The 56,012-nt window shown below is 71.6% G+C and carries 54 protein-coding genes, 5 tRNA genes and 2 pseudogenes (2 of these 61 running past the window's edge); 19 read left to right on the top strand and 42 right to left on the bottom strand.

The features are described 5' to 3' along the window. From rnc to AB0F11_RS00985, 8 genes are all read right to left on the bottom strand, one after another. Positions 1-279: the beginning of a ribonuclease III gene (gene rnc / locus AB0F11_RS01020; protein WP_362166751.1), read on the bottom strand. It extends 552 nt beyond the left edge of the window; 279 of the gene's 831 nt are visible here — the first part of the coding sequence; its start codon is at positions 277-279; the stop codon falls past the left edge of the window. 19 nt (positions 280-298) lie between these two features. Then, positions 299-472, bottom strand: a complete 174-nt coding sequence (rpmF, locus tag AB0F11_RS01015) for a 50S ribosomal protein L32 (RefSeq protein WP_026165248.1) — start codon at positions 470-472, stop codon at positions 299-301. 2 nt (positions 473-474) lie between these two features. Beyond that, a complete protein-coding gene (locus AB0F11_RS01010; protein WP_362166749.1) occupies positions 475-1,143 on the bottom strand; it encodes a DUF177 domain-containing protein in 669 nt (222 codons plus the stop codon). Between the two features lie 111 nt (positions 1,144-1,254). Continuing rightward, the gene (locus AB0F11_RS01005) at positions 1,255-2,316 is read right to left on the bottom strand and encodes an ATP synthase F0 subunit B (protein ID WP_362166747.1); all 1,062 of its coding nucleotides are present in this window, start codon (positions 2,314-2,316) and stop codon (positions 1,255-1,257) included. Between the two features lie 104 nt (positions 2,317-2,420). Further along, positions 2,421-2,900, bottom strand: coding sequence for a pantetheine-phosphate adenylyltransferase (gene coaD, locus AB0F11_RS01000; protein WP_362166807.1), 480 nt, complete (start codon positions 2,898-2,900; stop codon positions 2,421-2,423). A 29-nt stretch (positions 2,901-2,929) separates the two neighbouring features. After that, the gene (gene rsmD / locus AB0F11_RS00995; RefSeq protein ID WP_362166745.1) at positions 2,930-3,505 is read right to left on the bottom strand and encodes a 16S rRNA (guanine(966)-N(2))-methyltransferase RsmD; all 576 of its coding nucleotides are present in this window, start codon (positions 3,503-3,505) and stop codon (positions 2,930-2,932) included. A 187-nt stretch (positions 3,506-3,692) separates the two neighbouring features. Then, on the bottom strand, positions 3,693-5,903 hold the full coding sequence (gene recG, locus AB0F11_RS00990; protein WP_362166743.1) for an ATP-dependent DNA helicase RecG: 2,211 nt from the start codon (positions 5,901-5,903) through the stop codon (positions 3,693-3,695). Between the two features lie 16 nt (positions 5,904-5,919). Then, positions 5,920-7,551, bottom strand: a complete 1,632-nt coding sequence (locus AB0F11_RS00985) for a DAK2 domain-containing protein (RefSeq protein ID WP_362166741.1) — start codon at positions 7,549-7,551, stop codon at positions 5,920-5,922. A 241-nt stretch (positions 7,552-7,792) separates the two neighbouring features. On the opposite strand from AB0F11_RS00985, the gene rpmB reads away from it, so the two are divergent. Then, positions 7,793-7,978: a 50S ribosomal protein L28 gene (gene rpmB / locus AB0F11_RS00980; protein ID WP_064070327.1), complete on the top strand. Its 186-nt coding sequence runs from the start codon at positions 7,793-7,795 to the stop codon at positions 7,976-7,978. Positions 7,979-8,166: 188 nt separating this feature from the next. On the opposite strand, the gene thiD is transcribed toward rpmB, so the two are convergent. Together thiD and AB0F11_RS00970 are read right to left on the bottom strand one after the other, a co-directional pair. Then, on the bottom strand, positions 8,167-8,970 hold the full coding sequence (gene thiD, locus AB0F11_RS00975) for a bifunctional hydroxymethylpyrimidine kinase/phosphomethylpyrimidine kinase (RefSeq protein WP_362166738.1): 804 nt from the start codon (positions 8,968-8,970) through the stop codon (positions 8,167-8,169). Further along, on the bottom strand, positions 8,967-9,950 hold the full coding sequence (locus AB0F11_RS00970; RefSeq protein WP_362166736.1) for a thiamine-phosphate kinase: 984 nt from the start codon (positions 9,948-9,950) through the stop codon (positions 8,967-8,969). Before AB0F11_RS00970 ends, thiD begins: the two co-directional genes overlap by 4 nt. 245 nt (positions 9,951-10,195) lie before the next feature. Between AB0F11_RS00970 and AB0F11_RS00965 the strand changes: the two genes are divergently transcribed. Both AB0F11_RS00965 and AB0F11_RS00960 read left to right on the top strand, forming a co-directional pair. After that, on the top strand, positions 10,196-10,429 hold the full coding sequence (locus tag AB0F11_RS00965; protein ID WP_030162831.1) for an Lrp/AsnC ligand binding domain-containing protein: 234 nt from the start codon (positions 10,196-10,198) through the stop codon (positions 10,427-10,429). Between the two features lie 23 nt (positions 10,430-10,452). Further along, complete coding sequence (locus tag AB0F11_RS00960; RefSeq protein ID WP_362166734.1) at positions 10,453-10,947, top strand: DUF3515 domain-containing protein; 495 nt, start codon at positions 10,453-10,455, stop codon at positions 10,945-10,947. A 90-nt stretch (positions 10,948-11,037) separates the two neighbouring features. Here AB0F11_RS00960 and AB0F11_RS00955 read toward each other — a convergent pair whose 3' ends face one another. Genes AB0F11_RS00955 through AB0F11_RS00945 form a run of 3 tightly spaced genes read right to left on the bottom strand, consistent with a single transcriptional unit; the run spans position 11,038 to position 13,994 of the window. Beyond that, a complete protein-coding gene (locus AB0F11_RS00955; protein ID WP_362166732.1) occupies positions 11,038-12,195 on the bottom strand; it encodes a D-alanine--D-alanine ligase family protein in 1,158 nt (385 codons plus the stop codon). 39 nt (positions 12,196-12,234) lie between these two features. Then, entirely contained in the window at positions 12,235-13,245 is a 1,011-nt protein-coding gene (locus AB0F11_RS00950; protein ID WP_362166730.1) for an NAD(P)H-dependent glycerol-3-phosphate dehydrogenase, read from the bottom strand. Further along, the gene (locus tag AB0F11_RS00945) at positions 13,242-13,994 is read right to left on the bottom strand and encodes a lysophospholipid acyltransferase family protein (RefSeq protein ID WP_362166728.1); all 753 of its coding nucleotides are present in this window, start codon (positions 13,992-13,994) and stop codon (positions 13,242-13,244) included. The genes AB0F11_RS00950 and AB0F11_RS00945 overlap by 4 nt, the downstream gene beginning before the upstream one ends. 218 nt (positions 13,995-14,212) lie before the next feature. Between AB0F11_RS00945 and cofC the strand changes: the two are divergent. Then, a pseudogene (gene cofC / locus AB0F11_RS00940) lies at positions 14,213-14,866 on the top strand (2-phospho-L-lactate guanylyltransferase); the annotation flags it as partial. A 297-nt stretch (positions 14,867-15,163) separates the two neighbouring features. Here the strand turns inward: cofC and AB0F11_RS00935 are convergent. The 4 genes from AB0F11_RS00935 to leuC all read right to left on the bottom strand — a co-directional run bounded on the left by AB0F11_RS00935 (position 15,164) and on the right by leuC (position 18,393). Beyond that, on the bottom strand, positions 15,164-15,853 hold the full coding sequence (locus AB0F11_RS00935) for an HU family DNA-binding protein (RefSeq protein ID WP_362166725.1): 690 nt from the start codon (positions 15,851-15,853) through the stop codon (positions 15,164-15,166). Positions 15,854-15,997: 144 nt separating this feature from the next. After that, complete coding sequence (locus AB0F11_RS00930; protein WP_362166723.1) at positions 15,998-16,225, bottom strand: hypothetical protein; 228 nt, start codon at positions 16,223-16,225, stop codon at positions 15,998-16,000. A gap of 137 nt (positions 16,226-16,362) precedes the next feature. Continuing rightward, positions 16,363-16,956 (bottom strand): 3-isopropylmalate dehydratase small subunit, encoded by a 594-nt coding sequence (leuD, locus tag AB0F11_RS00925; RefSeq protein ID WP_362166721.1) that lies wholly within the window; start codon positions 16,954-16,956, stop codon positions 16,363-16,365. A 3-nt stretch (positions 16,957-16,959) separates the two neighbouring features. Next, the gene (leuC, locus tag AB0F11_RS00920; RefSeq protein WP_362166718.1) at positions 16,960-18,393 is read right to left on the bottom strand and encodes a 3-isopropylmalate dehydratase large subunit; all 1,434 of its coding nucleotides are present in this window, start codon (positions 18,391-18,393) and stop codon (positions 16,960-16,962) included. Between the two features lie 185 nt (positions 18,394-18,578). On the opposite strand from leuC, the gene ndgR reads away from it, so the two are divergent. After that, entirely contained in the window at positions 18,579-19,295 is a 717-nt protein-coding gene (gene ndgR, locus AB0F11_RS00915; RefSeq protein ID WP_030304142.1) for an IclR family transcriptional regulator NdgR, read from the top strand. Positions 19,296-19,478: 183 nt separating this feature from the next. Here ndgR and AB0F11_RS00910 read toward each other — a convergent pair. From AB0F11_RS00910 to AB0F11_RS00860, 11 genes and pseudogenes are all read right to left on the bottom strand, one after another. Continuing rightward, positions 19,479-19,551, bottom strand: a tRNA-Glu gene (locus AB0F11_RS00910). A 27-nt stretch (positions 19,552-19,578) separates the two neighbouring features. Then, positions 19,579-19,650: transfer RNA gene (locus tag AB0F11_RS00905), tRNA-Gln, on the bottom strand. 23 nt (positions 19,651-19,673) lie between these two features. Next, a tRNA-Glu gene (locus tag AB0F11_RS00900) sits at positions 19,674-19,746 on the bottom strand. Positions 19,747-19,807: 61 nt separating this feature from the next. Then, positions 19,808-19,880 (bottom strand) — tRNA-Glu (locus AB0F11_RS00895). 27 nt (positions 19,881-19,907) lie between these two features. Beyond that, positions 19,908-19,979, bottom strand: a tRNA-Gln gene (locus AB0F11_RS00890). A gap of 86 nt (positions 19,980-20,065) precedes the next feature. Next, positions 20,066-20,793 (bottom strand): annotated as a pseudogene (locus AB0F11_RS00885) (HAD family hydrolase). A 40-nt stretch (positions 20,794-20,833) separates the two neighbouring features. Then, positions 20,834-21,205 (bottom strand): hypothetical protein, encoded by a 372-nt coding sequence (locus AB0F11_RS00880; protein WP_362166715.1) that lies wholly within the window; start codon positions 21,203-21,205, stop codon positions 20,834-20,836. Next, entirely contained in the window at positions 21,202-21,465 is a 264-nt protein-coding gene (locus tag AB0F11_RS00875; protein ID WP_362166713.1) for a hypothetical protein, read from the bottom strand. The genes AB0F11_RS00880 and AB0F11_RS00875 overlap by 4 nt, the downstream gene beginning before the upstream one ends. 109 nt (positions 21,466-21,574) lie before the next feature. Beyond that, positions 21,575-23,053 carry a glutamate--tRNA ligase gene (gene gltX / locus AB0F11_RS00870; protein WP_362166711.1) on the bottom strand — a complete coding sequence of 493 codons (1,479 nt, stop codon included), beginning with the start codon at positions 23,051-23,053 and terminating at the stop codon, positions 21,575-21,577. After that, a complete protein-coding gene (locus AB0F11_RS00865; protein ID WP_362166709.1) occupies positions 23,046-23,846 on the bottom strand; it encodes a fumarylacetoacetate hydrolase family protein in 801 nt (266 codons plus the stop codon). The genes gltX and AB0F11_RS00865 overlap by 8 nt, the downstream gene beginning before the upstream one ends. Positions 23,847-23,997: 151 nt before the next feature. Further along, positions 23,998-24,183: a hypothetical protein gene (locus AB0F11_RS00860; RefSeq protein WP_362166706.1), complete on the bottom strand. Its 186-nt coding sequence runs from the start codon at positions 24,181-24,183 to the stop codon at positions 23,998-24,000. A 563-nt stretch (positions 24,184-24,746) separates the two neighbouring features. On the opposite strand from AB0F11_RS00860, the gene AB0F11_RS00855 reads away from it, so the two are divergent. The 8 genes from AB0F11_RS00855 (at position 24,747) to AB0F11_RS00820 (ending at position 35,098) form a co-directional block, all read left to right on the top strand. Then, positions 24,747-28,454 carry a nitrate- and nitrite sensing domain-containing protein gene (locus AB0F11_RS00855; RefSeq protein ID WP_362166704.1) on the top strand — a complete coding sequence of 1,236 codons (3,708 nt, stop codon included), beginning with the start codon at positions 24,747-24,749 and terminating at the stop codon, positions 28,452-28,454. 9 nt (positions 28,455-28,463) lie between these two features. Then, a complete protein-coding gene (locus AB0F11_RS00850) occupies positions 28,464-28,877 on the top strand; it encodes a roadblock/LC7 domain-containing protein (protein ID WP_125541158.1) in 414 nt (137 codons plus the stop codon). Between the two features lie 154 nt (positions 28,878-29,031). After that, positions 29,032-29,427 (top strand): DUF742 domain-containing protein, encoded by a 396-nt coding sequence (locus AB0F11_RS00845; RefSeq protein ID WP_125541140.1) that lies wholly within the window; start codon positions 29,032-29,034, stop codon positions 29,425-29,427. Then, on the top strand, positions 29,408-29,989 hold the full coding sequence (locus tag AB0F11_RS00840) for an ATP/GTP-binding protein (RefSeq protein WP_114054330.1): 582 nt from the start codon (positions 29,408-29,410) through the stop codon (positions 29,987-29,989). The genes AB0F11_RS00845 and AB0F11_RS00840 overlap by 20 nt, the downstream gene beginning before the upstream one ends. Before the next feature lie 292 nt (positions 29,990-30,281). Next, complete coding sequence (locus AB0F11_RS00835) at positions 30,282-33,464, top strand: nitrate- and nitrite sensing domain-containing protein (RefSeq protein ID WP_362166702.1); 3,183 nt, start codon at positions 30,282-30,284, stop codon at positions 33,462-33,464. Between the two features lie 10 nt (positions 33,465-33,474). Next, positions 33,475-33,888, top strand: coding sequence for a roadblock/LC7 domain-containing protein (locus AB0F11_RS00830; RefSeq protein WP_114058494.1), 414 nt, complete (start codon positions 33,475-33,477; stop codon positions 33,886-33,888). A 93-nt stretch (positions 33,889-33,981) separates the two neighbouring features. Continuing rightward, complete coding sequence (locus tag AB0F11_RS00825; protein WP_362166699.1) at positions 33,982-34,536, top strand: DUF742 domain-containing protein; 555 nt, start codon at positions 33,982-33,984, stop codon at positions 34,534-34,536. Continuing rightward, positions 34,517-35,098 carry an ATP/GTP-binding protein gene (locus AB0F11_RS00820; protein ID WP_037792108.1) on the top strand — a complete coding sequence of 194 codons (582 nt, stop codon included), beginning with the start codon at positions 34,517-34,519 and terminating at the stop codon, positions 35,096-35,098. The genes AB0F11_RS00825 and AB0F11_RS00820 overlap by 20 nt, the downstream gene beginning before the upstream one ends. A gap of 233 nt (positions 35,099-35,331) precedes the next feature. Here AB0F11_RS00820 and AB0F11_RS00815 read toward each other — a convergent pair whose 3' ends face one another. Next, positions 35,332-35,535 carry an acyl-CoA carboxylase subunit epsilon gene (locus AB0F11_RS00815; RefSeq protein ID WP_362166697.1) on the bottom strand — a complete coding sequence of 68 codons (204 nt, stop codon included), beginning with the start codon at positions 35,533-35,535 and terminating at the stop codon, positions 35,332-35,334. A 23-nt stretch (positions 35,536-35,558) separates the two neighbouring features. Then, entirely contained in the window at positions 35,559-37,142 is a 1,584-nt protein-coding gene (locus tag AB0F11_RS00810) for an acyl-CoA carboxylase subunit beta (RefSeq protein WP_362166695.1), read from the bottom strand. Between the two features lie 271 nt (positions 37,143-37,413). Here AB0F11_RS00810 and AB0F11_RS00805 point away from each other — a divergent pair, with 271 nt between their 5' ends. Further along, positions 37,414-38,019, top strand: coding sequence for a YceI family protein (locus AB0F11_RS00805; RefSeq protein ID WP_362166692.1), 606 nt, complete (start codon positions 37,414-37,416; stop codon positions 38,017-38,019). Positions 38,020-38,057: 38 nt separating this feature from the next. On the opposite strand, the gene AB0F11_RS00800 is transcribed toward AB0F11_RS00805, so the two are convergent. From AB0F11_RS00800 to ureA, 6 genes are all read right to left on the bottom strand, one after another. After that, complete coding sequence (locus tag AB0F11_RS00800; protein WP_362166690.1) at positions 38,058-39,383, bottom strand: hypothetical protein; 1,326 nt, start codon at positions 39,381-39,383, stop codon at positions 38,058-38,060. 80 nt (positions 39,384-39,463) lie between these two features. Continuing rightward, positions 39,464-41,086 (bottom strand): citramalate synthase, encoded by a 1,623-nt coding sequence (gene cimA, locus AB0F11_RS00795; protein ID WP_362166688.1) that lies wholly within the window; start codon positions 41,084-41,086, stop codon positions 39,464-39,466. A gap of 282 nt (positions 41,087-41,368) precedes the next feature. After that, positions 41,369-41,977: a TetR/AcrR family transcriptional regulator gene (locus AB0F11_RS00790; protein WP_362166686.1), complete on the bottom strand. Its 609-nt coding sequence runs from the start codon at positions 41,975-41,977 to the stop codon at positions 41,369-41,371. Positions 41,978-42,005: 28 nt separating this feature from the next. Beyond that, positions 42,006-43,052, bottom strand: coding sequence for an agmatine deiminase family protein (locus AB0F11_RS00785; RefSeq protein WP_362166684.1), 1,047 nt, complete (start codon positions 43,050-43,052; stop codon positions 42,006-42,008). Positions 43,053-43,097: 45 nt separating this feature from the next. After that, a complete protein-coding gene (locus AB0F11_RS00780) occupies positions 43,098-44,831 on the bottom strand; it encodes an urease subunit alpha (protein WP_362166682.1) in 1,734 nt (577 codons plus the stop codon). After that, positions 44,828-45,574: an urease subunit gamma gene (gene ureA, locus AB0F11_RS00775; protein WP_362166679.1), complete on the bottom strand. Its 747-nt coding sequence runs from the start codon at positions 45,572-45,574 to the stop codon at positions 44,828-44,830. The genes AB0F11_RS00780 and ureA overlap by 4 nt, the downstream gene beginning before the upstream one ends. A gap of 159 nt (positions 45,575-45,733) precedes the next feature. On the opposite strand from ureA, the gene AB0F11_RS00770 reads away from it, so the two are divergent. Together AB0F11_RS00770 and AB0F11_RS00765 are read left to right on the top strand one after the other, a co-directional pair. Then, the gene (locus AB0F11_RS00770) at positions 45,734-47,164 is read left to right on the top strand and encodes a cytosine permease (RefSeq protein WP_362166677.1); all 1,431 of its coding nucleotides are present in this window, start codon (positions 45,734-45,736) and stop codon (positions 47,162-47,164) included. Positions 47,165-47,193: 29 nt separating this feature from the next. Next, on the top strand, positions 47,194-47,346 hold the full coding sequence (locus AB0F11_RS00765; protein WP_362166674.1) for a hypothetical protein: 153 nt from the start codon (positions 47,194-47,196) through the stop codon (positions 47,344-47,346). Positions 47,347-47,421: 75 nt separating this feature from the next. Here AB0F11_RS00765 and AB0F11_RS00760 read toward each other — a convergent pair whose 3' ends face one another. The 4 genes from AB0F11_RS00760 to AB0F11_RS00745 form a co-directional block, all read right to left on the bottom strand. Beyond that, positions 47,422-48,507 (bottom strand): branched-chain amino acid aminotransferase, encoded by a 1,086-nt coding sequence (locus tag AB0F11_RS00760; RefSeq protein ID WP_361913855.1) that lies wholly within the window; start codon positions 48,505-48,507, stop codon positions 47,422-47,424. A gap of 232 nt (positions 48,508-48,739) precedes the next feature. Then, complete coding sequence (locus tag AB0F11_RS00755) at positions 48,740-49,780, bottom strand: 3-isopropylmalate dehydrogenase (protein WP_362166672.1); 1,041 nt, start codon at positions 49,778-49,780, stop codon at positions 48,740-48,742. 112 nt (positions 49,781-49,892) lie between these two features. Further along, entirely contained in the window at positions 49,893-50,066 is a 174-nt protein-coding gene (locus tag AB0F11_RS00750; protein WP_362166809.1) for a hypothetical protein, read from the bottom strand. Between the two features lie 216 nt (positions 50,067-50,282). Then, positions 50,283-51,173, bottom strand: coding sequence for a LysR family transcriptional regulator (locus AB0F11_RS00745; RefSeq protein WP_362166671.1), 891 nt, complete (start codon positions 51,171-51,173; stop codon positions 50,283-50,285). 101 nt (positions 51,174-51,274) lie between these two features. On the opposite strand from AB0F11_RS00745, the gene AB0F11_RS00740 reads away from it, so the two are divergent. Together AB0F11_RS00740 and AB0F11_RS00735 are read left to right on the top strand one after the other, a co-directional pair. Continuing rightward, positions 51,275-52,288 carry an NADP-dependent oxidoreductase gene (locus tag AB0F11_RS00740; protein WP_362166669.1) on the top strand — a complete coding sequence of 338 codons (1,014 nt, stop codon included), beginning with the start codon at positions 51,275-51,277 and terminating at the stop codon, positions 52,286-52,288. 119 nt (positions 52,289-52,407) lie between these two features. Next, positions 52,408-54,438, top strand: a complete 2,031-nt coding sequence (locus tag AB0F11_RS00735; protein ID WP_362166667.1) for a phosphocholine-specific phospholipase C — start codon at positions 52,408-52,410, stop codon at positions 54,436-54,438. A gap of 8 nt (positions 54,439-54,446) precedes the next feature. Here the strand turns inward: AB0F11_RS00735 and AB0F11_RS00730 are convergent, their stop codons facing one another. After that, positions 54,447-54,983 carry a GNAT family N-acetyltransferase gene (locus AB0F11_RS00730; RefSeq protein ID WP_362166665.1) on the bottom strand — a complete coding sequence of 179 codons (537 nt, stop codon included), beginning with the start codon at positions 54,981-54,983 and terminating at the stop codon, positions 54,447-54,449. A gap of 12 nt (positions 54,984-54,995) precedes the next feature. Continuing rightward, positions 54,996-55,712 carry a tyrosine-protein phosphatase gene (locus AB0F11_RS00725; RefSeq protein WP_362166662.1) on the bottom strand — a complete coding sequence of 239 codons (717 nt, stop codon included), beginning with the start codon at positions 55,710-55,712 and terminating at the stop codon, positions 54,996-54,998. Between the two features lie 82 nt (positions 55,713-55,794). On the opposite strand from AB0F11_RS00725, the gene AB0F11_RS00720 reads away from it, so the two are divergent. Then, positions 55,795-56,012 carry the 5' portion of a nitroreductase family protein gene (locus AB0F11_RS00720; RefSeq protein ID WP_362166660.1) on the top strand. The gene runs 484 nt beyond the window's last position, so the window shows 218 of its 702 coding nt (coding positions 1-218); it begins with the start codon at positions 55,795-55,797; the stop codon falls past the right edge of the window.

Raw genomic sequence — 56,012 nt, 5'->3', positions numbered from 1 at the left:
CACCGCGGCCCGGAGTTTGGCCAGCTGGCCCTCGGGCAGGTCGGGGTGGGTCGTGTACAGCGTGTCCGTGACCACCAGGCCGAGCACGGAGTCCCCGAGGAACTCCAGGCGCTCGTTGGTGGGCAGGCCGCCGTTCTCGTACGCGTACGAGCGGTGGGTCAGCGCACGCACCAGAAGGGCGGACTCGAGTTGATACCCGAGCCGCCCTTCCAGAAGCGTGTGGGACGAGGCCGCGTTGTTACTGTCTGCCTGCTTCTCAGCGTTGGACAGCTCAGACATTGCGCCTCTCACCAGCCGCTCAGACCTCGAGGACCTGGCGCTTGTTGTAGGTGCCGCAGCTCGGGCACGCGATGTGCTGCTGCTTCGGCTCCTGGCAACGCTCACACGAAACCAGGGTGGGGACCGCAGCCTTCCACTGCGACCGGCGGTGGCGCGTGTTGCTGCGCGACATCTTCCGCTTCGGAACAGCCACGGCTACTTCTCCTGCTTCTCGGCGGCGCTCTGAACGTCGTCAGATGCAGTGCCGCTCATGTTGTCCTTCTCGCCGTCCTGATCGGTCACGACGAGTTCCTGCAAAGCCGCCCAACGGATGTCGACGGCGTCGTGGTGGTGCTCCGGGTCCTCGTTCAGGCTGATCCCGCAGTCGGGGCACAGTCCGAGACAGTCCTCCCGGCACACCGGCTGCAGCGGCAGTGCGAGCACCACCGCGTCCCGCAGCACGGGTTCGAGGTCGAACAGGCCGTCCTCGAGGTAGAGCGTGTCCTCGTCGTCCTCGGCGTCGTCGGCCGGCTCCGCCTTGGGGCGGCCCCGGTCGTCGGCGTCAGGGTACGAGTACATCTCCTGGAAGTCCGCCGTGAGCTCGCGCCCGACGGCCTCCAGACACCTTACGCACTCCCCCTCGGCCGATGCACGGACGGTGCCTGTGACAAGCACCCCTTCCATGACCGACTCCAGGCGGAGCTCGAGCTTCAGCGGGGCGCCCTCCGGCACCCCGATGACGTCGGCGAGACCGAGGTCCGCCGGTGCCGCGATCTCGCGGGACAGCCGCTGCATGGCACCAGGACGCCGGCCCAGCTCGTGCGTGTCGAACACGAGGGGGTTGCGGTGGTCGAGGCGGGTGTTCAGGGCCGTTCCTGCTTTCACAGATCGCTGAAGATCGAGAATTCTGCCGCTCAAGGGCAGCACGGATCGCGGCGCATACGCGCGACCGAACAGCCAGGATACCCGGCGCTTCGCTCTGAGCCCAATCCGGGATCAGCGGCCCTGTTCGTACTGGCGCAGCTGGTCCAGGTTGATCATGCTCGTGTCGAAGAAGCTGGTCTCGTCGAGCGCGGGCTGCTGCTGCGGGGCCGACTGGGGCGCCCCCTGCTGCCCGTAGGCGGCGTACGGGTCCGGCTGCTGCCCGTAGCCCGCCCCGTACGGGTCCGGCTGCTGGGCGGCCTGCTGGACCGGCTGCTGGTAGCCGTACGCGTCCTGGTACGGGTAGCCGTCGTGGGCGGCGGGCTGCGGATAGCCGTACGCGTCGTACACGGGCTCCGGCCGGGCCTGCTGCGGGATCACGGGCGCGGCCGGCGCCGGGGGCTCCGCCGGCTCGGCCAGGCCCGCCAGGAAGTCCGCGTCGCTCGCCGAGCGGGACTGCGCCGCCCCCGCCGCGTCCTGCGCCGCGATGTGCGCGCCGAGGTCGTCGGTGGGCACCCGCCCCAGCAGCTTCTGCCGGCCGCGGCCGACCGCCTCCAGGGTCTTGGAGAGCACCGCCTCGAAGGTGGCCAGCTTGGTGTCCACGTACGCGTCCGCCTGCCGGCGCTGCGTCTCGGGGTCGCTGCTGCGCTCGGGCGCATCCGCGTCCGGGTAGCCGTGCTCGTCCAGGCCCGGCCCGCGGCCCAGCAGCTTCTCGCGGCCGCGGTCCACCGAGCCGATGGTCTTGGTCAGGACGACCTCGAAGTTGGCGAGCTTGCTGTCGACGTAGTCGTCGGCCTGGGCGCGGATCTCCTCGGCCTCCCTGCGGGCCTCCGCCAGGATCCGGTCGGCCTCGCCCTGCGAGCGGCGCGCTACCTCCGTGTCGGAGATCAGCGAGCCGCGCTGGGCGTGGGCCGACTCGATGATCCGCTCCGCCTCCCGGCGCGCCTCCTCGACCATCCGGTCGCGGCCGCCGATGAGCTCCTGCGCCTGGGCGAGGGAGCCGGGCAGGGCCTGGCGCACCTCCTCGAGCTGCGCGAGCAGCTCGGCGCGGTTGATGACGCAGGAGGCCGACATGGGCATGGACCGGGCGCCGCCGACGGCCGCGACGATCTCGTCGAGCTTCTTCTGCACGTCCATGGGGGCTCGCACTCTCTCGGCCTCGGGGCGGTTCCTGAGACGGACGGGACGACTGTAAGGCCACCCGGCGGGCCCCCGACACCGCCTGACGCCCAGTCAACCGGTCAGCGGTTGCGCAGCCGCTCCAGGAGCGCCGCGTGGACGTGCGCCGGCAGCAGGTGGGCGACGTCGCCGCCCCAGGTCGCGACCTCCTTGACCAGCGAGGAGGACAGGAAGCTGTAGGTGGGGATCGTGGGGACGAAGAGCGTCTCGACGCCCGACAGGCCCAGGTTCATCTGGGCCATCTGCAGCTCGTAGTCGAAGTCGCTGACCGCGCGGAGGCCCTTGACGATGGCCGGGATGTCCCGCTGCTTGCAGAAGTCGACGAGCAGGCCGTGGAAGGACTCGACCTGGATGTTGCCGTAGTCGGCAGTCGCCTCGCGGATCAGTTCGACCCGCTCCTCGACGGTGAACAGGCCCTGCTTCGACTTGTTGATCATCACGGCGACGTGCACGACGTCGTAGAGCCTGGAGGCGCGTCCGATGATGTCGAGGTGTCCGTTGTGGATGGGGTCGAAGGACCCCGGACAGACGGCGCGGCGCAACTTGGTCCCCTTGCTCTCCGGAGCGGTCATCATGAATCTTCGCTGGTGAAGGCGGCGCGACCGTACCAAAGGGTGCCTTCGCCGTACTTGCGCGAGCGCAGCGGCTCGAACCCCTCCGGCCACGGGAAGGCTCCGCTCCTCGTGCCGCGCTCCACGGTGACGAGCGCATCGTCGGTGAGCCAGCCATTGGCGCGGAGTGTGAGGAGGATCTCGCCAAGATCGCCGTGGCTGACGGCGTACGGCGGGTCCAGGAAGACCACGTCGTACGGCTCCCCCGCGGGCACCGCCACGACCTGCTCGGCCTTGCCCGCGCGGAACTCTGCTCCGGGCAGGCCGAGCGTCCTGATGTTGTCCCGGATCGCCCTGGCGGCCTTTGCCTCGGCCTCCACCAGCAGCGCGTGCGCCGCGCCGCGCGAGAGTGCCTCCAGGCCCACGGCGCCGGAGCCGGCGTAGAGGTCGAGCACCCGGGCCCCCTCGACGCCGTGCAGCGACTCCCAGGTGGAGAAGAGGCCTTCGCGCATCCGGTCGGAGGTCGGCCGGGTGCCGGTGCCCGGGGGCACGGCCAGCCGTCGCCCGCCGGCGCTGCCGGCGATCACGCGGGTCATCTGGGGTCCTTCGGTACGGCGGTCGGGTGGTGGGGCGGCGGGTCCGCGGCCGGGTGCCGCGGGCCCTGCGGCGGCTGCCGGGCACCGCCGGCCGCCGCGGGGTTCCACGATAGGTCCAGGGCGCCGGCCGGTGCCGCCCGGCCCCGGCGTCTCTTCCGGATCCTGCCGGGCCCCTCCCGGCCGGTGCTCAGCCCTTCTCCAGGTACTGCTCGCGCTCTTCGTCCAGCAGGGCGTCGAGGGCCGTGCGCAGGGCGGGCAGGTGCTCCAGCTCGGGGTCGGCGGCCACGGTCCGGGCGGCCTCCTCGCGCGCCTGGGCGATGATCTCCTCGTCCTCGATGACGGCCAGCATGCGCAGGGACGAGCGGACACCGGACTGGGCCTGGCCGAGCACGTCGCCCTCGCGGCGCTGCTCCAGGTCGATCCGGGACAGCTCGAACCCGTCGAGGGTCGCGGCCACTGCGGCCAGCCGGGCTCGGGCCGGGCTGGCCTCGGGCATCTCGCTGACCAGCAGGCACAGGCCCGGGGCGGAGCCGCGGCCGACGCGGCCGCGCAGCTGGTGGAGCTGGGAGACGCCGAACCGGTCCGCGTCCATGATCACCATGACGGTGGAGTTCGGCACGTTCACACCGACCTCGATGACCGTGGTGGCGACCAGCACCTTGACCTCCCCGGCGGCGAACCGCCGCATGACGTCGTCCTTGTCGGCCGGGTCCATCCTGCCGTGCAGCACCTCCACGGCGAGCCCGGCCAGCGGACCGGTGCGCAGCTTCTCGGCGGTCTCCAGTACGGCGAGCGGGGGCCGCTTCTCGGCCTCGTCCTCGGCGGACTTCGCCGCCTTGGCGGCCTTCTTCTCGTCCTCCTCGTCGCCGATGCGGGGGCAGACCACGTACGCCTGGTGGCCCTTGTCCACCTCCTCGCGGACCCGCTCCCAGGCGCGGGTGAGGAAGTGCGGCTTGTCCTTCGCGGGCACCACGTGGGTGGCGATCGGGGAGCGCCCGGCGGGCAGCTGGTCGAGGACGGAGGTCTCCAGGTCCCCGAAGACGGTCATCGCGACGGTGCGCGGGATCGGGGTCGCGGTCATCACCAGCAGGTGCGGCGGCTGCTTGCCCTTGGAGCGCAGGGCGTCGCGCTGCTCCACGCCGAAGCGGTGCTGCTCGTCGACGACGACCAGGCCGAGGTCGTGGAACTGCACCTTGTCCTCGATCAGCGCGTGGGTGCCGATCACGATGCCGGCCTCGCCGGTGACCAGGTCGAGCAGGGCCTGTCGGCGGGCGGCCGTCCCCATGGACCCGGTGAGCAGCACGACCTTGGTGGCCCGCTCGGCCCCGCCCAGCATCCCGCCCTCGGCGAGCTCGCCCATCATCTCGGTGACGGACCGGTGGTGCTGCTGCGCGAGCACCTCGGTGGGCGCGAGCATCGCGGCCTGCCCGCCGGAGTCCACCACGGCGAGCATCGCGCGCAGCGCGACCATCGTCTTGCCCGAGCCGACCTCCCCCTGGAGGAGGCGGTGCATGGGGTGTGCGGTGGCGAGGTCGTCGAAGATCTCGCGGGAGACGGTCTGCTGGCCGTCGGTGAGGGTGAAGGGGAGCTTGGCGTCGAAGGCGTCGAGCAGGCCGCCGGGGGCGGGGCGGCGCGGGACGGCGGGAAGTTGGGCGTCGGCGTGCCGGCGGCGGGCCAGGGCCACCTGCAGGACGAAGGCCTCGTCCCACTTGAGCCGGTCGCGGGCCTGCGCGACATCGGCCTTGGTGCGCGGGCGGTGGACCTTCAGGAGGGCTTCGGGGAGGGTGAGCAGCCCGCGGCCCTCGCGCAGCGCGGGCGGCAGCGGGTCCGCGGCCTCCTGCGCGCTGGGCAGTACCGCGTCCACGGCCTTGGCGATCTTCCAGCTCTCCAGTTTGGCGCAGGCCGGGTAGATCGGGATGAGCTGGTTGGCGAAGGCGTCGACCGCCGAGGCTCCGGCGTCGGCGCCCAGCAGTTCGTACGCGGGGTGCGAGAGCTGGAGGCGGTGGTTGAACCTCCCGACCTTGCCGGCGAACATCGCCCGGCTGCCCGGCAGCAGGTCCTTGTGCGGCTTGTGCACGCCGGAGCCGAAGAAGACCAGCTGGAGGCGGCCGTACCCGTCCGTGATGGTCACCTCCAGGCGTCTGCCCCGCCCTCCGTTGAAGGTGTGCACGCGGGCGTCGGCGACCTGGGCGACCACCGTCACGTGCTCGTCGAGCTGGTCGCCCAGGTCGGCGAGCGAGGTCAGCTCGCCGCGCTCGGCGTACCGGCGAGGGTAGTGGTGCAGCAGGTCGCCGACCGTGTGCAGGCCGAGCTGCTCGGCCAGCACCTTCGCGGTGGCGGGGCCGAGCGTCTTCTTGAGGTCTTCGTCGAGCGCGGGCACGTGTTCATTGCACACCATCGCGCCGACAAGGCGGCTATTCGACCCCGATGAGCAGGGGCGCGCAGTAGCGCCCGCCCCGGTAGGTGACGGTGTCCACGGCCAGGTGCCCGTGCTGGACGTACGCCTCCAGGCGTCCGGGGAGCGCGTCGGGCACCTCGGGACCGAGGACCAGGGTGACCAGTTCGCCGCCGGAGCCCAGCATCCGTTCCAGGACGGCCTCGGCGGTCCCGGCGAGGTCGCGGCCGATCACTGCGACGTCGCCGTCGATGAGGCCGAGCACGTCGCCGGCCTGGCAGATGCCTGCGGAGGTGAACGACTGCCGTTCGGCGACGGCGAGTTCCGCGTAGCGGGTGGCGCCGGCCGCGGCGGTCATGGCGACGACGTCCTCGTCGAAGGTGCCCTCCGGGTCGTGGACGGCGAGGGCGGCCAGTCCCTGGACCGCGGAGCGGGTGGGGATGACCGCGACCCGGACCCCGTCGGCGCGGGCCCGTTCGGCCGCGGCGGCCGCGGCGGCCCGCTCGTCGGGGCCGCCGGGCAGCAGCACCACCTCGCGGGCGTGGGCGCGCCGGACGGCGTCGAGGAGCCCGTCGGCGTCGGGCGCCTGGCCGGGGCGGGCGAGGACGGTGGTGGCGCCCGCCTCCGCGCACAGGGCGGCCAGCCCCTCGCCCGGGACCACGGCGACCACGGCCCGCTGGACGCGCTCGCCCCGGGCGCGGCGGCGCTCGTCGCCGAAGTGCGTGATGCGGATGCGGTGGGGCCGGCCGGCGACGACGCCGGCCTCGACGGCGGCGCCGGGGTCGTCGACGTGGACGTGGACGTTCCACAGCCCGTCGCCGCCGACGACGACCAGGGAGTCCCCGAGCCCGTCGAGGCGCTCGCGCAGCCGGGCCACGGCCGGTTCGCCGGCCTCCAGCAGGTAGACGACCTCGTACGCGGGTCCGGCCTGCTCCTCGGCGGCGCAGGGCTGTGCGGGCTGCGGTACGGGCACGGCCCGGCCCCGGACCGCCTCCGCGGCGGGCTCCTGCCCGGACAGGGTCTGCCACAGCGCCCCGAGGACGGCGACCAGCCCGCAGCCCCCGGCGTCGACGACCCCGGCCCGGCCCAGCTCGGCGAGCTGCCCGGGGGTGGCGGCGAGGGCGGCGCGGGCGCCGTCGTACGCGGCCCGGGCGACGTCCGCGGCGGTCCCGGCGGCGGACTCGGCGGCCTGTGCGGCCTGCGCCGCGGCGGCGGCGACGGTGAGCATGGTGCCCTCGACGGGGTGCGCGACGGCCTCGTAGGCCTCCTGGGCGGCCCGGGTGAGGGCCTGGGCGAGCAGCGGGCCCGGGCCGCGCCCGCCGGGGTCGTCGCCGAGGACGTCGGCGACGCCGCGCAGCAGCTGGGCCAGGATCGTCCCGGAGTTCCCGCGGGCGCCTATGAGCGCGCCGTGCGCCCAGGCCCGCACCGCCTGGGCCAGGGAGGCGGCGCCGGCGGCGTCCAAGGCGCGGTCCGCCGACTCGGCGGTGAGGTAGAGGTTGGTGCCGGTGTCCGCGTCCGCGACGGGGTAGACGTTGATCGCGTCGATGTCCTCGCGGGCCCGGCCCAGTGCGGCCAGGGCCAGCGAGCTCCAGGTGCGCACCGCTTCGGCGTCGAGCTCGTCGGCGGGCTGCGGCTGCGGCTCGTGCGGCACCGGGCGTTCCTCCTTGTGCGGGCCAGGGTTCACCGCAGGGTAACGAAGGACTGCCGGGGCGTCGGGCCCGCGGGGCGGGCCGGGCGGCAGCCGTGGTAGTTTTCTTGGACGGGAGCAGCCGTTGTATGCTGCTCCGGTTGCCCGATGAGAGTCGGGCTGTTCCCCCGGCAAACCACTTCAGATCTCTGATCCGGTGCGCCGGATTTCACTGTAAGTGCATCTGAAGTCTTTGGAGTGACCTGTGGCTGCCAACTGCGACGTTTGCGGCAAGGGGCCGGGCTTCGGCAACAACATCTCGCACTCGCACCGCCGTACGTCCCGTCGCTGGAACCCGAACATCCAGCGCGTGCGTGCCGTGGTCAGTGGGACGCCGAAGCGCCTCAACGCCTGCACCTCGTGCATCAAGGCCGGCAAGGTCTCGCGCTGACGCGTCCCGTCGTCGTAGCGCAGCCCTTCCCGGTTGCCAAGAAGGCCGGTCCACCTCGGTGGACCGGCCTTTTGCCTTGCCCGGACGCCCGGGTACGGCAGGAGGGCCGCCGCCTCACGTGATGAACGCGAGGCGGCGGCCCTCCTGTCGTACGGTCCCGCGGTCGGGCCGCGGCCGTGTGATGCGTGTCAGCGGTGCCACTGCCAGGCGTGGTGGACCGGGCCGATGCCGACGCCGAGCGCGAAGCCGGCCGCGATCGCGCCGGTCACGTACTCCTTGGCCTCCATGACGGCCTGCGGCACGTCCTGCCCCTTGGCGAGGCCGGCCGCGATCGCGCTGGCGAGGGTGCAGCCGGTGCCGTGGGTGTGCCGGTTGTCGTGCCGGGGCGCCCGCAGCCACAGCAGGGTGTCGCCGTCGGTCAGCAGGTCGGCGGCCTCGTCCCCGTGGGCGGCCAGGTGCCCGCCCTTGATCAGCGCCCACTCGGGCCCGAAGGCGAGGACGGCGTCGGCGGCCCGGCGCATGTCGTCCTCGCCCTCCACCACCACGCCCGTGAGCTGCGTCACCTCGTCCAGGTTGGGGGTGGCCACGGTGGCCCGCGGCAGCAGCTCCTTGCGTACGGCCTCCAGCGCCGAGGCGGCGAGCAGCGCGTCCCCGTGCTTGGAGACCCCGACCGGATCGACGACGGCCGGGGCTTCGGTGGCGGCGAGCAGCCCGGCGACCGTCTCCACGAGGGCCGCGGAGGCCAGCATGCCGGTCTTGACCGCCTGGACGCCGATGTCCTCGGTCACCGCCCGGTACTGGGCCGTCACGGCCTCGGCGGGCAGTTCCCAGACCCCGTGGACGCCGAGGGAGTTCTGCGCGGTCACGGCGGTGACCACGCTCATCCCGTGCACGCCGAGCGCCAGCATGGTCTTGAGGTCGGCCTGGATGCCGGCGCCGCCGCCGGAGTCCGATCCGGCCACGGTCAGGCACAGCGGCGGCGCGTCGCTCATCTCGGGGTCTCCTCCGGAGCCGGGTCGGAACCGAAGTGGTCCCAGCCGCCCGTGCTGGTCCAGGGCGCGCCGTCCACGGTCACTTGGGGCAGCGCGGACCGGTTCAGGACCTCCCCGATGACCTTCCAGCGGGCGGGCAGCTTCACGTCGGGCGGGAAGGTGGCCACGATGGCGTGATCTTCCCCTCCGGTGAGCACCCACTGCAAGGGGTCGACGCCGACGGCCTGCCCGATGTCGTGCATCTGCGTCGGGATGTCGACGGCCCCCGAGCGCAGGTCGATGCGGACCTTGCTGGCCTCGGCGATGTGCCCGAGGTCGGCGATCAGGCCGTCGCTGACGTCGGTCATGGCGGTGGCGCCGAGTCCGGCGGCCGCGGGGCCGGCATGGTAGGGCGGCTCGGGGCGCCGGTGCGCCTCGACGAAGGCCCGCGGGGAGCGGAAGCCGCGCGAGAGGACCGCGTAGCCGGCCGCGGACCAGCCCAGCCAGCCGGTGACGGCGACGACGTCGCCGGGCTGGGCGCCGGAGCGCAGCACGGGCTCGTGGTTGCGCAGGTCGCCGAGGGCGGTGATGGAGACGGTGATGGTGTCCCCGCGCACGACGTCGCCGCCGACCACGGCGGCGCCGGCGACCTGGCACTCGTCGCGGATGCCGTCCATCAGCTCGGTGGGCCAGGTCACCGGCAGTTCCGCGGGGACGACGAGGCCGAGCAGCAGCGCGGTCGGCACCGCGCCCATGGCGGCGATGTCGGCGAGGTTCTGCGCGGCGGCCTTGCGGCCGACGTCGTAGGCCGTGGACCAGTCGCGCCTGAAGTGCCGGCCCTCCAGCAGGATGTCCGTGCTCGCCACGACCCTGCGGTCGGGGGCGGACACCACTGCGGCGTCGTCGCCGGGTCCGAGCCGGACCGCCGGGGTGGTGGTGAGCCGTGAGGTGAGCTCCCGAATGAGCCCGAACTCCCCCAGCTCGCCCACAGTGCCCTTCATCGCTGTGCCCCTTCTTGCCCAGTCCGCTTGCGGTCGCGAGCCGTCACAGCTCTGGGTACCGTCAACAGATACGTCAACTTCTGCTCTCCGTACGCCCCGCTGTGCGTGGCGCCGCACACCCGGGTCTCCCGCTGGTGCACGGCAACGCGGTACCGTGGCGTCCCTTCTTCCCCGGGCCCGCCTGCTCTCCGCGGGCCCACCCTGAGGTTAGGGGAATCGATCCTCGTGGCCGCCCTGGAGGTTCCGTGGTACAGGCGTACATCCTTATCCAGACCGAGGTGGGCAAGGCGTCGTTCGTCGCCGAGTCCATCAGCCAGATCCCGGGGGTGATCCAGGCGGAAGACGTGACCGGCCCGTACGACGTGATCGTGCGGGCCCAGGCGGACACCGTGGACGAGCTCGGCCGCATGGTCGTCGCCAAGGTCCAGCAGGTGGAGGGCATCACCCGTACCCTGACCTGCCCGGTCGTCCATCTGTAGCCCCCGTCTACTCTTGGCCGGTGATGTCACTGCACCGCCGGCCCCTCCGTGTGCCCGTCCTGCTGCCCGCCCTGGCTGCCGCGGCAGCCCTCGCGGGCTGCTCCCCGGGCGGCGGCGAGGCCCGGGTGGACCCGCCGCCCGCGCCGCCGTCCGACGTCGCGGGCTACTGTGCGGCGCTGCACAAGGAGCTCCCGGCGACGGTGGCGGGCCTGGCGCGGACTCCTGCCGAGCCGGAGTCCGATCTGACCGCCGCGTGGGGCGGCTCGGCGATCGTACTGCGGTGCGGCATCCCCAAGCCCGCCAAGATGCGCGATCCGAAGCAGGAGGGCGTGCACGTGAACGGTGTGGCCTGGCTGCTGGAGAAGCTGGACGACGGGTCCTTCCGCTTCACCACCGGGTTGCGGCTGGCGTACACGGAGGTCCGGGTCGACAAGGAGCATGCCATGGACGCGGGGATGCTGGTCGGGCTGTCCACCGCGATCGCCAAGGCCGTCCCCGAGGGGATCTCGTCCTACTGACGTCCCCCGCCCCCGTGCTCTCGCACCGACCGCCCGCCGGGAATCCCGGCGGGCGGTCGGCGTGGCGGGCGGTCGCGCTGCCGGTCCGCGCTAGCGCAGCCCGGTGGAGCGGCGCAGGGCCGCCTGGATCAGGCGGTCCACCAGCTCCGGGTAGGCGATGCCCGACTCCTGCCACATCCGCGGGTACATCGAGATCGGCGTGAAACCGGGCATGGTGTTGATCTCGTTGATGACGAAGGTGCCGTCCTCGGTGAGGAAGAAGTCGGCGCGCACCAGGCCCTCGCAGGACGCGGCCTCGAAGGCCTCGATCGCGAGCCGCTGCACCTCGGCGGTCTGCTCCGGGGTGAGCGGGGCGGGCACGATGCCGGAGGCGGAGTCGATGTACTTCGCCTCGAAGTCGTAGAAGTCGTGGCTGGAGACCGGCGGGATCTCTGCGGGCGCGCTGGCGCGCGGGCCGTCCTCGAACTCCAGCACGCCGCACTCGATCTCGCGGCCGCGCAGCAGCGCCTCCACGATGACCTTCGGGTCGTGGCGCCGGGCCTCGCTGATCGCCGCCTCCAGGCCGGAGACGTCGTCGACCTTGGTGATGCCGATGGAGGACCCCGCCCGGGCGGGCTTGATGAACAGCGGCCAGCCGTGCTCGGCGGCGAAGTCCAGGATCCGGCCCTTGGCGGCGTCCCGGTCGGCGTCCCACTCGCGCGGGCGGACGGTCAGGTAGGGGCCCACGGGCAGGCCGAAGGAGGTGAAGACGCGCTTCATGTACTCCTTGTCCTGGCCGACGGCCGAGGCGAGCACGCCGGAGCCCACGTACGGGACGCCGGAGAGCTCCAGCAGGCCCTGGAGGGTGCCGTCCTCGCCGTACGGGCCGTGCAGCATCGGGAAGACGACGTCGACCTCGCCCAGGGCCTTGGGAACGGCCCCCGGCTCGGTGTAGACGACCTCGCGGCTCGCGGGATCGACGGAGAGCACGACGGCGCCCTCCTCGGATTCCGCGAGCTCCGCGACGCTCGGGAGCTTGCGGTCGGCGATGGCCATCCGCTCGGGCTCGTCGGCGGTCAGCGCCCACCGTCCGTCCGTGGTGATGCCGATGGGCAGCACCTCGTACTTGGAGCGGTCGATGGCGCGCAGCACGGCGCCCGCCGTGACGACCGAGATGGCGTGTTCCGAGCTGCGGCCGCCGAACACGACGGCCACGCGGGGCTTGCGGCCCTGCTGCTCCGGGGACTGGGGGAGGTTCTCGCTGCTCATATCGCCACGAGAGTACCCGCTCAAGCGTCCGGAAAGGAGTCAGCGCCGTTCCGGTTTGGCGCTGCGCGCCATGAGTTCCTTCAGCGCGACCAGCGGGGGCTTGCCGTGGTGGACGATGTCGACGACCGTGTCGGTGATCGGCATGTCGACCCCGTGGCGGCGCGCCAGATCGGCCACCGACTGGCAGGACTTGACGCCCTCGGCGGTCTGCTTGGTGACCGCGATGGTCTCCTCCAGGCTCATCCCGCGGCCCAGGTTGGTGCCGAAGGTGTGGTTCCGGGAGAGCGGCGAGGAACAGGTGGCGACCAGGTCGCCGAGGCCGGCGAGGCCCGAGAAGGTGAGCGGGTCGGCGCCCATCGCCAGGCCCAGCCGGGTCGCTTCGGCCAGCCCGCGGGTGATGAGGGAGCCCTTGGTGTTGTCGCCGAGGCCCATGCCGTCCGCGATGCCGACGGCGAGGCCGATGACGTTCTTCACGGCGCCGCCGAGCTCGCAGCCGATGACGTCGGTGCTCGTGTACGGGCGGAAGTACGGGGTGTGGCAGGCCGCCTGGAGGCGCTGGGCGACCGGTTCGTCGGCGCAGGCCACGACGGCGGCCGCGGGCTGCCGGGCGACGATCTCGCGGGCCAGGTTGGGGCCGGTGACGACGGCGACGCGCGAGGCGGGGACCTTCGCGACCTCCTCGATCACCTCGCTCATCCGCTTGGCGCTGCCGAGTTCGATGCCCTTCATCAGCGAGACGAGGACGGTCTCGGGCTCCAGCAGCGGGGCCCACTCGGCGAGGTTGCCGCGCAGGGTCTGGGAGGGGATGGCGAGGACCGCGTAGTCGGCGCCGGCGGCCGCCTCGGCGGCGTCGGTGGTGGCGCGCATGTTCTTCGGGAGCTCGACGCCGGGGAAGTAGTCCGGGTTGGTCCCGGTGGTGTTGATGGCGTCGACCACCTCCCGGCGGCGGCCCCACAGGACCACCTCGCAGCCGGCGTCGGCGAGCACCATGCCGAAGGCGGTGCCCCAGGAGCCGGTTCCGAAGACGGCCGCCTTCACGGGACGTGTCACTTGCGGTCCTCCCCCGCGGCCTTGCGCCGCTGCTCCGCCCTGGCCTTGCGGTGGTCGTAGGGCGTCTCGGGCGCCTTCTCGCCGCGCAGCTCCTCCAGCAGCGCGGTGATGGCCGCCATGATGATCTCGGTGACTTCCTTGAGCACGTCCGGGGTGGGTTCCCGGTCGTAGTACGCGGAGAGGTCCAGGGGCGGTCCCGCGAGCACCTGGAGGGTCTTGCGCGGGAAGAGCCGGACCTTGTTCTCCTTGGCGTAGGGCGGCATCGCGAGGTTGGCGCCCCACTGGGCCACCGGCACGACCGGCGCCCTGGTCATCAGCGCGACGCGGGCGGCGCCGGTCTTGCCGGCCATCGGCCACACCTCGGGGTCGCGGGTGAGGGTGCCCTCCGGGTAGAAGGCCACGCACTCGCCGCGCCCGATCGCGTCCACGGCGGCCCGGAACGCGTCCATGGCGTTGGTGGTCTCGCGGTAGACGGGGATCTGGCCGGAGCCGTGCAGGATGGCGCCGACGAAGGGCACCTTGAACAGGGCGGCCTTCGCGAGGAAGCGGGGCACCCGGCCGGTGTTGTACTGGAAGTGCGCGTAGGACAACGGGTCCAGGTACGAGTTGTGGTTGACGACGGTGATGAATCCGCCGTCGGCCGGCATGTGCTCCGTTCCCCGCCAATCCCGCTTGAAGAGCACCACCAGCGGCGGTTTTGCAATGACCGCCGCCAGGCGGTACCAGAAGCCGATTCTGCGGCGGGACACTGGAACACCTTCCTCTAGTACCGGTGCGCGCGGGTACCTCCCAGCGCTGGCTGGGGAAGCTTGGGCACCTCGTCGGCCGGACAAGTGTGGCGTCAGGTCCGGACTCTGTCGAGAACACCGTACGCCCCGCTCCGGCCGCCGGACCTCCGGGTTGCCCGGGCGCGGGTGACAATGGGCCGACGCATGACCAGGCCATGACCCGGCCGTGGTCCGGGCATGTGCCGCAGCGCACCGGAGGGAAGGGGTCCGCCACGAACGCCGTCTGGAGCCTGGTGATCCCGCTGAAGCCCCTGGCGGTGGCCAAGAGCCGTCTCGCGGCGGCGGTGGGGGCCTCCAGGGCCGGGCTGGCCCTGGCGTTCGCGCAGGACACGGTGGCGGCCGCGCTGGCCTGCGCTGCGGTGCGCGATGTGGTGGTCGTCACGGACGACGCGGCGGCCGGGGCGGAACTGGCCCGGCTGGGGGCGCGGATCGTGCCGGACGTGCCGGCGGCGGGTCTCAACGCGGCGCTCGCCCACGGGGCGCGGCGGATACGGGCGGCCGTGCCCGGGGCGGCGCTCGCGGCGATGAACGCGGACCTTCCCGCCCTGCGCCCACCGGAATTGCTACGCGTGCTCGAAACCGCATCCGCATTTCCCCGGGCATTTCTGGCGGATGCGGCGGGAATCGGTACGACCTTGCTTTCCGCGGGTCCGGAGTCGGAATTGGCACCCTCGTTCGGGGGCCGGTCAAGGGCCAGGCATTCCGCGTCGGGGGCGGCGGAAATCGTGCTGACGGGGGTGGACAGCGTGCGCCGGGACGTGGACACCGGCGCGGATCTGCGGACGGCCCTCTCCCTCGGTGTCGGGCCCCACACGGCCCGATACAGTTCCGGTATGCAGGCGACCGCGTACACCTACGACTCCCAGACCCGCAGCGGCAGCGTGCTGCTCGACGACGGCACCCCGGTGCCCTTCGGGGCGGCAGCGTTCGACGCGGGCGGCCTGCGGCTGCTGCGCCCCGGCCAGCGGGTGCGGATCGAGACCGAGGGCGAGGGCCCGGGCCTGCGGATCACCCTGGTCACGCTGCAGACGTTCTGACCCGGACTGCCGCGTCCGACCTGCGAAAACGCACCGCGGGCCGGCCTCCCCCCAAGGGGAAGCCGGCCCGGCGTGTGGAACGGGCGCCCGCCCTCACTTCTTGCGGGCGGTCGTCTTCTTCGCGGTGGTGGTCTTGCGCGCCGTCGTCTTCTTGGCGGGCGCCTTCTTCGCGACGGCCTTCTTCGCCGGCGCGGTGGTGGTCTTCTTGGCCGTGGTCTTCGCGGCCGCGGTCTTCGCCGGCGCGGCCTTCTTGGCCGCGCCGGTGGTCTTCTTGGCCGTCGCCGTGGTCTTCTTCGCCGTGGCGGCGGTCTTCTTCGTGGTGGCCTTCTTCGCCGCCGCGGTCTTCGCCGGCGCGGCCTTCTTGGCCGGCGCCGCCTTCTTCGCGGTGGTGGCCTTCTTGGCGGCGGCCTTCTTGACCGTCGAGCGGCTGGAGGCGGCAGCGGCGGCGGCCATCAGGCTGCCCTTGGGGGCCTTCTTGACGGCCACCTCGTCGCCCTTGGGGAGCTTCTTGGTCCCGCTGACCAGGTCCTTGAACCCCTGGCCCGCGCGGAAGCGGGGAACCGAGGTCTTCTTGACCCGGACGCGCTCACCCGTCTGCGGGTTGCGGGCGTAGCGGGCCGGCCGGTCGACCTTCTCGAACGAGCCGAAGCCTGTGACCGAGACCCGGTCGCCCGCGACGACCGCGCGGACCATGGCGTCCAGTACCGCGTCGACAGCGTCAGCGGCCTGCTGGCGGCCGCCCAGCTTGTCGGCAATCGCTTCTACGAGCTGCGCCTTGTTCACGTCTTCCCCTTCGGAGACTTCGCCAGAACGAATGTGTTCAAGCTTATTTCGCACGTTAGGCGGATATATACCGCAAATCAAACACGAAACGGGCTAATCACCCTAGTGCCGCAACGGAAGTGCCCGTTGCGGAGTTCCTTCGCATCAGTCGCCTTCAGGGAATCGACCCTCGTCGAGGTCCTTCATCAACCTGTCCAGGCGCCTTGCCGCATCGGCGAGATCATGCTTCGCCGCGGCCGTGACGACCAACAGCTTCCGGGACAGCGCCATCCTTACCGCCTCCGGGACTTGCAGCGTGCGCACCCGTGTGTGTGCTTCTTTCAACCGGTCCGCGACGAGTTCGTAGAGCTCAAGTTGACTGTCGCGTTCCATGCACAGATTGTGCCATCTGGGGCGAGTTGTCGCCTCACAGGGCCTCAACACACAGCTGTGCCCCCCGCCGGAAGGCGGGGGGCACAGTGTTCTCGATGTGATCACCGGAAGGTGAATAAGCGCTGATCAGGCTGGAATCAGACCTGAATCGTGCGCGGCTTGAAGGCGGGTCGCGCGCTTTCGTACGCGTCGATGTCGGCTTCGTTCTGAAGGGTGAGCGAGATGTCGTCCAGCCCCTCCAGCAGGCGCCAGCGGGCGTTGTCGTCGAGTTCGAACTCCGCCTCGATTCCCGCTGCGCGGACCTGCCGGGCGACCAGGTCGACGGTCACCTCGGCGGTGGGGTCGGCCTCGGTCAGCTCCCAGATCCGCTCGACGGTCTCCTGCGGCAGGACCACCGTCAGCAGACCGTTCTTCAGCGAGTTGCCGCGGAAGATGTCGGCGAAGCGGGAGGAGATGACCGCCTTGAACCCGAAGTTCTGCAGGGCCCAGACGGCGTGCTCACGGGAGGAGCCGGTGCCGAAGTCGGGGCCGGCGACCAGCACCGTCGCGCCCGCGCGCTCCGGGCGGTTCGTGATGAACTCGGGGTCCTTGCGCCAGGCCTCGAAGAGCCCGTCCTCGAACCCGTCGCGGGTGATCTTCTTCAGCCAGTGCGCCGGGATGATCTGGTCGGTGTCGACGTTGCTGCGGCGCAGCGGTACGGCCCGGCCGGTGTGGGTGGTGAAGGCTTCCATGTTTCAGACTCCGGAGGGGGCGGGATCGGCCGAGTTGGCGGTCAGGTCGGCGGGCGAGGCCAGATGGCCCAGCACCGCGGTGGCGGCGGCCACCGGCGGGGAGACCAGGTGCGTACGGCCGCCCTTGCCCTGCCGGCCCTCGAAGTTGCGGTTGGAGGTGGACGCGGAGCGCTCACCGGGGGCCAGTTGGTCGGGGTTCATGCCCAGGCACATGGAGCAGCCCGCGTGCCGCCATTCGGCGCCGGCCTCCTTGAAGACCAGGTCCAGGCCCTCCTCGACGGCCTGCAGGGCGACGCGGACCGAGCCCGGGACGACCAGCATGCGCACGCCGTCGGCGACTTTGCGGCCCTTGATGACGTCGGCGACGGCGCGCAGGTCCTCGATCCGGCCGTTGGTGCAGGAACCTACGAAGACGGTGTCGACCTTGATGTCGCGCAGCGGCTGCCCGGCGCTCAACCCCATGTACTCCAGGGCCTTTTCGGCGGCCAGGCGCTCCGAGGCGTCCTCGTACGAAGCCGGATCGGGGACGCTCGCGGACAGCGGCGCGCCCTGGCCGGGGTTGGTACCCCAGGTGACGAACGGCGACAGTGAGGCACCGTCGATGACGACCTCGGCGTCGAAGACCGCGTCCTCGTCGGTGCGCAGGGTCTTCCAGTACGCGACCGCCGCGTCCCAGTCCTCGCCCTGCGGGGCGTGGTCGCGGCCCTGCAGGTAGTCGAAGGTGGTCTGGTCGGGGGCGATCATGCCCGCGCGGGCGCCGGCCTCGATCGACATGTTGCAGATGGTCATCCGGGCTTCCATCGAGAGCTTCTCGATGGCCTCGCCGCGGTACTCCAGGACGTAGCCCTGGCCGCCGCCCGTACCGATCTTGGCGATGATCGCCAGGATCAGGTCCTTGGCGGTGACGCCCTCCGGCAGCTCGCCCGTGACGGTGATCGCCATCGTCTTGGGCCGGGCCAGCGGCAGCGTCTGGGTGGCCAGGACGTGCTCGACCTGGCTGGTGCCGATGCCGAAGGCCAGCGCGCCGAAGGCGCCGTGCGTCGAGGTGTGCGAGTCGCCGCAGACCACGGTGGTGCCCGGCTGGGTCAGGCCGAGCTGCGGTCCCACGACGTGGACGACGCCCTGCTCGACGTCGCCCAGCGGGTGCAGGCGCACGCCGAACTCGGCGCAGTTCTTGCGCAGCGTCTCCAGCTGGGCCCGGGAGACCGGGTCGGCGATCGGCTTGTCGATGTCGAGGGTGGGGGTGTTGTGGTCCTCGGTCGCGATGGTGAGGTCGAGACGGCGGACCTTGCGGCCGGCCTGCCGCAGGCCCTCGAAGGCCTGGGGGCTGGTCACCTCGTGCAGCAGGTGCAGATCGATGAAGAGGAGGTCGGGCTCGCCTTCGGCGCGCCGGACGACGTGGTCGTCCCAGACCTTCTCCGCGAGTGTCCTACCCATCGCTTTCCCTCCGGCCGGCCCCTCGGGCCGGCGCTTCATAGAGATGTGGTGCGGCTGCTCGCCGGTACCCCACGTGCCGGACGACGGCCTCGGACCCAGTGGTTCGTGGACCCGCACATACAGACTCGCTTGTTCTTGGAAAAATTGAACTTGCGTTTCACAGTGTGAGACGTGAATATCGTTTCATGGACAACTCTAGCGGCGTCGGCGTTCTCGACAAGGCAGCTCTGGTATTGAGCGCACTGGAGTCCGGTCCGGCCACCCTCGCCGGGCTGGTCGCGGCGACAGGGCTCGCACGACCCACGGCACATCGCCTGGCCGTGGCACTGGAACACCACCGGATGGTGGCGAGGGACATGCAGGGCCGGTTCATCCTCGGACCGCGGCTGGCGGAGCTCGCCGCCGCGGCCGGCGAGGACCGCCTGCTGGCCACGGCGGGACCGGTACTCACCCACCTGCGCGACGTGACCGGCGAGAGCGCGCAGCTCTACCGCCGGCAGGGAGACATGCGCATCTGCGTGGCGGCCGCGGAGCGGCTGTCGGGCCTCAGGGACACCGTCCCGGTGGGCTCCACGCTCCCGATGAAGGCCGGCTCCGCCGCGCAGATCCTCATGGCCTGGGAGGAGCCCGAGCGGCTGCACCGCGGCCTGCAGGGCGCGCGCTTCACGGCGACGGCCCTGTCGGGCGTGCGGCGCCGCGGCTGGGCGCAGTCGATCGGCGAGCGGGAGCCCGGTGTGGCGTCCGTCTCCGCGCCGGTGCGCGGGCCGTCGAACCGCGTGGTGGCCGCCGTGTCGGTCTCCGGGCCGATCGAGCGCCTGACCCGCCACCCGGGCCGGATGCACGCCCAGGCCGTCATCGACGCCGCAGCGCGCCTGACCGAGGCCCTGCGCCGCTCCGGCTGACCTGCCGAACCCCTTTCCCCCGTCCCCCGGGCCCGGGGGCGCGTACGACGCCGCACACGTCCGAACACGCGCCTTCGGGCCCGTACTTGTGCGCCCGCCGGGCCCGCTTCGGGCCGTCCCGGGAAGGGTGCGGAAACACGAAGGAGGCCCTCCGCGATGAACGCGGAGGGCCTCCTCGATGCGTACCCCCGACCGGATTCGAACCGGCGCTACCGCCTTGAGAGGGCGGCGTGCTAGGCCGCTACACAACGGGGGCATGCCTTGCAGCTGACGCTGCACTGCGCTGGGCTACCAGGACTCGAACCTAGAACAAAGGAACCAGAAACCTTCGTGTTGCCAATTACACCATAGCCCAAGGTGGTCTAAACCAGACCTCAGTACCCCCGACCGGATTCGAACCGGCGCTACCGCCTTGAGAGGGCGGCGTGCTAGGCCGCTACACAACGGGGGCCCTAGCGATCCTGCATCAAGACGTCCAGGAGCTACCCAAAACACCTCACGGGAAGGATCTGTACCCCCGACCGGATTCGAACCGGCGCTACCGCCTTGAGAGGGCGGCGTGCTAGGCCGCTACACAACGGGGGCAAAGCACTGCGTTACTGCTGCACTGCGCTGGGGTACCAGGACTCGAACCTAGAATAAGGGAACCAGAAACCCTCGTGTTGCCAATTACACCATACCCCACCAAAAGTCAATCCCTTGCGGGGATTTTCCTTCGGGCGGCGCCTCCGTCCGGCCTTTCGGCCCTCTCCGGCGGCGCAGAAAGAACATTACCGGATGCCTGACCGTGCTCCAAAACGGGTATCCCGGCCAGCACCCCGGGGAGCTGGGAAAGCCCGGCGATCCGGTGCACGCCACCGGGTCCGGGCCCCCGCCCGCCGTCGCGATCCAGCCAGACCGCGGTCAGGCCGGCGTCCCGCGCGCCGCGCGCATCGATCTCCGGCTGGTCCCCCACGTACGCCACCTCGCCCGGCGGTAGGCGCAGCGCCTCACAGGCCGCGAGGAAGGCCGCCGCCTCGGGCTTGCTGACCCCGAGCTCGGCGGCGCACACGAGCACCTCGAAGCGCTCGCGCAGGCCGAGCCGGCGCAGCTTGGGGTCCTGGTTGGCGCTGGAGGAGTTGGACAGCACGCCGTGCTGGTAGGTGCCCGCCAGGGCGTCCAGGGCGGGCAGGACGTCGGGGAACACCGTCCAGGCGGCCTGGTAGTGCTCCACGTACCGCTCGAACCAGGCATCGGCGGTGTCGTCGTCCATCGCGGGCTCCTCCAGGAAGTCCCGCACCCGGTCCCGGCGCTGCCCCTGGAAGGACACCTCGCCCGCGGCGAAGCGGTCCCAGTGCCGGGCGGTGGCCTCCCGCCAGCGCGCGAGCGCCTCGGCGGGGGTTCCGTACCGCCGGTCGATCCCGTCCTCGGCGAGCCGGCGCGCGAGCCCGGCGGTGTCGGCACCCGTGTAGTCAAAGAGGGTGTCGTCGATGTCCCACAGCACGGCTCGGATCGGCATACCGCCGAGGCTACGCCTGCAGCTTGGCGCCGGGAGGGTTTTAGGGTTTGCCGATCTCGACGGCCCAGACGCCCGTCCCGTCGTAGGCCTCGGGGGTAGAGGTCAACACCTGCCCCTCCACGGCCCCGGATGCCGCGGCGAACACCGCATGGGCGTACCTCCAGTCGAGCCCGGCAGCCGTGACGTCCTCGACGGCCGCGGCGCCCGCGAAATCGAGCGGAAGGAACTCCAGGCCCGGCAGTGCCCCCACATGGGCCGCCACGCCGGGCAGTTCCCTGCCTGCGGCGACCAGGCAGAGAGCAGGCACATGGGCACGCCGGGACGGATCGTCGACCTCGACGACGGCGAGGCCCGACAGCAGCCGGTGCCCGCGACACAGTGCCAGGACTGCGGTGTGATCGAGGATGATCACCTGCGACTGCCGACCGCACGCGCGACGATGGCCTCGCGCCAGCGCTGGCCCTCACGCACGTCCTCGTCGGTGAAGTCCGCGCACAGATGGGCGCGTACGTACGCGACCGCGCGCGCCGTCCGCTCTGCGCGCTCCGCCTCCACCGGGGTCATCGCGGCCAGCCGCTCGACGTACGCCCGGGTACTGAGGCCCCTCTCCTGCGCCAGCTGCCGAAGCCGGTCGCGGGTCTCCTCGGCGATCTTTATCGTCGTGTCGGCCATGACCGGAGAATACCACCGAATACCTCGGCTTCGTGACCTCGGTCACAGCATGCCAAAGGGGCGGCGGCCGGGATCCGGCCGCCGCCCCCGAGGGACGCGAAAGGCGGTGCTACGCGGCCAGCTTGGCCAGGGCCGCGTCGATGCGGGCCAGCGAGCGGTCCTTGCCCAGGATCTGGAGGGACTCGAAGAGCGGCAGGCCGACGGTGCGGCCGGTGACGGCCACGCGGACCGGGGCCTGCGCCTTGCCGAGCTTGAGGCCGTGGGCCTCGCCGGCGGTCAGGACGGCCTGCTTGAGGGACTCCGGGTCGTTCCAGTCGGCCGCGTCCAGGTGGGCGCGGGCCGTGGTCAGCAGGGCCGCGGGCTCGCCCTTCATCGCCTTGTCCCAGGACGCCTGGTCCTCGACCGGCTCCTTGCGGAACAGGAAGTCGACGTTGGCGGTGATGTCCGACAGGACGGTCACACGGGTCTGGGCGTACGGCGCGATGGCCTCCCAGGCCGCCGTGTCGAACTCCTCGGGCTCCCAGTTGGCGAACGGGGCCTGCAGCCACGGGGCGCAGGCGTCCGCGAAGGCCTTCGGGTCCAGCCGGCGGATGTGGTCGGCGTTGATCGCCTCGGCCTTCTTGAGGTCGAAGCGCGCCGGGTTCGCGTTCACGTCGGGGATGTCGAACTTCGCCACCATCTCCTCGATCGAGAAGATGTCCTGGTCCTTGGAGAAGGACCAGCCGAGGAGCGAGAGGTAGTTCAGCAGGCCCTCGGGCAGGAAGCCGCGCTCGCGGTACAGGTTGAGCGAGGACTCCGGGTCGCGCTTGGAGAGCTTCTTGTTGCCCTCGCCCATCACGTACGGCAGGTGGCCGAACTGCGGGATGCCGGTGGCGATGCCCAGCTCCATCAGCGCCTTGTACAGAGCGATCTGCCGGGGGGTGGAGGACAGCAGGTCCTCGCCGCGCAGCACGTGGGTGATCTGCATCAGTGCGTCGTCGACCGGGTTGACGAGCGTGTACAGCGGCGCGCCGTTGGCCCGCAGGATGCCGAAGTCCGGCACGTTCTCCGGGGTGAAGGTCAGCTCGCCGCGGACCAGGTCGGTGAAGGTGATCGGCTCGTCGGGCATCCGGAAGCGGACGATGGGCGTGCGGTGCTCGCCCTTGTACGCCTCCAGCTGCACGGTGGTCAGCTCGCGGCAGTGGCCGTCGTAGCCGGAGGGCTTGCCGGCGGCGCGGGCGGCCGCGCGGCGGGCGTCGAGCTCCTCGGTGGTGCAGTAGCAGTCGTACGCGTAGCCGCCGTCGCGGAGGCGCTGCGCGACGTCCGCGTAGATGTCCATGCGCTCCGACTGGCGGTACGGGGCGTGCGGGCCGCCCACCTCGGGGCCCTCGTCCCAGGTGAAGCCGAGCCAGCGCAGCGAGTCGAGCAGCTGGCCGTAGGACTCCTCGGAGTCGCGGGCCGCGTCGGTGTCCTCGATGCGGAAGACGAAGGTGCCGCCGTGGTGGCGGGCGAACGCCCAGTTGAACAGGGCGGTGCGGACCAGGCCCACGTGGGGGTTGCCGGTCGGGGAGGGACAGAAACGTACGCGGACGGGGGTCGCGTTAGCCACGCTTGATCACCTTGTTGGTGAGAGTGCCGATGCCTTCGATGGTGACGGCGACCTCGTCGCCGACGTTGAGGGGGCCGACTCCGGCCGGGGTCCCCGTGAGGATGACGTCGCCGGGGAGCAGCGTCATGGCCTCGGTGATGTGGACGACCAGGTCCTCGACGGAGCGGACCATGTCGCTGGTGCTGCCGAGCTGGCGCTGCCGGCCGTTCACGGTGCACTGGACGGCCAGGCCGGCGGCGATCGCCTCCGGGTCCAGGCCGGTCTCGATCCAGGGGCCGAGGGGGCAGGCGCTGTCGAAGCCCTTGGCCCGGGCCCACTGCTTCTCGCGCTGCTGGACGTCGCGCGCGGTGACGTCGTTGGCGCAGGTGTAGCCGAGGATCACGTCCTTGACCCGCTCGCGCGGGACCTCGCGGCACATGCGGCCGATGACCACGGCGAGCTCCGCCTCGTGGTGGAGGTCCTGGGAGAAGGAGGGGTAGGTGATCGGGTCGCCCGGGCCGACCACCGAGGTGGAGGGCTTGAAGAAGGTGATGGGGGCGTCCGGGACCTCGTGGCCGAGCTCGGCCGCGTGCTCCGCGTAGTTGCGGCCGACGGCCACGACCTTGTTGGGGAGCACGGGCGGCAGCAGCCGGACCTTGCTCAGCGGGACCTTCGTGCCGGAGAGCTCGAAGTCCCCGAACGGGATGCCCTTGATGATGTCGAGGACGAGCTCACCCTCGGCGCCGGGGGCGGTGTCGCCCTCGACTGCGCCGAACGCGACATTGCCGTCGATCGAGAACCTGGCGATGCGCACGTGCTGCGTCTGCCCCTCTTTGTATTTCCGCTGGCTGGAGTCTGCGGACTCCAGGCTAACGCGGCGGGCAGCGGCGCCCCGCGTCATTGCGCCGCCGGGCCGGCGGCGGGGCGTCTGCGCGCTCTGCTCCCGGGCTGCTCGCGGGCCGCTGCTACTGGGCGGCGGGGGCGGCCGGGGCGTGCATCAGCACGGTGCGGCGCGGGTTCGCGGTCTGGGTGGGCAGCTCGACGGCGTGCTCCGGAGCCTCGACGGCCTGCATCTCCTCGGCGTCCTTGAGGTGCGCGAGGGTGGTGCGGCGCGGGTTGGCTATGTTGCGGAACATCATCGTCGTCTTCATCGGAGTTTCGGGCCCTCGGCTCGGTCGTCGGTGGGGTTGTCGGTTCCGTCAACCCTGTAAAGGGCAAGGCTAAACATCCGATTCCCCGCCTGAACCGGGAAGTATTGGCCACGGCCGTGTGAGTTTGCTCACCTGTGACCCGACAATCCGGGCATAACAGTCAGTCAATTCGGGCACCGGAAACGGACATTGCGCCACTGAATCAGCCATTCCGCTCCTGATCATCTCGACTGGGACACCTTGCCAGCCTTGGCGTTTGGGCAGCGTAAGTCCGATTCGCCCTGAAAGCTGGCCCACATGGCGTAGTGCTCTCATCACGACTGGTGACCAACACTCCAGGCCGACACGCGCACCTTGTTGGAGATCCGCCACTGTGCTGGAATTCGCGGGACCGCCGCGGGAGACAGCCGGCGCGCAGGTGGCGCGAGACGCGCCGCGCGGCGGTGCAAGGAGAGAAAGACGCGCCGGTCACCGACGACCACCATGGGGCTGCGACGCCCCACGACTCGACACCGTCCCACCGGTCGCCCGGCGGGACGCCTGGTCCAGAGGTTGCGACGCTAGTGCAGGGACGATTCAAGAGGGATGGCAAGGGGTCTCCCCAGGCCCTTCAGGGCCGAGGGGAAGCTGCTGCGGAGCAGGACCCGCGCGGCGGGACCGACCGCGGCTCCTCGCCCCAGCACGCCCAGGGCCGCGGGCCCGCCATCGAAGGCGCAGGCCCCGACTCCTCCGAAGCCAAGGTCAAGGCCTCACGCCTCAAGCCCAAGGGCAAGACCAAGGGCAAGGGCGGCAAGGGCAAGGCCGCGACCGACGAGTCGGCCGAGAAGGACGCCTCGATACCGAAGGCCCCGCCCGGGCCCGGTTCCCGTCTGCACATGCAGAACTGGCGCATCAGCACGCGACTGGTGTCGCTGCTGACCCTGCCCGTCGTCGCCGCCACCACCCTCGGTGCCTTCCGTATCGACGACTCGCTGACCGACATCGCCCAGCTCGAGCACATGCAGCTGCTGACGACGATGACCCGGCAGGCCACCAACCTGGCCGCCGCGCTCCAGGAGGAGCGCGACCAGTCGGCCGGTCCGCTGTCGATCAACAAGACGGACAAGCCCGACAGCTTCGTCATGGGCGTCCGCTCGCAGACCGACGCCGCCGTCAAGGCCTTCGCCGCCGCGACCGACAAGGTCGACGCCACGGAGGACAAGGACGAGACCCTCAAGTCGATCCGCAACAACATCCTGCAGATCGGCCGCCAGCTCGGCGAGCTCGACGCGGTCCGCAAGAAGGCGTACCAGAACGGCGCCCAGCAGACCGTCACCGAGTACAACTCGCTGATCGTCTCGCTGCTCTCCCTCTCCCAGGACATGGCCCAGGCCACGTCCAGCCCGGAGATGATCAAGCGTACCCGTGCACTTGCGGCGTTCTCCTCCGCCAAGGAGTACGCCTCGATCCAGCGCGCGATCATCGCCGCTTCGCTGCCCGACGGCAACGAGAAGACCGCCGGCAAGCTGTCCGAGAACGACCGCCTGTACGCCCTCTCCGCGCTCCGCGGCGAGGGCCAGGCGAAGAAGACCTTCGAGCTCGTCTACCAGGGCAAGTCCGAGGAGCTCCTCGCGTCCCTCGGCGACGGCAACCCCGAGATCGGCAAGGCGGACCACTACGCCCGCCGTGTGCTGTCGGGTCCCGACCAGTTCTCCAAGGAGACCCAGTACAAGTCCTGGCTGGACTGGTACGACGCGGACGGCACCAAGCTCCAGGCCATGAAGGTCATCGAGCTCACCCTGCTCGAGGAGATGGAGCAGAAGGCCCGTGAGCTGAAGAACGAGTCGCAGCGCGACGCGATCATCAACGGTGCCCTGATCCTCCTCGTGCTCGGCGTCTCCCTCGTCGGCGCGTTCGTCATGGCCCGGTCCATGATCCGCTCGCTGCGCCGCCTGCAGGACACCGCGACCCGGGTCGCCCAGGACCGTCTGCCCGAGCTCGTCAAGCAGCTGTCCGAGTCCGACCCGCAGGACGTGGACACGTCCGTGGAGTCCGTCGGCCTGCACACCCGTGACGAGATCGGCCAGGTGGCCGCGGCCTTCGACGACGTGCACCGCGAGGCCGTCCGCCTCGCCGCCGAGCAGGCCCTCCTCCGGGGCAACGTCAACGCGATGTTCACCAACCTCTCGCGCCGCTCCCAGGGCCTCATCCAGCGTCAGCTGTCGCTCATCTCCGAACTGGAGTCGCGCGAGGCCGACCCGGACCAGCTGTCCTCGCTCTTCAAGCTCGACCACCTCGCCACCCGCATGCGCCGCAACGGCGAAAACCTCCTCGTCCTCGCGGGTGAGGAGCCGGGCCGCCGGTGGACCCGCCCCGTCCCGCTCGTCGACGTGCTCCGTGCCGCCGCGTCCGAGGTGGAGCAGTACGAGCGCATCGAGCTGGCGGCGGTGCCCGGCACCGATGTCGCCGGCCGCGTCGTCAACGACCTCGTGCACCTGCTCGCCGAGCTGCTGGAGAACGCCACCTCGTTCTCCTCCCCGCAGACCAAGGTCAAGGTCACCGGCCACGCGCTGCCCGACGGCCGCGTGCTCGTCGAGATCCACGACACCGGTATCGGCCTCTCCCCCGAGGACCTCGCGTCCATCAACGAGCGGCTCGCCGCGCCGCCCACCGTGGACGTCTCCGTCTCCCGCCGCATGGGCCTGTTCGTGGTCGGCCGCCTGTCCCTGCGACACGGCATCCGCATCCAGCTCCGCCCGTCCGACTCGGGCGGTACGACGGCCCTCGTCATGCTTCCGGTGGACGTCGCCCAGGGCGGCAAGAAGCCGGGCAAGGGCGGTCCCGGCGGCCAGGGCGGCCCCGGCGGCCCCGGCTCCGGCGGTCCGCAGGGCGGTCCCGGCGCCTCCGCCGGCCAGGGCTCCGGCCCGGGCGGCGGTGCCCGCCAGCCCGTGGGCGCCGGCCAGCGCGCCGGCATCGCCGCCGCGATGGGCCAGCGCGCCGCGCTGCCCGGTCAGGGCGGTCCCGGCGGGCGTCCGCAGGGCGGTCCCGGTATGCCCGCTGGTCCGGGCATGGCCGGCGGTCCCGGCATGGCGGGCGGTCCCGGCATGCCCGCCGCGCCGACCGGCCAGGGCCAGGGTGCCTTCGGCGGCGGTGCCCCGCTGCCGAACCGCGGTCCGGCGGGCGGCCCTGCCGACGGCCACCAGGCCCGTCCGGCCTCCGCTCCCTCCGGCCCGGCCGGCTTCCCGCAGGGCAACGGCTTCGAGCGGCCGCAGCCGCAGCAGCCCGGCTTCCCCACGGGCCCGGTCGGCCAGGCCCACGCCCAGCCCCAGGCTCCCGCCCCGGCTCCGCAGCGCGGCCCGCGGCCGCAGCTGCCGCCGCGCGGTGGCGCCGTGCGCCCGGAGCTCCCCGGCACCGGCGGCGCGCCCGCCCCGCAGACCGCCGGCTGGGGCGTCGACCCGGCCCGCCAGGGCGGCCAAGAGGTCCCGCGCGGCCACGACGAGCTCTCGGGCCCCGGCTCGACGGCCGAGTTCCCGCGCCCGGACTTCAACGCCCCGCCCCCGCAGGCCGGCCCCGCCTCCACCACCGGGCAGTTCGAGCGCCCGGACGTGCGCGGGCCGCTGGACCCGTCCACCACGGGCCAGTTCGCCCGGCCCGGCGGTCCCGGCGTCGGCGGCTACGCCCCCGGCCCGCAGGCCCAGCTGCCGCAGGCCCCCCAGCCGGAGGCGCTGCCCCCGGCCCAGGGCCTCGGCGGCGAGCGCAGCCCGATCTTCGACACGCTCGAGTCGAACTGGTACCCCCAGCAGGGCTCCCAGCCGACCGGGCAGATGCAGTCCACCGGGCAGATGCCGGCAGTGCCCCAGCACCCGCAGGCCGCCGCCCCGGCGCCCTCTCCGGCCACCCGCCAGCGCCCGCAGCAGCCGCTGCAGCGGCGCGGCCAGGAGCCCGCGGCCGAGCCGGCCCACACGGCGACCGGCACCACTCCGACCGTCAGCTGGAAGTCGTCGCCGAACGACGAGCTGATGCGGCAGGCCGAGCGCGTGCGCCAGCCCGCCGCCGGCGGCATCACCACCTCGGGGCTGCCGCGCCGGGTACCGCGGGCGAACCTCGTGGCCGGCACCGCACAGCAGCAGGCCGACACCCAGGCCGGCCCGCAGGTCAGCCGTTCACCGGACGACGTCCGCGGCCGTCTGACCAACCTCCGACGCGGTATCCAGCAGGGTCGCCAGGCCGGCAACAACGGACCGGCGACCGGCAGCTACCCCATCGACCCCACTTACCAGCAGGAGCGTTAGTTGAGTTCGATGAGCCAGGCGGCACAGAACCTGAACTGGTTGATCACCAACTTCGTGGACAACACCCCCGGGGTGTCCCACACGGTGGTGGTCTCCGCCGACGGCCTCCTTCTGGCGATGTCCGATGGATTCCCGCGCGACCGCGCCGATCAGCTGGCGGCCGTGGCCTCCGGGCTGACCTCGCTGACCGCCGGAGCCTCCCGCATCTTCGAGGGCGGACCCGTCAACCAGACCGTGGTCGAGATGGACCGGGGATTCCTCTTCCTCATGTCCATCTCCGACGGGTCCTCGCTCGCGGTGCTCGCGCACCCCGAGTGCGACATCGGCCTCGTCGGCTACGAGATGGCCCTCCTCGTGGATCGAGCGGGCACGGTCCTCACCCCGGACCTGCGCGCCGAACTGCAGGGAAGCCTGCTCATCTGACCCACCATCCTCCGGGCCGGACGGTACTTCCGGCCCGGGGGACCGGGGCTCCCGCCCCGGATCCCAGTACCACCGCCAGGCCGTCATACCATCCCCCCCACCGGCCGCCCCGTCAGACGGCACGCTGACCACTGCTGTCCAGCCCGGAGGATCAATGACCCCGCCCCCCGCCTACTCCGATGCGTACGACGACTCGTCGTACTCGGAGGGCGACCAGCCGCTCGTGCGCCCGTACGCCATGACCGGCGGACGGACCCGGCCGCGCTACCAGCTCGCCATCGAGGCACTGGTCAGCACCACGGCCGATCCGATGCACCTGTCCGGCCTGCTGCCCGAGCACCAGCGCATCTGCACGCTGTGCCGCGAGGTCAAGTCGGTCGCGGAGGTCTCCGCACTGCTGTCGATGCCGCTCGGTGTCGCCCGGATCCTCGTCGCCGACCTGGCGGAGGCCGGAATGGTGGCCATCCACCAGCCGGGCAACGGAGAGGCCGGCGGCACGCCGGACGTGACACTGCTCGAAAGGGTGCTCAGTGGACTTCGCAAGCTCTAACGGCGGGGCGGCTCGCTCCACCACCTCCGCGAAGATCGTGGTGGCCGGCGGCTTCGGCGTGGGCAAGACCACGTTCGTCGGCGCCGTCTCCGAGATCAACCCGCTGCGCACCGAAGCCGTCATGACCAGCGCCTCCGCCGGCATCGACGACCTCACCCACACCGGCGACAAGACCACCACCACCGTCGCCATGGACTTCGGCCGCATCACCCTCGACCAGGACCTCATCCTCTACCTGTTCGGCACCCCCGGCCAGGACCGCTTCTGGTTCATGTGGGACGACCTCGTCCGCGGCGCCATCGGCGCCGTCGTCCTCGTCGACACCCGCCGACTCGCCGACTGCTTCCCCGCCGTCGACTACTTCGAAAACTCGGGCCTCCCCTTCGTCATCGCCCTCAACGGCTTCGACGGACACCAGCCCTACACCCCCGAAGAAGTCCGCGAAGCACTCCAGATCGGCCCCGACGCCCCCATCATCACCACCGACGCACGCCACCGCGCCGACGCCAAGAGCGCCCTCATCACCCTCGTCGAACACGCCCTCATGGCACGACTGAAGTAACGGGATCGGCATGCGGACGGGGAAGGGCGGGCTGTGTCATGCGACACGGCCCGCCCTCCTCGTTCATAACGTTTCGACAGAGAATTGGCCTTCTTCGGGCACGGGGCGCGTTCGCCCGGTGTCGCTGTGCGCACAACTGGCCCCGTTTTTGCCGCCGCTCGCTCTTTATGTCCGTTTTATGTACGGCGGGCGGCTCCGGCAACGGCCGAATCCAACTGTTTGGAACACGGCCCTTGACCATGCTGGAATTCAACTAACTAGCTAGTAGCACCGCCGAGAGGTTGTTGGTCGAGTGAGGCGAAGCAACTCGAGCCCCGCGGATGAATCCGCGCGCGGCAACTTCACCCCGCCGCAGCGCGCGGCCGCGTCGCCCGTCGACGCGCCCGTGGAACCGCAGGCCAAGAGCGGCAACACCAGCAGGCTCTCGCCCCGCAACTGGCGCGTGGCCACCCGTCTGAACGCCATCCTGCTCCTGCCGGTCCTCGTCGGACTGGTCATGGGCGGCTTCCAGGTGAAGGGCTCCCTCGACACCTGGAACGAGGCCAAGGACGCCGAGAAGACGGCCCGCATCGTCCAGGCGGCGGCGGAATACGGCCAGGCCCTGCTCAACGAGCGCGACCTGACGGCCGAACCGCTGCTGAAGGGCGACACCAAGAACGAGGTCGTCACCAAGGCGTACAAGGCCACCGACGCGGCCCAGGAGAAGTTCGCCCAGGCCGTCAAGGACCTGCCGAAGAACCAGGGCCTGGAACGGCGCCTGGACCTCTTCCGCCAGGAGGAGCCGAAGCTGGAGCAGGTGCGCTCGCACGCGTACCAGGCCCAGGAGACGCCCAAGAAGAACCCCCCGAGCGCTTTCGGTCCCACTCCGACCGAGGACGGCTACCTGCTCGTCCAGCACTACCTGATGCAGTTCTCCAACGAACTCGGGCTCGGCACCGGCAACGTGACCAGCTACGGCCGCATGGTCTACGCGATCGAGCTGGCCAAGGCCGCCGAGTCGCTCCAGCGCGCCATCGGCACCCACCTGCTGGTCCGCCCGAACGAAGACGAGAACATCCGCAAGGCCCAGCTCGTCGCCTTCTCCTCGTACGCCTACCTTGAGGAAATCGCGATCGGCGAGTACGTCGCCGCCGGAACCGAGGACGACACCAACCGCCTCAAAGAGGTGATGGCCAAGAAGTCCCAGGAGTCCGCCGCCAAGCTCGCCGCCGCCAAGTCCCAGGCGGAGCAGGCCGGCACCCCCTTCAAGGTCCCGGCGGTCCCGGCCAACGGCTCCGTGCTGACCGCCATGACCGACGGCATAGCCAGCGGCGAGAAGCCCGCCGTCCTGGCCAAGAACGGCATCACGCCGCTGAGCTGGCAGGCCGCCGCCACCGGCAAGTTCGAGGGCTACGCCGAGGTCGAGAGGGAACTCCTCGACAAGGCCGTCAAGGACACCGTCGTGGTCTCCGACGACGCCCGCAACGCCGCCATCTGGACCGGTGCGGTCGTGGTCGTGGCCCTGCTCTTCGCGTTCATCCTGGCCGGCATGGTGGCCCGCCAGATGAGCCGCTCGATGCGCCGCCTGCGCGGCGCCGCGTTCGACGTCGCCGAGCAGCGCCTGCCGATGCTCGTCGACCAGCTCTCGCGCACCGACCCGGGCAAGGTCGACACCCGCGTCGCGCCGATCCCGATCGACTCCCAGGACGAGATCGGCGAGGTCGCCCGCGCCTTCGACCAGGTCCACCGGGAAGCGGTCCGGCTCGCCGCCGAGCAGGCCCTCCTGCGGGGCAACGTCAACGCGATCTTCACGAACCTCTCCATGCGCAACCAGTCGCTGATCGAGGGCCAGCTGTCGCTGATCACCGATCTGGAGAACAACGAGGCCGACCCGGACCAGCTGGAGAACCTCTTCCGCCTGGACCACCTCGCCACCCGTATGCGCCGCAACGGCGAGAACCTCCTCATCCTCGCGGGTGAGGAGCCGGGCCGCCGCTGGGACCAGCCGGTGCCCCTCGTCGACGTCCTGCGCGCCGCCTCCTCCGAGGTGGAGCAGTACGAGCGCATCGAGCTCGCGGGCGTCTCCGAGGCCGAGATCCACGGCCAGGCCGTGACCGACCTCGTGCACCTGCTCGCCGAGCTCCTGGAGAACGCCACCACGTTCTCCTCCCCCCAGACCAAGGTCCGTGTCAACGCCACGCGTCTGCCCGACGGCCGCGTCATGGTCGAGATCCACGACAAGGGCATCGGCCTGACCGCCGAGGACTTCGCGGACATCAACCACAAGCTGGCCAACCCGCCGACCGTGGACGCCGCGATCTCGCAGCGCATGGGCCTCTTCGTGGTCGGCCGCCTGGCGGACCGGCACAACATCCGCGTCCAGCTGCGCCCCTCGGGCGAGGCGGCCGGCACGACGTCGCTGGTCATGCTTCCCGACGCCATCACCCACGGTGGTGGTGGCGAGGGGATCCCGGACGACGAGTTCACCGTCTCCTCGATGATCCCGCAGCAGCAGACCCAGAACGCCGCCCCGCTGCGCACGGCGGCCGAGCTCGGCTTCGACGACTCCCGCTACGACAACCAGGGCGCCGAGGGCGGCCTGGACTCCGTGGGCCGCTCCCTGAGCCACCAGGAGCGCCGTGCGGCCCTCCAGGCCCAGCTGAACTTCCCGCAGGGCCAGGAGGAGTACTCCGAGCAGGAGTATGCGGAACCGCAGCCGGAGCACGGCTACCAGCAGTACCCCGAGTACGAGCAGCAGTCCGAGCAGGGCTACGACGCCTCGTACGACACCCGTCAGGCCCACGAGGCCTACGAGGCCTACCCGCAGCAGGAATACTCGTATCCGGAAGCGGGCTACCAGGAGCCGCAGCAGGACGCCCAGGCGTACGACGGCGGATACGATTCCCAGGCCCAGCACGCCGAATGGCCGGAGCAGAACACCTACTCCGGTGGCTATCAGCAGGGCTACGGGACCGAATCGGAACCCCCTCTCGCTCCCGAACCCGCCGCGGACCGCGTAGGCTTCGACCGTCCGGGCGCCGCTGCCGACACCGGTCACGAAATGACCGGAGCGGGCCTGCCGCGCCGCGGCAGCCAGCAGCAGTGGCAGCCGGCGCAGCAGGAAGCGGAGTCCCCCGGATCCCTCTTCGAGCAGCGGCCGCAGCGACAGCAGCAGCCCGCCGCCCCGGAGCGGGCCCCGGAACAGGACGAGGCGGCCGGCTCCGGCTGGCGCTCGAAGAACGACGAGCGCTGGCAGCAGGCCGGCAAGCTCCGCGAGCCGAAGGCGGGCGGGGTGACCTCGTCCGGTCTGCCTCGGCGGGTGCCCAAGGCCAACCTGGTCGAAGGCTCTGCGGAGACCACCCCGCAGGGCGGCCCCCAGGTCTCCCGCGCTCCGGAGGACGTCCGTGGCAGGTTGAGCAACCTGCGACGGGGTGTCCAGCAGGGACGCAGCGCGGGTACTGAGCAGTCAAGTAACAGCTATGACCAGGAGCGTTAGTGTGAGCCCGATGAGCCAGGCGGCACAGAACCTGAACTGGTTGATCACCAACTTCGTGGACAACACCCCCGGGGTGTCCCACACGGTGGTGGTCTCCGCCGACGGCCTCCTTCTGGCGATGTCCGATGGATTCCCGCGCGACCGCGCCGATCAGCTGGCGGCCGTGGCCTCCGGGCTGACCTCGCTGACCGCCGGAGCCTCCCGCATCTTCGAGGGCGGCGCCGTCAACCAGACCGTGGTCGAGATGGACCGGGGATTCCTCTTCCTCATGTCCATCTCCGACGGGTCCTCGCTCGCGGTGCTCGCGCACCCCGAGTGCGACATCGGCCTCGTCGGCTACGAGATGGCCCTCCTCGTGGATCGAGCGGGCACGGTCCTCACCCCGGACCTGCGCGCCGAACTGCAGGGAAGCCTTCTCAACTAGCAAACAGGCAGTGCGTTTCGCGTCATCGCACCGTAGGGTGCGGTGGCGCGGTTCCACAGGGAGTACTGCGTTCTTGGAGTCGGAGGAGGAGACGTGACAACACCCGGAGGACATCCTTACGGCGGCGCACAGCAGCCGCAGGGTGGGCACGACCAGAACCGCTTCAACTTCCCCTCGGCTCCCAGCCGGCCCGTGCCGGAGCACAACCCGTACCAGCAGACGTACGGCCAGCAACAGCAGCCCCAGGCGCCGCAGAGGCCCTCGCAGCAGCACCTCCGTGCTGCGCAGCCCCAGGCTCCGAAGGCGCACAACCCGCTGGTACGCCCGTACGCGATGACCGGCGGCCGGACCCGGCCGCGCTACCAGCTCGCCATCGAGGCGCTGGTCAGTACCACGGCGGATCCCGCTCGGATGCAAGGGCAGCTGCCCGAGCACCAGCGCATCTGCCGCCTGTGCCTGGAGATCAAATCCGTTGCGGAGATCTCGGCACTCCTCTCCATTCCTCTTGGTGTCGCCCGCATCCTCGTCGCCGACCTGGCGGAGGCGGGCCTTGTCGCCATTCACCAGCCCGGCGGCGACGAATCTGCCGGCGGCCAGCCAGATGTGACACTGCTCGAAAGGGTGCTCAGTGGACTTCGCAAGCTCTAACGGCGGGGCGGCTCGCTCCACCACCTCCGCGAAGATCGTGGTGGCCGGCGGCTTCGGCGTGGGCAAGACCACGTTCGTCGGCGCCGTCTCCGAGATCAACCCGCTGCGCACCGAAGCCGTCATGACCAGCGCCTCCGCCGGCATCGACGACCTCACCCACACCGGCGACAAGACCACCACCACCGTCGCCATGGACTTCGGCCGCATCACCCTCGACCAGGACCTCATCCTCTACCTGTTCGGCACCCCCGGACAGGACCGCTTCTGGTTCATGTGGGACGACCTCGTCCGCGGCGCCATCGGCGCCGTCGTCCTCGTCGACACCCGCCGACTCGCCGACTGCTTCCCCGCCGTCGACTACTTCGAAAACTCGGGCCTCCCCTTCGTCATCGCCCTCAACGGCTTCGACGGACACCAGCCCTACACCCCCGAAGAAGTCCGCGAAGCACTCCAGATCGGCCCCGACGCCCCCATCATCACCACCGACGCACGCCACCGCGCCGACGCCAAGAGCGCCCTCATCACCCTCGTCGAACACGCCCTCATGGCACGACTGCGGTAGTCGTCCTGCGCCGGCCCCGCCGGACGCCCTGCGTATGCGAAGGCCCCCCGTGTCCCTGCCGGCACGGGGGGCCTCGCCGTTGGGTACGGGGCATGGGGGCATGGGCGGCATGGGGGGCACGTGGGTCCAGGGCTTCTCCAGGGGCACGGGGGGCTTCGCCAGGGGATCCCCGCCCCGGACATGCGTCAGGCCCCGCACCCTTCCGGATGCGGGGCCTGACGGCGTACTGCGGGTCAGCCCTGCCAGCTGTGCGGGGCGCGGAAGCCCAGGGTGCGCTCCAGGCGGCGCCAGCCGGCCTGGGAGCCGATCCGGTGCACCGGGCGGGCCTGCGGGGTGGCGGCGGCGCGGGCGAGCAGGATCGCGGTGATCGCGGCCAGCTCCTCCGGCTCGGCGTTGCCCTTCTCGACGCGCAGCAGGGTGTCGGCAGTCTTGCTCATGTGTGGCAGGTCTCCTTCGCTCGTTACTGCGGCGGGTTGCCGTGCTTGCGGGACGGCAGGTCGGCGTGCTTGCTGCGGAGCATCGCAAGGGCGCTGATCAGCGTCTCGCGGGTGTCGGCGGGGTCGATGACGTCGTCGACGAGGCCGCGCTCGGCCGCGTAGTACGGGTGCATCAGCTCGGCCTTGTACTCCTTGACCATGCGGGCGCGCATGGCCTCCGGGTCCTCGGCCTCCGCGATCTGCTTGCGGAAGATGACGTTCGCGGCGCCCTCGGCGCCCATGACCGCGATCTCGTTCGTCGGCCAGGCGTAGGTGATGTCCGCGCCGATGGACTGCGAGTCCATGACGATGTACGCGCCGCCGTAGGCCTTGCGCAGGATCAGGCTGATCCGCGGGACGGTGGCGTTGCAGTACGCGTACAGCAGCTTCGCGCCGTGGCGGATGATGCCGCCGTGCTCCTGGTCGACGCCCGGCAGGAAGCCGGGGACGTCCAGCAGCGTGATGATCGGGATGTTGAAGGCGTCGCACATCTGGACGAAGCGCGCGGCCTTCTCGGAGGCCTCGATGTCGAGGACGCCGGCCAGGTGGGCGGGCTGGTTGGCGACGATGCCGACGACCTGGCCGTCGAGACGGGCCAGGGCGCAGATGATGTTGCGCGCCCAGCGCTCGTGGATCTCCAGGACGTCGCCGTCGTCGACGAGCTCCTCGATGACCTTGTGCATGTCGTACGGGCGGTTGCCGTCCGCGGGGACCAGGTCCAGCAGGACGTCCGAGCGCCGGTCGGCGGGGTCGGAGGTCTCGTGGACCGGGGGGTTCTCGCGGTTGTTGGAGGGCAGCATCGAGATGAGGTAGCGCACCTCGGCGATGCAGGTCTCCTCGTCGTCGTACGCGAAGTGCGCGACGCCGGAGGTCTCGGCGTGCACGTCGGCGCCGCCGAGGCCGTTCTGGGTGATCTCCTCACCGGTGACGGCGCGGACGACGTCGGGGCCGGTGATGAACATCTGCGAGGTGTCGCGGACCATGAAGACGAAGTCCGTCAGGGCGGGCGAGTACGCGGCGCCGCCGGCGCAGGGGCCCAGCATCACCGAGATCTGCGGGATGACACCCGAGGCCTTGGTGTTGCGCTGGAAGATGCCGCCGTAGCCGGCGAGGGCGGAGACGCCCTCCTGGATGCGGGCGCCGGCGCCGTCGTTCAGGGAGACCAGCGGGGCACCGGCCGCGATGGCCATGTCCATGATCTTGTGGATCTTGGCGGCGTGGGCCTCGCCCAGCGCACCGCCGAAGATGCGGAAGTCGTGCGCGTAGACGAAGACGGTGCGGCCTTCGACCGTGCCCCAGCCGGTGATGACACCGTCGGTGTACGGCTTCTTTGCCTCGAGGCCGAAGCCGCTCGCGCGGTGGCGGCGCAGCTGCTCGACCTCCTTGAAGGAACCCTCGTCGAGGAGCAGGGCGATGCGCTCGCGCGCAGTCAGCTTGCCCTTCGCGTGCTGGGCCTCGGTCGCCCGGTCACTCGGTCCACGCCGCGCCTGCTCGCGCAGGGAGTGCAGCTCGGCCACGCGGCCGCGGGCGTCCGTCGGCTCGCTCGGAGTCTGGTCCACTACGGTCATGTACCGACCTTACGAAGCGGTCCATGAAAAACCTCCGTTGGTTCTGCACAGTCTCGGCCGTGTTCCGCTGTCCGGCCCGCACAGAACCGCGAAGTCATGCGCGGAGTCCACCAGGCAAGACCATCTTCCGTTGTGGTTATCCCACAAAACGAGCCGACACCTCGTCCTGTTGTTGAAATTTCAACGGATTGGCTCTACGGTAAATGTCGTTGAAGGTTCAACGAACTCGGCTTCGCGTGAGGCCGAGCACCTGACTCCCGAGGAGGAAGCCATGGGTCTGTTCACCCGCCGCAACCAGGACCGCACCACCGCCGCCGCCCCCGCCGTGGACCCGGCCCTGGCCGCGCTCACCGGCGACTACGCCATCGACGCCGCCCACAGCAGCATCGGCTTCACCGTCCGCCACGCGATGGTGACCAACGTCCGCGGCAGCTTCGGCGACTACGTGGGCTCGCTCCACCTGGACGGCAGCGACCCCTCCCGCTCCACCGCCTCCATCGACGTGAAGATCGCCTCCGTGGACACCGGCATCGCCGACCGCGACGCCCACCTGCGCGGCGACGACTTCTTCGCGGCCGAGTCCTTCCCGGTGATGAGCTTCCGCTCCACCGAGGCGGCCCGGGTCGGCGGGAACACGTACCGCATCACCGGCGAGCTGACGATCAAGGACGTCACCCGCCCGCTCAGCATCGACCTGGAGTTCAACGGCTCCGCCACGGACGTGTACGGCAGCGAGCGCGTCGGGTTCGAGGGCTCCGCCGAGATCCTGCGCTCCGAGTGGGGCCTGACCTGGAACGCGGCGCTGGAGGCCGGCGGCGTCATGGTCAGCGACAAGGTGAAGCTGACGTTCGACATCTCGGCCGTCAAGCAGGGCTGACCTCCCGCCCCACCCACGGCGTCGGACCCGGGGGCGGCCTAGAAGCCGCCCCCGCCGTCGAAGCCGCCTCCGCCGCCGAAGTCCCCGCCTCCGAAGTCGGAGGCGTCGAAGTCGGCCCCGGAGAAGTCCCCGCCGCCGAAACCGCCGCCCAGGTCGGAGGCGTAGGCCGGACCGGGGGCCATCATCGAGCCCAGCATGGTGCCGACCAGCAGGCCGGGCAGCACGCCGCCGCCGAAGTACCCGCCGGCCCAGGGGCCGTACGCGGGTCCGGCGTCGTAGTACGGGCGCGGCCCGTAGTCGGTGTCGACCGTGCGGACCATCGGGTCCCTGCCCTCGCGCAGCCGGACCGCATCCGCCGCGCAGACCGGGACCGTGCGCACCGCCCCGCCGGCCGGGGCCCAGTCGGCGTCCTCGGTGCTCGGCCCGTGCCGCGGGTCGAAGAAGCAGGGCGGGCGCCGCTCGGGCAGCTGCCTGCCCTGGCGCCGCGCATCGAGGCGGGCGAGGGCGAAGCGGCCGTCCTCCAGGGCCTGCGTGACCCCGCGGACCTCCTCCGGCCGGGTCACCGCGGCCATGATGTCCTTGGCCTTCTCGTACGAGTCGAGGGCCTGGCCGTAGTCGGCGCGCATGGCGTCGTCGGCGCCGCGCTCGCCGGGGTGGAAGTCCAGCCGGTCGAGCTCCTCGCCGAAGGCGGTGATGTCCTCGTCGACGACCACGCGCAGCTTCTCCAGGGCCGCGCGCTCCTCTTCCTCCCGCCGCCTGCGGCTGCGCCGGGCCAGGGCGTAGGCCCCGCCGCCGCCCACGACCACGAGCGCGGCGAGGGTCACCAGCCCGCCGACCGGGACGCCCCCGGTGCCGGCGGAGGAGCCGCCGCTCCAGGAGGCCGGGGCGTGGCCCTTGACCTGGAGGAGGGCCTGGTCGACGAAGTTGTCCAGCTGGGTGGCGGCGTCCACCGGGCCGCCCGCCTTCACCGCGTCGGTGAGGTTGCGGACGGCGTTGACCGGCATGACGGCCTTGTCCGCGCCGGCGTTGAAGCCGTCGCCGAGCCGGATCGCGTACAGCCCGGTGATGCCCGTCTCCGCCCTGACCGTGCGCAGCACGCTGTCGGCCGGGAACTCCCCGGTGGCCGGCAGCACCGCGACGAAGACCGGCTTCCCGGCGTCCTTGATCTTCTTTGCGAGCGCGTCCGCGCGGTCCTTCGGCAGCTGGGCGGAGGCGCGCGGGTCGACGTAGACGGGGCTCTGCTTCAGGGCCTCCGCCACGGCGGCCGGGCCGGTGGCCGCGGAGGCCTGCGGCGCTGCCGCGACGAAGACCGCGCACAGCGCCAGCAGCACACCGGACAGTACGGATATCAGCCTGGTCCTCATACTCCCGACGCTACCGGAACCGCCTCTTTCCCGTGTGAGACGGACATAAGGTCACCCGGTGGCGGGGGCTGGGGCGGGGTCTACTCGGCCGGTTCGATACCCGCGTGCAGGAGGCCGTACGTGAAGGCGTCCTCGAGGGCCTGCCAGGAGGCCGCGATCACGTTCGGGGCGACGCCCACCGTGGACCACTCCCGGGTGCCGTCCGTGGTGGAGATCAGGACCCGGGTCGTGGACTCGGTGCCGTGCTTGCCCTCCAGGATGCGGACCTTGTAGTCGATCAGCTCGAACTTCTCCAGCTGCGGGTAGAAGCGCTCCAGGGCCACCCGCAGCGCCCGGTCCAGCGCGTTGACCGGGCCGTTCCCCTCGGCCGTGGCGACGATCCGCTCGCCCTTGGCCCACAGCTTCACCGTGGCCTCGTTGGCGTGGGTGCCGTCCGGGCGGTCCTCGACGATCGCGCGCCAGGACTCCGTGCGGAAGTACTTGCGGGCCCGTCCCTCGACCTCGGCGCGCAGCAGCAGCTCGAAGGAGGCGTCCGCGGCCTCGTAGGTGTAGCCGGAGAGCTCGCGCTCCTTGACCCGCTCCACCACGCGGGCGACCAGTGCGCGGTCTCCGCCGAGGTCGACGCCGAGCTCCTTGCCCTTGAGCTCGATGGAGGCCCGGCCGGCCATGTCGGAGACGAGCATCCGCATGGTGTTGCCGACCCGCTCGGGGTCGATGTGCTGGTACAGGTCCGGGTCGACCTTGATGGCGGAGGCGTGCAGGCCCGCCTTGTGCGCGAAGGCGGAGACGCCGACGTACGGCTGGTGCGTGGACGGGGTGAGGTTCACGACCTCGGCGATGGCGTGCGAGATGCGGGTCATCTCGGCGAGCGCCCCCTCGGGGAGGACCGTGCGCCCGTACTTGATCTCCAGTGCGGCGACGACGGGGAAGAGGTTGGCGTTGCCGACCCGCTCGCCGTAGCCGTTGGCCGTGCACTGGACGTGGGTGGCCCCGGCGTCGACGGCGGCCAGGGTGTTGGCGACGGCGCAGCCGGTGTCGTCCTGGGCGTGGATGCCGAGGCGGGCCCCGGTGTCGGCGAGGACGGTGGAGACGACCGCGGCGACCTGCGCGGGCAGCATGCCGCCGTTGGTGTCGCAGAGGATGACCACGTCGGCGCCGGCCTCGTGGGCGGTGCGCACGACGGACTTGGCGTACTCGGCGTTGGCCCGGTAGCCGTCGAAGAAGTGCTCGCAGTCGACGAAGACGCGGCGGCCTTGGGAGACCAGGTAGGAGACGGTGTCGCTGACCATGGCGAGGTTCTCGTCCAAGGTGGTGCGCAGGGCGAGCTCGACGTGGCGGTCGTGCGACTTGGCGACGAGGGTGATCACCGGGGCTCCGGACTCCAGCAGGGCCCGCACCTGCGGGTCCTCGGCGGCCGAGCCGCCCGCGCGCCGGGTCGCGCCGAAGGCGACGAGCTGGGCGTGCTTGAAGTCGATCTCGGCGCGGGCCCGGGCGAAGAACTCGGTGTCGCGGGGGTTGGCGCCGGGCCAGCCGCCCTCGATGAAGCCCACTCCGAACTCGTCCAGGTGCCGGGCGATCGTCAGCTTGTCCGCGACGGTGAGGTTGATGCCCTCACGCTGGGCGCCGTCGCGCAGGGTGGTGTCGAAGACGTGGAAGCCGTCGCCGGGTCCCTGCGCGGGCGCTGTCGCCTCGGTCGTCGTCATGCTGTCTGACTCCTGTCGGATGAGTGGTTCCGGATGCCCGGGATCCACTGCCCCCATCATGCGCGCGCAGTGCCGTCCCGGCCGGAATGGAGGCCGGTAAACGAAAAGACCCCTCGCGGGTGCGAGAGGTCTGCGCGCGGGTCTGGGGCACGGTGGCCGCCTCCGCGAAGGTTGTCCACGGTTCAGCGGTCACTGCGGACCGGCGCGCTGCTGCCGATAATCATGAGCTGAGCAAGCACGTCCGCAGTGTGTCACAGGGTGCCACCGCAGGGCCGGGCCGTCTCACGATACGAGAGACTGGTCCAGGAATTCCGAGACGTGGGCCAGGATGTCCCCTCGCCCGATCCCGGGCAGGCCGACGGCGACCTGGATGCTGAACCCGTCGAGCAGGGCCCGCAGCCGGGCCGCGTACCGGTCGGGGTCCACGGGGCGGAACTCGCCGCGCGAGACGCCCTCGGCGAGCAGGGCCACCAGATCGCGGTGCCAGGCGCCCTCGATGGCGGCCTGCCGGTCGCGTTCGGCCGGGCCCGCGTTCTGCGAGCGGTTCCAGACCTCCAGCCACAGCGTCCAGTGCGGGTCCCGGGCCTCGTCGGGGACGTAGAGGTCCACGTACGCCTGCAGTCGCTCGCGGGCCGTGCCGCGGCGGCCGAGCAGGGACCGCCGCTCGGCGCCCAGGGCCGCCTCGCTCCACTCCAGCGTCTGCAGCAGGAGCTCGTCCTTGCTGCCGAAGTAGTAGAGGAGGTGGCCGCTGCTCATGCCGACCTGGCGGCCGAGGCCGGCCATGGTCAGCCCGTCCAGGCCGCGCTCGGCGATCGTGGCCATGGCGGCGGCGAGGACCTCCTCGCGCGGCGGCGCGTTCTTCCGTGCCGCGCGTACTCCACCGGCCGCCATGGTCCACTCCTCGTCGATCGGCCTCGGCTCACACCTTCGGCTGCTGCTGGGTGATGCAGTGGATACCGCCACCCCCGGCGAAAATCGTACGTGCGTCAACGAGGGTCACGGTCCGCTCGGGGAACAGTCCGCGGAAGATCTCCGCGGCCTCCTCGTCGCGCGGGTCGTCGAAGGCGCACAGCACCACGCCGCCGTTGCAGAGGTAGTGGTTGATGTACGAGTAGTCGACCCACTCGCCGTCCTCCTCCAGCACGGTCGGCGCGGGGATCTCCACGACCTCCAGCCGGCGGCCCTGCGCGTCGGTGGAGGCGCGCAGGATGGCGGCGATGGTCTTGCACCGCTCGTGGTCCGGGTGGGCCGGGTCCGGCTGGGTGTGGACCATGACCACGCCGGGCCGGGCGAAGGCGGCCACGATGTCGACGTGGCCCTGGGTCCCGTAGGTGCCGTAGTCGCCGGCCAGGCCGTACGGGAGCCAGATCGCCTTGGTGGTGCCGAGGTGGGCGTGGATCTCGGCCTCGACCTGCTCGCGGGTCCAGCCGGGGTTGCGGCCCTGGCCGAGCTGCACGGTATCGGTGAGGAGCACGGTGCCCTCGCCGTCGACGTGGATGGCACCGCCCTCGTTGACCAGGGAGGTGCTGTACGTACGGGTGCCGGCCAGGTCCGAGACGTGCCGGGCGATCTTGGAGTCGTGGTCCCAGCGGGCCCACTCCTGGGCGCCCCAGCCGTTGAAGGTCCAGTCGACCGCGGCCAGGCCGCCCCGGCCGTCGGTGACGAAGGTCGGGCCGATGTCGCGCATCCAGGCGTCGTCGAGCTCGCGCTCCACGACCGTGAGCTCGTGGCCCTCGCCGGCCCCGGCGATGGCGCGGGCGCCCTCGGCGTCGCCCGGGGAGACGACGAGGGTCAGGGGCTCGTACATGCGCACGGCGCGGGCGACGGCGCCCCAGGCCTCGCGGGCCTCGGCGAGCTCCTGGTCGTTGGTGAAGGTCGGGTTGGGGCTGGGCCAGGCCATCCAGGTCCGCTCGTGGGGCGTCCACTCGGCGGGCATCCGGAATCCGTCGGCAACGGGCTTGGTCATGGAAGGGTCCTTAAGGGCTGGGCCGGCTGGGGGGGCGGTGCCGGCTTACAGGAAGTACAGGCGGTTGAGGGAGACCGATTCGGCCGCTTCGGAGCGCAGCGGGTCCCCGTCGAGGGTGACGAGGCCGCTGCGCGCGTCCACATCGACCGCGCCCACCCGGGAGTTGAGGAGCAGGTCCGCGGGGCCGATGCCGCGGGTGCCGCGGACGGCGACGCGGCGGCGCCGGGTCGGCATCGCGTCGCCGCCCAGGGCCGCTGCGGCGGCGGAGACGAAGGCGACGGAGATGTCGGCGGCGGTGGCCCCGTACGAGCCGAACTGCGGGCCCAGGACCAGCGGTTCGCAGGTGTCGGTGGCGGCGTTGGGGTCGCCGGTGACTCCGTAGGCGGGGAAGCCGGACTTGAGCACGAGCTGGGGCTTGGCGCCGAAGAACTGCGGGCGCCACAGCACGATGTCGGCGAGCTTGCCGACCTCGATGGAGCCGATCTCGTGGGCCAGGCCGTGGGCGATGGCCGGGTTGATGGTCAGCTTGGCCATGTAGCGCAGCACGCGGGCGTTGTCGTCGCCCTCGCCGTCGCCGTCCAGCGGGCCGAGCTCGCCCTTCATCTTGGCGGCCATCGCGAAGGTGCGCCGGATGGTCTCGCCGGCCCGGCCCATGCCCTGGGCGTCGGAGGAGGTGATGCCGATCGCGCCCAGGTCGTGCAGGACGTCCTCGGCGCCCATCGTGCCCGCCCGGATCCGGTCCCGGGCCATGGCCGCATCGCCCGGCAGGTCCGGCTTGAGGTCGTGGACGGAGACGATCATGCCGTAGTGCTCGGCGACCGCGTCCCGGCCGAAGGGCAGGGTGGGATTGGTGGAGGAGCCGATCACGTTCGGCACGCCCGCCATCTTCAGCACGTTGGGTACGTGTCCGCCGCCGCAGCCCTCGATGTGGAAGGCGTGGATGGTCCGGCCCTCCAGCACCCGCAGGGTGTCCTCGACCGACAGGCACTCGTTCAGGCCGTCCGAGTGCAGGGCCACCTGCACGTCGTGCTCCTCGGCCACCCGCAGTGCGGTGTCCAGCGCCCGGGTGTGGGCGCCCATGTCCTCGTGGACCTTGAAACCGGAGGCACCGCCCTCGGCCAGCGCCTCCACCAGCGGGGCCGCCTCGGAGGAGGAGCCGCGGGCGAGGAAGCCGATGTTGACGGGCCAGGCGTCGAAGGCGTTGAAGGCGTGCTTCAGGGCCCACGGGGAGTTGACGCCGACGCCCCAGACGGGGCCGAACTCCTGGCCGATGACGGTGGTGACACCGGCGGCGAGGGAGGCCTCCATGATCCGCGGGGAGAGCAGGTGGACGTGGGTGTCGACGGCGCCGGCGGTGGCGATGAGGCCCTCGCCGGAGACGATGGACGTTCCGGTGCCGACGACGACGTCGACCCCGTCGAGGGTGTCGGGGTTGCCGGCCCGGCCGATCGCGTGGATGCGGCCCTCGCGGATGCCGATCGACACCTTCCCGATGCCGAGGACGGCGTCGATGACCAGGACGTTGCTGATCACGACGTCGCAGGTCTCGCGGACCGCGGCGGCCTTCAGGTGCAGCCCGTCGCGGGCGGTCTTGCCGAAGCCGGCCAGGAACTCGTCGCCGGGCTTCTGGGCGTCGTGCTCGACGCGGACGGTGAGCCCCGAGTCGCCGAGCCGGACGCGGTCGCCGGCGCGGGGGCCGAAGACGGCGGCGTACTCGTGCGGGTCGATGTGCCGGCTGCCCGGCGCGCAGTGGTCGCTGTGCTTGGTCTGCCGGCTCACGCGCGGTCTCCTTCCGTGCCGTCGGGGGCGCTGCTGTCAGAGGTGCTGTCCGCGGCGCTGTCGCCGGTGCCGAGGTAGCCGCAGGCCGCGGCGCGGCGCAGGGCCTCCTCCTTGGCCCCGGGGGCGTCGAGCGGGCCGTCGACCAGCCCGGCGAAGCCGATGGCGATGCGGTCGCCGCCGATGGGGACGAGGCCGACCTCGCCCTCGCCGTGCGGGTCGAAGCGCACGGAGGAGCCGGCGGGGACGCACAGGCGCATGCCGTAGGCCGCGGCGCGGTCGAAGTCGAGGCGGGGGTTGGCCTCGAAGAAGTGGAAGTGGGAGGTGACGCTCACCGGCACGCCGGCCGTGTTGCGCACCTGCAGGGTCACCACCGGCTCCGGCTGGGGGGCGCCGGGGCCGGGCACGACCGCTCCGGGGGCGTCCTCGCCGAGCGAGGCGGCGCCGCGGATCGGGGCCGAGACCACCGCGAGGCGGGAGCCGTCGTCGAAGACGGCCTCCACGTGCACCTCGGTGACCACGTCGGCCACGCCGGGCAGGACGTCGTCGGGGCCCAGCACGCTGCGGGCCTCCTCGATCGCCTCCGCCAGGCGCTTGCCGTCGCGCGCGGCCTCGCAGACCGTGTCCGCGATCAGCGCCGTGGCCTCGGGGACGTTGAGCCGCAGCCCCCGGGCCCGCCGGGCCCGGGCCAGTTCCGCGGCGCTGCGCAGCAGCAGCCGGTCGCGCTCCGTAGGGGTCAGCCGCACGCCGATCCACCACCTTTTGAGTCGATGGGTTAGAGCATCACTCTAACTCTTCATTTCTCTGCAATGAAGCATTGACCTCGCACCAGGGCTTAGGTCACATTGAGTGTCGCTCAAACAAAAACGGAACCACATCCCCCGCTCTGCCAAGGGAGCCCCCCCATGCCCATCGAACAGCGCGGAGTCGACACGATCCCGGAGGAGGAGCGGACGAGCAGCCCCAAGGACCTGCTCTCGATCCTGCTCGGCTCCAACCTCTGTCTCGGCGTGATCGTGTTCGGCTGGCTGCCCCCGTCCTTCGGCCTCGGCCTGTGGCCCTCGATCACCGCCGTCGTGGCCGGCACCCTCGCCGGCATCGCCTTCACCGCGCCGCTGGCGCTGGTCTCCCTGCGCACCGCCACCAACCTCTCGACCTCCAGCGGCGCCCAGTTCGGCGTCCGCGGCCGGCTCGTGGGCTCGGTGGTGGGCCTGCTGCTCGCCCTCGGCTACACCGCGCTCACGCTGTGGATCGGCGGCGACGTGATGGTCGGCACCCTCGCCCGGCTCGTCGGGCTGCCGGACACCGGCCTCACCCACGCCGCGATGTACGGACTACTGGCCGCGTTCACCGTGGTCGGGGCCGTTTTCGGCTACCGGCTGCTGCTGCGCATGAGCAAGGCGCTCTCCATCGGCATGGTCGTCCTGCTGGCGATCGGCATCTACGCCTACGCCCCCGGCTTCACCACCGCCGCCCCGCCGGACACCTCGTACCTGCTCGGCTCCTTCTGGCCGACCTGGATACTCGCCGCCGTCGCCGCCGGGCTCAGCGGGCCCGTCGCCTTCATCACCCTGCTCGGCGACTACACGCGCTACGTCTCCCCGCGTGCGCACAGCCCCCGGAAGGTCTACTGGGCCACCTGTCTGGGCCTGCTGGCCGGCCTGCTGGTCCCACAGCTCTTCGGCACCTACACGGCCCTCGCCTCGCGGGCCGGCGCCGACTACGCCGGGCCGCTCGTGGAGGCCTCGCCCTTCTGGTACCTCGTCCCGCTGCTGCTCGCCGCAGCAGCCGGCTCGGTGGGCAACGCCGGCCTGATGCTCTACTCCATGGGCCTCGACCTGGACGCCATCGTGCCGAAGGCCACCCGTACGAAGGCCACCGTCATCGCCGCGGTCGTCGCCACCGCCTTCGTCTTCTTCGGCTCCTTCGAGTGGGACGTGCAGTCCGCGATGACCTCCTTCGTGCTGCTGCTGACCGCGATCGGCACCCCCTGGGCCGTGATCACCCTGATCGGCTACGTGCGCTGCCGCGGCGAGTACGACGCCGATTCCCTCCAGGTCTTCAACCGTCGGGCCCGCGGCGGCGTCTACTGGTACAGCGGCGGGTGGAACCTGCGCGCCACCGCCTCCTGGGCGGCGGGTGCGGCGGTCGGCCTCGCCGCGGTGTCGACCCCGCTGTACGAGGGCCCGCTGCTGGCCCTCACCGGCGGGGTGGACTGCAGCTTCATCCTGTCGGGGCTGGTCGGCGGTGCCGTGTACGCGGTGCTGACGGTCCGGCCGCAGGCGGCACCGGCCGCCGAGCCGGCGGAACGGATAGCGGTGGCGGTCGAACAGTAGGCCGCCCGCGAGCGACACGGGGAGGCGTCGTGGAAGAAGTCGCACATGTGGCGGTGTCGATCGTCAGGGGGATCGCGAGCCTGGCCTACATGGTGGGCGACGGCCTGCTGGCCGTGGCCGGCCCGGAGGGCCCGGTCAAGGAGCGCAGGAAGCAGGACGGCGAGGCGGACGAGGAGCGCTGACCACGCTCCCCCGTCCCCGCAACGGCCGAAGGCCCCCGCAGCGCGGGGGCCTTCGGGTGTCCCGGGGGGTGTGCGCTAGCCGAGCGGGTGCATCCAGCCGTGGGTGTCGGCGCGGTGGCCGGTCTGGAGGTCCAGCAGCGCCTTGCGCAGCTTCATGGTGACCTCGCCGGGCTCGCCGTCGCCCTGGGTCCAGTTGGCGCGCTCGGACTTCACCGAGCCGACCGGGGTGATGACGGCGGCGGTGCCGCAGGCGAACACCTCGGTCAGGGTGCCGTTCTCGTTGTCGCGCTTCCAGTCCTCGGTGGAGATACGTCCCTCCTCGGCGGTGTAGCCGAGGTCCCGGGCGATGGTGAGGAGCGAGTCGCGGGTGATGCCGGGCAGCAGCGAGCCGGTCAGCTCCGGGGTGACGATGCGGTCGCCGTACACGAAGTACAGGTTCATGCCGCCCATCTCCTCGATCCAGCGGTGCTCGACGGCGTCCAGCCAGACCACCTGGTCGCAGCCGTGCTCGGCCGCCTGCGCCTGCGCGACGAGGGAGGCCGCGTAGTTGCCGCCGGTCTTGGCCGCGCCCGTGCCGCCCTTGACGGCGCGCACGTACTCCTCCGAGAGCCAGACGGAGACCGGCTTGACGCCTCCGGGGAAGTACGCGCCGGCCGGCGAGGCGATGACCATGAAGAGGAACTCGTTGGCCGGGCGGACGCCGAGGCCGACCTCGGAGGCGAACATGAAGGGCCGCAGGTACAGCGAGGCCTCGCCGGACGAGGGCACCCAGGCGCTGTCCTGCTTGATGAGCGCGTCGCAGGCCTCGATGAACAGCTCGGTCGGCAGCTCCGGCATCGCCATGCGGCGGGCGGAGGCCTGGAAGCGCTCGGCGTTGGCCTGCGGGCGGAAGGTGGCGACGGTGCCGTCGGGCTGGCGGTAGGCCTTGAGCCCCTCGAAGATCGTCTGCGCGTAGTGCAGGGTCATGTTCGCCGGGTCGATCGACAGCGGCGCGTACGGGACCAGCTCGGCGTCGTGCCAGCCGCGTCCCTCGGTCCACTTGATCGTCACCATGTGGTCGGTGAAGTGGCGGCCGAAGCCGGGGCTGGCCAGGATCGCCTCGCGCTCCGCATCGGACAGCGGGTTCGAGGATGGCTTGAGCTCGATCGTGGGCGTCGTCATGAGTGCTTGTCCTTCACCGGTTGTGTATGGCGGACCGCGCTCACGGCGTACTAGGACGTCCGAGCTTCCCCGCATTCCGCGGCCTCGCGTTCGATTATCGCCCGCGCGATCGCTTCGGTGAAGCGGGGAGTATGCGGCCCAGGGGAGATGGTGGCACCCGGGGCCGCACAGGAAAAGCCGCCGGGTGCGATGGTCGCGCGACCCGGCGGCTTCCTGGGGTGGAGCTGCCGGGTCAGCCGGCTACTCGTGCGGCGAGCGCGTCGCCGATCTGGTCGGTGGTGCGGAAGGTGCCGTCGCGCTCCGCGAGGTCGGCCGAGACGGCGTCCTCGATGCGGACGGCCTGCGCCTCGAAGCCGAGGTGGCGCAGGAGGAGGGCGACGGACAGGATCGTGGCGGTCGGGTCGGCCTTGCCGGTGCCCGCGATGTCCGGGGCCGAGCCGTGGACGGGCTCGAACATGGACGGGAAGGCGCCGGTCGGGTTGATGTTCCCCGACGCGGCCAGGCCGATCCCGCCGGTCACGGCGGCGGCGAGGTCGGTGAGGATGTCGCCGAAGAGGTTGTCGGTGACGATGACGTCGAAGCGCTCGGGCTGGGTGACGAAGAAGATCGTCGCGGCGTCGACGTGCAGGTAGTCGGTGGTGACCTCGGGGTACTCCCGGCCGACCTTGTCGAAGATGTTCTTCCACATGTGGCCCGCGTACACGAGGACGTTGTTCTTGTGGACCAGCGTCAGCTTCTTGCGCGGGCGGGCGTTGGCGCGCTCGTACGCGTCCCGCACGACGCGCTCGACGCCGTACGCGGTGTTGATGCTGACCTCGGTGGCCACCTCGGCCGGGGTGCCGGTGCGCAGGGAGCCGCCGTTGCCGGTGTACGGGCCCTCGGTGCCCTCGCGGACCACCACGAAGTCGATCTCCGGGCGGCCGGCGAGCGGGGTGGCCGTGTTCGGGAAGAGCTTCGAGGGGCGCAGGTTGATGAAGTGGTCGAAGGCGAAGCGGAGCTTCAGCAGCAGGCCGCGCTCCAGCACGCCGGACGGGACGGAGGGGTCGCCGATGGCGCCGAGCAGGATCGCGTCGTGCTGCTTGAGGGCCTCGAGCTCGGCGTCCGGGAGGGTCTCGCCGGTGCGGTGCCAGCGCTGGGCGCCCAGGTCGTACTCCTTGGTCTCCAGCTTCACATCCTGGGGCAGGACCGCGGTAAGGACCTTGAGGCCCTGAGCCACGACTTCCTGGCCGATGCCATCACCGGGGATCACTGCGAGATTGATGCTGGTCGACATGTCGGAACCGTACTCCGTGTCCCAGCCCGTAGACATATGACGTCCACCATGTGGACCAATGGCTGCGGGCGGGACCGGCGTGAGAGGGGTGGGAGGAGGGTTTGGCGGCGGCTCAGTGGCCGGTCGAGCCGCCGTTGTCACGGCGGTCGAGGGCGCGCTGCAGGGCGGCGGCGGCGTTCCTGCGGTCGGCCTCGCCGGTGGAGGAGCGGCGGACGCGGCGCGGTGCGGCGGGGGAGGTCTTGGTCATGGTGATCGACTCCTTGAGATCACGGCGTGGCGCAGCCACGGATGAGGGGTTCCTTCAAGGCGCCGGAAGGGGCGGGAGCGCTGCGCCGCAGGGGTTGCCTGCCGGGGCGCGCGTCATCGGCCGCCATTCGCCGGATCAGCGAGACGTTCGGCTCCTACAAAGCTAGGGCAGGTCCCGCTGTATGTCTCCGCAATTACTCGGACTTCCTACTATCTGAGACGCGCAGCCCTCCGGACGACCTCCGTCGGAGGTCCGCTACCGGTCCCGCTCGGAGCGGAGTTCCCTGATCAGAGCCCGTACGGCGAGCGTGGCCGCGGATTCCGGTGTGGTCACGTATCCCACCTGTCTCACCGGCCTCGCAGGGCCCAAATCGGTGATGCCGACGGCGTCGCCGGCCTCGCGCAGCGACAGCTCCGGCATGATCGCCATGCCCAGCCCCCGCCCGACCATCGTCAGCACCATCCCGTCGTCCTCCGCCTTGACGGTGGCGCACGGGATCCAGTCCTGGGCCCGCCACCACGCGCGGGTGTACGAGCCGCAGTTCTCGTCCCAGTCCAGCAGGGGCAGCGACTTCGGGTCCGGGTGCCCGGCCGGGTGGACCAGGGCGTACGACTCCCGCGCCAGGACACCGGTCAGCACTCCCGGCGGCAGGCCGGCGCCGTCCGCGCTCAGGGTGGCGATGCCGAGGTCGGCCCGGCCGGCGGCCACCTCCCCGGCCGTGCCGGCGCCGAGTTCGCGCACCACACGCACCTCCGGGCGGATGCCGGGGTGCCGTGCGGTGAGCCGCTCCAGGGCGGGCGGCAGCAGGTGCAGGGCCGCGCTGCGGAACGCCGCGATGCGCAGCACACCCTCCGGGGTGTCCCGGCCGGCGCTGCGCGCCTCGGTGCCGAGGACCTCGTACAGCCTGAGGATGCGGCGGCCGAGGGCGACGGCCCGCTCCCCCGCCGCGGTTGGCGCGGCGCCGGAGCGGCCGCGCTCGAAGAGGACCGCGCCGAGCTTGGCCTCGCTGCCGCGCACCGAGTGCGAGACGGCGGACTGGGTCACGCCGAGGCGGGCCGCCGCGGCGGAGAAGCCGCCGGCCTCGGCGACGGCGACCAGCACCCGCAGTTCCTGGGGGGCGAGTTCGGTCGGTCCTGCACCTGCCATCGGGGTGTTCACCTCGGTCTATGAGCGGCGTTCATGGGTGTTCGGCTTCCATGAGCCAAACCCTCTGCCCGGCCCGCGGATTCCTTCCTAACGTCTCGATCATGACCGAGAACACCGCTGTCGCCGTCCACCTGACCGCCCGCCCCACCGGCTTCCCCGACCCTGCCGGCTTCGCCCTCGTCCGCACCCCCGTCCCCTCCCCCGCCCCGGGCACCGCCCTGGTGCAGAACCTGCTGCTCTCCGTGGACCCGTACCACCGCGGGCTGATGGACGGCGGCGAGGGCGGCTTCGCGCTCCACGCCCCGATGGAGGGCCGGGCCGTGGGCCGGGTGATCGCCTCCCGCGACCCGGGTCTGCAGGAGGGGGACCTCGTCTTCCACCGCGAGGGCTGGCGCACGCACGCGCTGGTCACGCTCGGCGTCGACGGCACGCGCAAGCTCCGCGGCCACGAGGGCGTCCCGCTGGAGGCGTACCTGAGCATCCTCGGCGGCACCGGCCTGACCGCGTACGCCGCCCTCACCCGGACCGCGCGGCTGCGCGAGGGCGAGGACCTGTTCGTCTCCGCCGCGGCGGGCGGGGTCGGCACGGCCACGGGCCACATCGCCCGGCTGCTGGGCGCCCGCCGGATCGTGGGCAGCGCGGGCTCGGCGGCGAAGGTCCGCCACCTGACGCAGGTGCTGGGCTTCGACGCGGCCTTCGACTACCACGACGCGCCGGTCGCCGAGCAGCTCGCGAAGGCGGCGCCCGACGGGATCGACGTCTACGTGGACAACGTGGGCGGGGACCACCTGGAGGGCGCGATCGAGGGGCTGCGGGAGTTCGGCCGGATCGCCTGGGTCGGCGGGATCTCGATGTACAACGGGGACCGCTCGCCGGCCGCCCCGCGCAACCTCTTCGAGGTCGTGCACAAGTCGCTGCGGCTGGAAGGGGTATTGGTTCGCCACCACACCAATCTCCAGGACGAGCTGGAGGACTTCCTGGTGCCGCACCTGCGCAGCGGGCGCGTGGGCACCGACACCACCGTTGTCCAGGGCATCGAGCACACCGTGGACGCCTTCCTGGGGATGCTGCGGGGGGACAATCTGGGCAAGATGCTGGTCCGTCTCGACGGCTGATTCCGGCCACCCTGATGTTCACGGACTTCTTGCCGCACGGATGTAGACCTTTGGCCCGGCGCCCGTCACTGTGTCCGTCAATGTGCCAGCGGGGCACTTGAGTTGGAGGCGGGAAGCCAGTGACACCGATCAGCCGCAGAGGCTTCGTGGGAATCGGCGCCGGGCTGGTTGCCGGGGCGGCCCTGCCCGCGGCCACGGCGACCACGGCGGCCGCGGCCGCCGCGACCGGCACCATCACCGATGTGAAGCACGTGGTGATCCTGATGCAGGAGAACCGCAGCTTCGACCACTACTTCGGCAGGCTGAAGGGCGTCCGCGGCTTCGGCGACCGGGCCGCCGGCAACATCCCGGGCGGCTGGGGCACCTTCAACCAGCCCAACTGGGGCGGCCGCCAGTACCCGTGGAAGCTCAGCGCGACCCCGCCGGCGGGCGGGGTGGACGGCGAGACCCTCGCCCAGTGCAACGGGGACCTGCCGCACAGCTGGTCCTCGCAGCACGCCGCCTGGAACAGCGGCCGGATGGACAACTGGGTCCTCGGCGTCGGCAACACCCGCACCCTCGGCTACCTGGACCGAGGGGACATCCCCTTCCACTACGGCCTCGCCGACAACTACACCATCTGCGACGCCTACTTCTGCTCCACCCTGAGCGCGACCGGCCCCAACCGGACCTTCCTGTGGAGCGGCGCGGTCGACGCCTCCAGCAAGGACGGCGGCGACGAGTCCGGGCTGACCTGGGAGACCTACGCCGAGGCCCTCCAGCGCGCCGGGATGACCTGGAAGGTCTACCAGAACGCCCAGGACAACTACGGGGACAACGGTCTGGCCTACTTCAGGAAGTTCACCGACGCCGCCCCCGGCAACCCGCTGTGGGACCGGGGCATGGCCTCGGTGCCCAAGGTCACCGGATCCACCCCGGACGACATCGCCGCCGCCATCCGCGCCGACGCCGTCGCCGGCACCCTGCCGCAGGTCTCCTGGGTGGTGGCCAACCAGGCCTTCTCCGAGCACCCGTACGCCCCGCCCGGCGACGGCGCGCACTTCGTGGACCTGGTCTACCGGGCGCTGGCCGCGAACCCCGAGGTCTTCGACTCCACCGTCCTGTTCCTCAACTACGACGAGAACGACGGCTTCTTCGACCACGTGCCGCCGCCGGTCGCCCCGCCGGGCACCCCGGGCGAGTACATCGACGGCGTGCCGATCGGGCTGGGCTTCCGGGTGCCGATGCTCGTCATGTCCCCGTGGACGCGCGGCGGCTGGGTCAGCTCGGAGGTCTTCGACCACACCTCGGTGCTCCGCTTCATGGAGACCTGGACCAAGGCCCTGGGCACGCCCGCCCTGTGCCCGAACATCAGCGCCTGGCGCCGCAAGGTCGTCGGCGACCTGACGGGCGTCTTCGACTTCACGCGCCCGGTGTACGGGGTCCCGGCCGGGCTCCCGTCGACCGCGAAGGTCATCGGGCAGGCCACCTGCGGCCCGCTGCCCAACCCGGTGCCGCAGGACAACGCGCTGCCGGCGCAGGAGCCCGGGACGCGGCCCGCGCGGGCCCTGCCGTACCAGGTGAACGGCAACCTCGACCGGTTCGAGTTCGGCGCGGCCGGGAAGATCCTGGCCTGGTTCTCGATGACCAACCAGGGTCCGGAGGCCAAGCAGGCAGCGCACTTCTCGATCCATCCCCACCAGTACCGGGACACGGCGGCCTGGCAGTACACGGTCGACCCGGGCTCCACGGCGAGCGACTGGTTCAGCATCGGCCTCGGCAGCGGCTCCGGGAAGTACGACATCTCCATGTACGGCCCGAACCGGTTCCTGCGGCGCTTCATCGGCGACGCCACGAAGGCGGGCAAGGCGATCGAGGTCGCGGCCCGCTACGCCGTCGAGGCGGGCACCGGCAAGATGGCCATCTGGTTCAAGATGACCAACAGCTCGGCCTCCGCGGTCACCTTCACCATCCGCTCCCACGCCTACCGCACGGACGGGCCGTGGACGTACACCGTCCCGGCGAACTCCTCGCGCGAGGACTACTTCAACGCCGTCGCCTACACCAAGGGCTGGTACGACTTCACGGTCCTGGCCGACATCGACGGCACCTGGTCACGCCGCTACACGGGCCACATCGAAACGGGCGCCCCCAGCACCAGCGGCAGCTAGCGCCGGAGTTAGAGCACGTCCCCGTCGCGCCAGTCGAACCACAGCCCCTCGGCGGGGTCCGGCAGGGTCCCGCCGGGCGGCGCCCACACGTAGGCGGAGCCCTCCTCCTCGGGCAGCGCCACCGGCCCGACCGGCGAGAGCGCCCCGATCCGCCCGGCCCACAGGGTCCAGCCGCGGGCGGCGTACAGGCCCGCCCCCGCCTCGGAGGCGGAGAGCGCGCCGAGCACGTACGCCCCGGAGACCACCTCCTCCAGGGCGGCCATCACCTGCCCGGCCAGTCCGCGGCCGCGCCGGTCCGCGCGGACGGCGACGGCCTCCACGTACCCGGTGCGCAGCGCCCGGCCGCGGTGCACGACGCGCCGCTGCACCACGCTGCCGTGCGCGACGAGACCGGACCCGTCCCGCACGAGGACGTGCATCCCGCCGAGGGCGTGCTCGAAGTCCTCCGCGCCGAAGTCCCCGTCGAAGGCCCCGACGAGCAGCCGCCGCACCTCCCCGAGCTCACCCCCGCCGAGCCCACTGGTATGCCGCACCACCATTCCCATCCCCCGACGGTATCAACGCCCCCGCAACCGCCCTTCGAGCCGCCGCAGCACCCCCGCGTCCATGCCCGCGGCCCGCAGGTACGGGCCGGCGTCCAGGCCGGCGGCCGCGTCCCGGGCGAGCGCGTGCGCGGTGGTGCCGAGCCCGGCGAGGTAGGTGTCGATCTCGGCGCTGTCGTACGGGCGGCCCTGCGCGGCGTACATCGCGCGCACCCGCGGCTCGCTGAGCGCATGGTCGTCGGCGACCTCCTCGGGGCTCGCACCCGCCAGGCGCAGCAACACGAGCGCGATGATGCCGGTGCGGTCGCGGCCCAGACCGCAGTGGAAGGCCACCCCGCCGGGCGGCGCGTCGGCGATCGCGGTGGCGACGGCCGCGACGCGGTCCGGGAAGCGGGTCAGGAAAGGCCGGAAGTAGGCGGGTGTTGCGAAACCCGGAGTACCCCACCAGTGGTCCCAGAAGTCGCGGTGCTCGATGCCGTCGAGCGGGATGCGGACGGTGGTCAGGCCCGGCGGGCGGGGTGCGCGGTCCGGCCCGACCTCGTCGTCGCCCCGCAGGTCGACGACGGTGCGGATGCCGTGGGCGGCCAGGGTGGTCCAGCCGCGGGCGGTGAGCCGGTCGAGGGCGTCGGCGCGGACCGCCGCGCCGGGCGCGACCCCGCCCAGCCCGCCCAGCTCGCGCACGTTGAAACAGCCTTCCCACTCCAGGAAACGACCGGTGCTCGTCACCGCCATTACCCCCCTGTCGGCACAGAACGGACAACCGCGTGGGACGCACCGCTGGCCCCCGCGGTTCCCCCGTCGGCACACTCGTCCCATGTCGCCTACCGCCCAGCAGTGGACCCCGACCCACGGCCAGCCGTACCGGCCCGTCGCCTACCGGCCGGCGCGCATGCCGAGCAGCGAAACGCTGGCGCGCGCCGCCGAGTTGCGCACCCGGATGGACGAGCGGCGCACCGTACGCTCCTTCTCCCCCGACCCCGTGCCCGAGCAGGCGATCCGCGACGCCATCGCCTGCGCCGCGACCGCGCCGTC

Source organism: Streptomyces sp. NPDC032472, from assembly GCF_040636955.1.
GTDB lineage: Bacteria > Actinomycetota > Actinomycetes > Streptomycetales > Streptomycetaceae > Streptomyces.
The sequence above is the reverse complement of the archived record's forward strand: the minus strand, read 5'-3'. Positions and strand labels throughout refer to the sequence as shown.

Coding starts and splice junctions, on each gene's coding strand:
- recG (WP_362166743.1), bottom strand. CDS start 5,903: ATGGTGTGCAATGAACACGTGCCCGCGCTCGACGAAGACCTCAAGAAG.
- AB0F11_RS00745 (WP_362166671.1), bottom strand. CDS start 51,173: ATGGCAGGTGCAGGACCGACCGAACTCGCCCCCCAGGAACTGCGGGTG.
- leuC (WP_362166718.1), bottom strand. CDS start 18,393: ATGGGTAGGACACTCGCGGAGAAGGTCTGGGACGACCACGTCGTCCGG.
- AB0F11_RS00790 (WP_362166686.1), bottom strand. CDS start 41,977: ATGGCGGCCGGTGGAGTACGCGCGGCACGGAAGAACGCGCCGCCGCGC.
- AB0F11_RS00930 (WP_362166723.1), bottom strand. CDS start 16,225: ATGGAACGCGACAGTCAACTTGAGCTCTACGAACTCGTCGCGGACCGG.
- AB0F11_RS00860 (WP_362166706.1), bottom strand. CDS start 24,183: ATGAAGACGACGATGATGTTCCGCAACATAGCCAACCCGCGCCGCACC.
- AB0F11_RS00815 (WP_362166697.1), bottom strand. CDS start 35,535: ATGAGCAAGACTGCCGACACCCTGCTGCGCGTCGAGAAGGGCAACGCC.
- AB0F11_RS00785 (WP_362166684.1), bottom strand. CDS start 43,052: ATGACCAAGCCCGTTGCCGACGGATTCCGGATGCCCGCCGAGTGGACG.
- rsmD (WP_362166745.1), bottom strand. CDS start 3,505: ATGACCCGCGTGATCGCCGGCAGCGCCGGCGGGCGACGGCTGGCCGTG.
- AB0F11_RS00875 (WP_362166713.1), bottom strand. CDS start 21,465: ATGGCCGACACGACGATAAAGATCGCCGAGGAGACCCGCGACCGGCTT.
- leuD (WP_362166721.1), bottom strand. CDS start 16,956: ATGGAAGCCTTCACCACCCACACCGGCCGGGCCGTACCGCTGCGCCGC.
- thiD (WP_362166738.1), bottom strand. CDS start 8,970: ATGAGCGACGCGCCGCCGCTGTGCCTGACCGTGGCCGGATCGGACTCC.
- AB0F11_RS00850 (WP_125541158.1), top strand. CDS start 28,464: ATGAGCCAGGCGGCACAGAACCTGAACTGGTTGATCACCAACTTCGTG.
- ndgR (WP_030304142.1), top strand. CDS start 18,579: ATGGACAACTCTAGCGGCGTCGGCGTTCTCGACAAGGCAGCTCTGGTA.
- AB0F11_RS00730 (WP_362166665.1), bottom strand. CDS start 54,983: ATGGGAATGGTGGTGCGGCATACCAGTGGGCTCGGCGGGGGTGAGCTC.
- AB0F11_RS00770 (WP_362166677.1), top strand. CDS start 45,734: ATGCCCATCGAACAGCGCGGAGTCGACACGATCCCGGAGGAGGAGCGG.
- AB0F11_RS00800 (WP_362166690.1), bottom strand. CDS start 39,383: ATGAGGACCAGGCTGATATCCGTACTGTCCGGTGTGCTGCTGGCGCTG.
- AB0F11_RS00960 (WP_362166734.1), top strand. CDS start 10,453: ATGTCACTGCACCGCCGGCCCCTCCGTGTGCCCGTCCTGCTGCCCGCC.
- AB0F11_RS00740 (WP_362166669.1), top strand. CDS start 51,275: ATGACCGAGAACACCGCTGTCGCCGTCCACCTGACCGCCCGCCCCACC.
- AB0F11_RS00725 (WP_362166662.1), bottom strand. CDS start 55,712: ATGGCGGTGACGAGCACCGGTCGTTTCCTGGAGTGGGAAGGCTGTTTC.
- AB0F11_RS00755 (WP_362166672.1), bottom strand. CDS start 49,780: ATGTCGACCAGCATCAATCTCGCAGTGATCCCCGGTGATGGCATCGGC.
- AB0F11_RS00955 (WP_362166732.1), bottom strand. CDS start 12,195: ATGAGCAGCGAGAACCTCCCCCAGTCCCCGGAGCAGCAGGGCCGCAAG.
- AB0F11_RS01005 (WP_362166747.1), bottom strand. CDS start 2,316: ATGGACGTGCAGAAGAAGCTCGACGAGATCGTCGCGGCCGTCGGCGGC.
- AB0F11_RS00845 (WP_125541140.1), top strand. CDS start 29,032: ATGACCCCGCCCCCCGCCTACTCCGATGCGTACGACGACTCGTCGTAC.
- AB0F11_RS00970 (WP_362166736.1), bottom strand. CDS start 9,950: ATGAAGGGCACTGTGGGCGAGCTGGGGGAGTTCGGGCTCATTCGGGAG.
- AB0F11_RS00805 (WP_362166692.1), top strand. CDS start 37,414: ATGGGTCTGTTCACCCGCCGCAACCAGGACCGCACCACCGCCGCCGCC.
- cimA (WP_362166688.1), bottom strand. CDS start 41,086: ATGACGACGACCGAGGCGACAGCGCCCGCGCAGGGACCCGGCGACGGC.
- AB0F11_RS00760 (WP_361913855.1), bottom strand. CDS start 48,507: ATGACGACGCCCACGATCGAGCTCAAGCCATCCTCGAACCCGCTGTCC.
- AB0F11_RS00830 (WP_114058494.1), top strand. CDS start 33,475: ATGAGCCAGGCGGCACAGAACCTGAACTGGTTGATCACCAACTTCGTG.
- AB0F11_RS00810 (WP_362166695.1), bottom strand. CDS start 37,142: ATGACCGTAGTGGACCAGACTCCGAGCGAGCCGACGGACGCCCGCGGC.